The sequence below is a fragment of the Brevundimonas sp. UBA5713 genome, from assembly GCF_002419815.1.
Taxonomy (GTDB): domain Bacteria; phylum Pseudomonadota; class Alphaproteobacteria; order Caulobacterales; family Caulobacteraceae; genus Brevundimonas.
The window spans coordinates 1-57,671 of sequence record NZ_DIGV01000028.1 but is presented as its reverse complement, the minus strand read 5'-3'; the positions used below and the strand labels follow the sequence as shown (position 1 = coordinate 57,671).

The 57,671-nt window shown below is 63.0% G+C and carries 35 protein-coding genes and 1 other annotated feature (1 of these 36 running past the window's edge); of the genes, 15 read left to right on the top strand and 20 right to left on the bottom strand.

What is annotated here, in order from left to right; genetic code table 11:
* Nucleotides 1-1,016: the 5' portion of a dipeptidase gene (locus B3B04_RS07370; protein ID WP_292041505.1), read on the bottom strand. 247 nt of this gene lie to the left of the window's left edge; the window shows 1,016 of its 1,263 coding nt (coding positions 1-1,016); its start codon is at nucleotides 1,014-1,016; its stop codon lies off the left edge, out of view.
* A 157-nt stretch (nucleotides 1,017-1,173) separates the two neighbouring features.
* Here B3B04_RS07370 and hemF point away from each other — a divergent pair, with 157 nt between their 5' ends.
* Nucleotides 1,174-2,052, top strand: a complete 879-nt coding sequence (gene hemF, locus B3B04_RS07365; protein WP_292041504.1) for an oxygen-dependent coproporphyrinogen oxidase — start codon at nucleotides 1,174-1,176, stop codon at nucleotides 2,050-2,052.
* 56 nt (nucleotides 2,053-2,108) lie between these two features.
* On the opposite strand, the gene B3B04_RS07360 is transcribed toward hemF, so the two are convergent.
* Together B3B04_RS07360 and rlmJ are read right to left on the bottom strand one after the other, a co-directional pair.
* Entirely contained in the window at nucleotides 2,109-2,840 is a 732-nt protein-coding gene (locus tag B3B04_RS07360; protein WP_292041501.1) for a type 1 glutamine amidotransferase, read from the bottom strand.
* Between the two features lie 111 nt (nucleotides 2,841-2,951).
* Nucleotides 2,952-3,773: a 23S rRNA (adenine(2030)-N(6))-methyltransferase RlmJ gene (rlmJ, locus tag B3B04_RS07355; RefSeq protein WP_292041498.1), complete on the bottom strand. Its 822-nt coding sequence runs from the start codon at nucleotides 3,771-3,773 to the stop codon at nucleotides 2,952-2,954.
* Between the two features lie 48 nt (nucleotides 3,774-3,821).
* Here rlmJ and B3B04_RS07350 point away from each other — a divergent pair, with 48 nt between their 5' ends.
* A complete protein-coding gene (locus tag B3B04_RS07350; protein ID WP_292041495.1) occupies nucleotides 3,822-4,169 on the top strand; it encodes a hypothetical protein in 348 nt (115 codons plus the stop codon).
* Between the two features lie 85 nt (nucleotides 4,170-4,254).
* Nucleotides 4,255-4,665 (top strand): hypothetical protein, encoded by a 411-nt coding sequence (locus B3B04_RS07345; protein ID WP_292041493.1) that lies wholly within the window; start codon nucleotides 4,255-4,257, stop codon nucleotides 4,663-4,665.
* 46 nt (nucleotides 4,666-4,711) lie between these two features.
* Here B3B04_RS07345 and tdh read toward each other — a convergent pair whose 3' ends face one another.
* From tdh to B3B04_RS07330, 3 genes are read right to left on the bottom strand one after another with little or no spacing between them, the layout of a single operon-like run.
* Nucleotides 4,712-5,743: an L-threonine 3-dehydrogenase gene (tdh, locus tag B3B04_RS07340; protein ID WP_349679365.1), complete on the bottom strand. Its 1,032-nt coding sequence runs from the start codon at nucleotides 5,741-5,743 to the stop codon at nucleotides 4,712-4,714.
* A 20-nt stretch (nucleotides 5,744-5,763) separates the two neighbouring features.
* Nucleotides 5,764-6,969 carry a glycine C-acetyltransferase gene (locus tag B3B04_RS07335; RefSeq protein WP_292041490.1) on the bottom strand — a complete coding sequence of 402 codons (1,206 nt, stop codon included), beginning with the start codon at nucleotides 6,967-6,969 and terminating at the stop codon, nucleotides 5,764-5,766.
* A gap of 54 nt (nucleotides 6,970-7,023) precedes the next feature.
* Complete coding sequence (locus B3B04_RS07330; RefSeq protein ID WP_292041487.1) at nucleotides 7,024-7,845, bottom strand: DUF4232 domain-containing protein; 822 nt, start codon at nucleotides 7,843-7,845, stop codon at nucleotides 7,024-7,026.
* A gap of 172 nt (nucleotides 7,846-8,017) precedes the next feature.
* Here B3B04_RS07330 and B3B04_RS07325 point away from each other — a divergent pair, with 172 nt between their 5' ends.
* Nucleotides 8,018-10,117 carry a TonB-dependent receptor domain-containing protein gene (locus B3B04_RS07325; RefSeq protein ID WP_292041485.1) on the top strand — a complete coding sequence of 700 codons (2,100 nt, stop codon included), beginning with the start codon at nucleotides 8,018-8,020 and terminating at the stop codon, nucleotides 10,115-10,117.
* A 221-nt stretch (nucleotides 10,118-10,338) separates the two neighbouring features.
* Nucleotides 10,339-13,050: a TonB-dependent receptor gene (locus B3B04_RS07320; RefSeq protein WP_292041484.1), complete on the top strand. Its 2,712-nt coding sequence runs from the start codon at nucleotides 10,339-10,341 to the stop codon at nucleotides 13,048-13,050.
* Between the two features lie 55 nt (nucleotides 13,051-13,105).
* Here the strand turns inward: B3B04_RS07320 and mce are convergent, their stop codons facing one another.
* The 5 genes from mce to B3B04_RS07295 are packed head-to-tail and all read right to left on the bottom strand — an operon-like array spanning nucleotide 13,106 to nucleotide 20,586.
* Entirely contained in the window at nucleotides 13,106-13,528 is a 423-nt protein-coding gene (gene mce, locus B3B04_RS07315; protein ID WP_292041482.1) for a methylmalonyl-CoA epimerase, read from the bottom strand.
* Nucleotides 13,528-15,681: a methylmalonyl-CoA mutase gene (gene scpA / locus B3B04_RS07310; protein WP_292041480.1), complete on the bottom strand. Its 2,154-nt coding sequence runs from the start codon at nucleotides 15,679-15,681 to the stop codon at nucleotides 13,528-13,530. Before scpA ends, mce begins: the two co-directional genes overlap by 1 nt.
* Nucleotides 15,678-17,057 (bottom strand): methylmalonyl-CoA mutase family protein, encoded by a 1,380-nt coding sequence (locus tag B3B04_RS07305; RefSeq protein WP_292041477.1) that lies wholly within the window; start codon nucleotides 17,055-17,057, stop codon nucleotides 15,678-15,680. The genes scpA and B3B04_RS07305 overlap by 4 nt, the downstream gene beginning before the upstream one ends.
* A gap of 5 nt (nucleotides 17,058-17,062) precedes the next feature.
* Nucleotides 17,063-19,039, bottom strand: coding sequence for an acetyl-CoA carboxylase biotin carboxylase subunit (locus B3B04_RS07300; protein WP_292041475.1), 1,977 nt, complete (start codon nucleotides 19,037-19,039; stop codon nucleotides 17,063-17,065).
* Nucleotides 19,040-19,050: 11 nt separating this feature from the next.
* Nucleotides 19,051-20,586, bottom strand: coding sequence for an acyl-CoA carboxylase subunit beta (locus B3B04_RS07295; RefSeq protein ID WP_292041474.1), 1,536 nt, complete (start codon nucleotides 20,584-20,586; stop codon nucleotides 19,051-19,053).
* Nucleotides 20,587-20,720: 134 nt separating this feature from the next.
* On the opposite strand from B3B04_RS07295, the gene B3B04_RS07290 reads away from it, so the two are divergent.
* Both B3B04_RS07290 and B3B04_RS07285 read left to right on the top strand, forming a co-directional pair.
* The gene (locus tag B3B04_RS07290) at nucleotides 20,721-22,124 is read left to right on the top strand and encodes a helix-turn-helix domain-containing protein (protein ID WP_292041471.1); all 1,404 of its coding nucleotides are present in this window, start codon (nucleotides 20,721-20,723) and stop codon (nucleotides 22,122-22,124) included.
* A gap of 183 nt (nucleotides 22,125-22,307) precedes the next feature.
* Nucleotides 22,308-24,521, top strand: coding sequence for a TonB-dependent receptor (locus B3B04_RS07285; RefSeq protein ID WP_292041469.1), 2,214 nt, complete (start codon nucleotides 22,308-22,310; stop codon nucleotides 24,519-24,521).
* 41 nt (nucleotides 24,522-24,562) lie between these two features.
* Here B3B04_RS07285 and B3B04_RS07280 read toward each other — a convergent pair whose 3' ends face one another.
* Entirely contained in the window at nucleotides 24,563-25,072 is a 510-nt protein-coding gene (locus tag B3B04_RS07280; protein ID WP_292041467.1) for a hypothetical protein, read from the bottom strand.
* Nucleotides 25,073-25,218: 146 nt separating this feature from the next.
* Between B3B04_RS07280 and B3B04_RS07275 the strand changes: the two genes are divergently transcribed.
* From B3B04_RS07275 to B3B04_RS07260, 4 genes are read left to right on the top strand one after another with little or no spacing between them, the layout of a single operon-like run.
* Nucleotides 25,219-27,729: an ABC transporter substrate-binding protein gene (locus B3B04_RS07275; protein ID WP_292041465.1), complete on the top strand. Its 2,511-nt coding sequence runs from the start codon at nucleotides 25,219-25,221 to the stop codon at nucleotides 27,727-27,729.
* Entirely contained in the window at nucleotides 27,726-28,571 is an 846-nt protein-coding gene (locus B3B04_RS07270) for an ABC transporter permease (RefSeq protein WP_292041463.1), read from the top strand. The genes B3B04_RS07275 and B3B04_RS07270 overlap by 4 nt, the downstream gene beginning before the upstream one ends.
* Nucleotides 28,572-28,574: 3 nt before the next feature.
* Nucleotides 28,575-30,170, top strand: coding sequence for a dipeptide ABC transporter ATP-binding protein (locus B3B04_RS07265; protein WP_292041462.1), 1,596 nt, complete (start codon nucleotides 28,575-28,577; stop codon nucleotides 30,168-30,170).
* Nucleotides 30,167-31,285 carry a P1 family peptidase gene (locus B3B04_RS07260; RefSeq protein WP_292041460.1) on the top strand — a complete coding sequence of 373 codons (1,119 nt, stop codon included), beginning with the start codon at nucleotides 30,167-30,169 and terminating at the stop codon, nucleotides 31,283-31,285. Before B3B04_RS07265 ends, B3B04_RS07260 begins: the two co-directional genes overlap by 4 nt.
* A 61-nt stretch (nucleotides 31,286-31,346) precedes the next feature.
* On the opposite strand, the gene B3B04_RS07255 is transcribed toward B3B04_RS07260, so the two are convergent.
* Genes B3B04_RS07255 through B3B04_RS07245 form a run of 3 tightly spaced genes read right to left on the bottom strand, consistent with a single transcriptional unit; the run spans nucleotide 31,347 to nucleotide 35,980 of the window.
* Complete coding sequence (locus B3B04_RS07255; protein ID WP_292041458.1) at nucleotides 31,347-33,200, bottom strand: acetyl/propionyl/methylcrotonyl-CoA carboxylase subunit alpha; 1,854 nt, start codon at nucleotides 33,198-33,200, stop codon at nucleotides 31,347-31,349.
* Nucleotides 33,201-33,204: 4 nt separating this feature from the next.
* On the bottom strand, nucleotides 33,205-34,782 hold the full coding sequence (locus B3B04_RS07250; protein ID WP_292041571.1) for a carboxyl transferase domain-containing protein: 1,578 nt from the start codon (nucleotides 34,780-34,782) through the stop codon (nucleotides 33,205-33,207).
* A gap of 34 nt (nucleotides 34,783-34,816) precedes the next feature.
* Nucleotides 34,817-35,980: an isovaleryl-CoA dehydrogenase gene (locus tag B3B04_RS07245; RefSeq protein ID WP_292041457.1), complete on the bottom strand. Its 1,164-nt coding sequence runs from the start codon at nucleotides 35,978-35,980 to the stop codon at nucleotides 34,817-34,819.
* Between the two features lie 110 nt (nucleotides 35,981-36,090).
* On the opposite strand from B3B04_RS07245, the gene B3B04_RS07240 reads away from it, so the two are divergent.
* Nucleotides 36,091-36,966, top strand: coding sequence for a LysR family transcriptional regulator (locus tag B3B04_RS07240; protein ID WP_292041455.1), 876 nt, complete (start codon nucleotides 36,091-36,093; stop codon nucleotides 36,964-36,966).
* Between the two features lie 83 nt (nucleotides 36,967-37,049).
* Here B3B04_RS07240 and B3B04_RS07235 read toward each other — a convergent pair whose 3' ends face one another.
* Nucleotides 37,050-44,420 carry an autotransporter outer membrane beta-barrel domain-containing protein gene (locus B3B04_RS07235; protein WP_292041453.1) on the bottom strand — a complete coding sequence of 2,457 codons (7,371 nt, stop codon included), beginning with the start codon at nucleotides 44,418-44,420 and terminating at the stop codon, nucleotides 37,050-37,052.
* Nucleotides 44,421-44,649: 229 nt separating this feature from the next.
* Nucleotides 44,650-45,699, bottom strand: a complete 1,050-nt coding sequence (locus tag B3B04_RS07230; protein WP_292041451.1) for a helix-turn-helix domain-containing protein — start codon at nucleotides 45,697-45,699, stop codon at nucleotides 44,650-44,652.
* Between the two features lie 391 nt (nucleotides 45,700-46,090).
* On the opposite strand from B3B04_RS07230, the gene B3B04_RS07225 reads away from it, so the two are divergent.
* Together B3B04_RS07225 and B3B04_RS07220 are read left to right on the top strand one after the other, a co-directional pair.
* Entirely contained in the window at nucleotides 46,091-48,745 is a 2,655-nt protein-coding gene (locus B3B04_RS07225) for a TonB-dependent receptor (protein ID WP_292041450.1), read from the top strand.
* Between the two features lie 33 nt (nucleotides 48,746-48,778).
* On the top strand, nucleotides 48,779-51,370 hold the full coding sequence (locus tag B3B04_RS07220) for a M14 family zinc carboxypeptidase (RefSeq protein WP_292041448.1): 2,592 nt from the start codon (nucleotides 48,779-48,781) through the stop codon (nucleotides 51,368-51,370).
* Nucleotides 51,371-51,373: 3 nt separating this feature from the next.
* Here the strand turns inward: B3B04_RS07220 and B3B04_RS07215 are convergent, their stop codons facing one another.
* The 3 genes from B3B04_RS07215 to B3B04_RS07205 form a co-directional block, all read right to left on the bottom strand.
* Nucleotides 51,374-52,810: a UdgX family uracil-DNA binding protein gene (locus B3B04_RS07215; RefSeq protein ID WP_292041446.1), complete on the bottom strand. Its 1,437-nt coding sequence runs from the start codon at nucleotides 52,808-52,810 to the stop codon at nucleotides 51,374-51,376.
* Complete coding sequence (locus tag B3B04_RS07210) at nucleotides 52,810-54,051, bottom strand: putative DNA modification/repair radical SAM protein (RefSeq protein ID WP_292041443.1); 1,242 nt, start codon at nucleotides 54,049-54,051, stop codon at nucleotides 52,810-52,812. Before B3B04_RS07210 ends, B3B04_RS07215 begins: the two co-directional genes overlap by 1 nt.
* Before the next feature lie 202 nt (nucleotides 54,052-54,253).
* A complete protein-coding gene (locus tag B3B04_RS07205; RefSeq protein ID WP_292041440.1) occupies nucleotides 54,254-55,501 on the bottom strand; it encodes a lysozyme inhibitor LprI family protein in 1,248 nt (415 codons plus the stop codon).
* Nucleotides 55,502-55,657: 156 nt separating this feature from the next.
* Nucleotides 55,658-55,712, top strand: a sequence feature (sul1 is cis-regulatory element that is thought to sense ions involved in sulfur or methionine metabolism; They are found in Alphaproteobacteria).
* A 41-nt stretch (nucleotides 55,713-55,753) separates the two neighbouring features.
* Here B3B04_RS07205 and B3B04_RS07200 point away from each other — a divergent pair.
* Nucleotides 55,754-57,211, top strand: coding sequence for a SulP family inorganic anion transporter (locus B3B04_RS07200; RefSeq protein WP_292041439.1), 1,458 nt, complete (start codon nucleotides 55,754-55,756; stop codon nucleotides 57,209-57,211).
* Nucleotides 57,212-57,671: the final 460 nt, after the last annotated feature.

The following is a 57,671-nucleotide window of genomic DNA, read 5'->3' as shown; positions in this document are numbered from 1 at the left end:
TCGCGGACGTACTGGATGTGGGCAACCACATCGTCCAGCGTGGCGCGCGGCACCGGATTGGCGGCCACCCACTCGGCCAGCTCGCGGCGGACACGTTCCGGATCGCCGGGATGCAGGCTGTTCAGACGCGCTTGCTGGGCGACGCGGTTCGCGCCCCACTCACGGACCTGCTCATTGATAAAGCCCGGCACGAAGGTGACCATGACGATACCGCCATTGGACGCCATCAGACCCAGTACATCGTCGGGGACATTGCGCGGGTGGCCCGTGACGCCCAGCGCCGAGGAGTGCGAGAAGATGACCGGCGCTTCGGACACGCGAATGGCGTCCTTCATCGTTTCGGCCGAGACGTGGCTCAGGTCCACCATCATGCCGATGCGGTTCATTTCCTTGACGACTTCCTCGCCAAAGGCGTTCAGGCCGCCCCACTTTGGCGCATCCGTGCCTGCATCGGCCCAATTGGTCGACTTGGAGTGGGTCAGTGTCATGTACAGCGCGCCCGCGCGGCGGAACTCGCGCAGCAGGCCAAGGCTGTCGTCGATGGAATAGCCACCTTCCATACCGATCAGGCTGGCGATCTTGCCCTGACGGTGAATGCGCACGATGTCATCGGCCGTGGTGGCCATTTCGAACACGTCGGGGTGGGCCCCGATGATGCGCTTGACGGTGTCGATCTGCTCGAAGGTCGCCTTGGCGGCTTCCAGCTGGCTCATATTAGCCGAGACATAGACCGACCAGAACTGACCGCCCACGCCGCCTTCGCGCAGACGCGGGATGTCGGTGTGCAGACGGGTGCTCATCGACAGGTCGGTGGTCAGGTCCACGCCATGCACGTCATTGCCATAGCCCTGACGGATGGCCCACGGCAGGTCGTTGTGGCCGTCGATCAGCGGCGTGCGACGCAGGATCTGGCGCACGCGCGCATCCACGGCCGCATCGCTGGTCTGCGCCAAAACCGGCGTCGCCGCCGTCAGGGCCGTCACCGCCGCAGCGGCCATCATCAATTTGCGGATCATCGCATCCCCCGGTTCAAAAACTACGGGTCTCACGCTGGCATATGTGAGGCGGTTAGGAAACGGGTCTGATCCAGATCAAGGGCAAAACCTTTGCCATGCGGCATCACCACTGCATCCTCGGACTGTTCACCGAGCCTGCATCGTGGTTGAAGCCCCTATGACCGAAATATCTCCCGAACTGATGATCGAGCGGCGCCAACGCGCCCGCGTCTGGTTTGAGACCCTGCGCGATCAGATCCATGCCGGTTTCGAGGCGTTGGAAGACGCTGCCTCGCCGGAGTTGTATCAAGGCGAAGCGGGTCGCTTCGTTCGCACGCCGTGGGACCGCCCTGCCGGCGGCGGTGGCGTCATGGGCATGATGTCGGGCCGTCTGTTCGAAAAGGTTGGCGTGCACTGCTCGACCGTGTTCGGCGAGTTTCCGGCTGACTATGCCAAGAATGTTCCGGGCGCTGCGGAAGACCCTCGCTTCTTCGCCACCGGCATCAGCCTGATCTGCCATCCGGTGAACCCGAATGTTCCGGCGGTGCATATGAACACCCGCTTCATCGCCACGACCGAAAGCTGGTTCGGCGGCGGCGGCGACCTGACGCCAGTGCTGAACGCTGACCGTCGTGACGACCATCCCGACACGATCGCCTTCCACGCGGCCATGAAGGACGCCTGTGACCGCCACGATCCGGAGTACTATCCGAAGTACAAGGCATGGTGCGACGAGTACTTCTTCCTGCCCCACCGCAACGAGCCGCGCGGTACGGGCGGCATCTTCTATGACCACCACAACACCGGCGATTTCGAGAAGGACTTCGCCTTCACCCAGGACGTCGGCAAGAACTTCCTGAAGGTCTACTCCGACATCGTCGCAGGCCGCATGAACGAACCGTGGACCGAAGAACAGCGTGAAGAGCAGCTGATCCGCCGTGGCCGCTATGTGGAGTTCAACCTGCTGTATGACCGCGGCACCATGTTCGGCCTGAAGACCGGCGGCAATACGGAGTCGATCCTGTCGTCCATGCCACCCGTGGTGAAGTGGCCTTAAGGCTAGGACACTGAGAACAAAGGCCCGCTGCATCCCCTGCAGCGGGCCTTTTTCATTCAGATGCCCGAACCGTCCAGTTCAGTCGGCGGCGGGGTCAGCAGCAGGAAGGCTCTGATCCAGGCTGTCAGCACGGCGCGGTCATTGGGCCGCTTCAGGCTCTCGACCGCCTCGTCCACCAAGGCATCCGGAATAATGCTGCCCCGACGCAGTTCCGTCAGGGCGGCGGCATAGGCGGGCTGAAACTCGGGGTGGCACTGGAAGCTAATGGCATTGTCGCCATAGGCCAGGCCCGCATAGGGCGTGAAATCACACCGTGCGATGACGCGCGCCTCGGGCGGCGGTGCCACCACCTGATCCTGATGTGAGACGGCGATGGATAGCCGGTCCTTGCGGGGATGCATCCACGGCTCGGTGCTGGTCACATCATAGGTGTGCAGCCCGACGCCCCAGCCCTTATCGACCTTCTCGACGCGCCCGCCAAAAGCATGGGCCATGATCTGGTGACCGAAACAGATGCCCAGCAGGCGGGTGCGGTCCTGCGCCTGTCGTAGCCACTGGGTCAGGGCCGGAATCCACGGACGGTCTTCGTAGACGCCCGCCGCCGATCCGGTGACGATACAGCCCGTATAGACCGACGGATCATCCGGCAGGTGTCCGCTCTGGACATCAAACCGCTCCGTCGGCGTATCTTCGCCCAGCAGGGCGCGGAAACGTGCCGGATAGTCGTCGAACTTGTCCCTCAAAGCCTCCGGCGGGTGGCCGGTTTCGAGGATGGCGATACGCGTCATAACCCGTTGATCCAAAGGTCACTTGTCCCCTTCACAGTGGCAAGCACACGTCGCGGGCGCAATGGGGCGAACCCTTAGCTTTCGTATCGCATAGCCCAGAAAGTCTAAACCTTAGCTGGCGCGCCAGATCTCGGCGCGGGCCTTGTCCTCGCCCAAGGTTTCCGCCACCCATCCGCAGATTTCCGCCGCAGCCGCATCCGTGCCGGACGGCGCATTGACCACCGTCATGGTGCAGCCGTTCATCTTCATCGGATTGTTGAGCGGACGCAGGCGCGCCTCGGCCACCAGCACGCGCGGGGCCTTGGCCTGCTCCAGACGGCGGATAAAGCCGTCGAAGGTTTCCATGTCTTTCAGCGGCGTCCAGATGGCGACAACGGCCTTGGGGTCACGTTTAACGATGGTGGCGGCGGTCTCTGCCGAGCGGATATAGTCATCCCCCCGCTCGAACGGCGGGTCGATCAATACTAATGGAGCTTGCAGCTTGGTCGCGGCCAGACGGGTCAGGTCATAGCCATCGCCTTCAAAGCCATTGGCGCGCGGATAGTCTTTCAGCGCCTCGTCCAGCAGGGCCTTGACCGGAGGATTCAACTCGAACCCGCGATAGTGGCTGCCGTCTTTCAGCGCCCGCGCGATCAGCAGCGGCGAGCCGGGATAGAAGCGCACCTCGCCCTTGGGATTAAACGCCGCCACCTCTTTGGCCAGCGCCTCGATCAGGGGCGGTCGGTTGTCGGCGGTCATAAGGCGGGCCACCCCAGCCTCCGCTTCTTTTGATCGAACCGCATCGCCGCTCAGATCGTATAGGCCTGCACCCGCATGGGTATCCAATACGGTCACAGGCCCGCGCGACTGCCGCTCCTGCAACAGCCACAGAACAAGGGCGTGTTTGACAAGGTCGGCGAAATTTCCGGCGTGGAAGCTGTGACGATAGTTCATGATGCCGCTCGTCTCCCGACGCGGGGCCAAGGTCAAGGAAAACCGTCGATGTGGCTCGACCACCCCTGCATATCGGACGAAGAACGCACCCCGCCCGATGCCGTGATCGAGGCCGCCAACTATGGCATCGACCTGCGCCGCGAACACAAACGCGGCGGCACCGAAGTGGGCCTCGAGCGCGCCCGCCGCCTGTCTGCGGGCGAGCGGGTCAGCGATAAGGACATCAAGACCATGTACGCCTGGTTCGCGCGCCACGCCGTCGACAAGAATGGCCAGTTCTGGGGCCACCCGACCAAGCCCTCGGCAGGCTATATCGCATGGCACCTGTGGGGCGGGGATGCGGCTCAGGCATGGATTGAACCGTTAAGAGAGCGGTTGAGAGGCGTCGGCATCTAGGCCCTGCCTGACAACCTTAATTTGAAAGAACAGTATTATTCAATTAGTGAATGTACCCTTAAGCTTAGCCATAAGGAAGGCTCCCATGCCTCATTCACTGTCGAACATGTTCTTGCGTCTCGCCGTTGTCGCAGCCCTGATCGGCATGATCTGGGGCAATGTGATGGGCGCGACCCATAACTACACCACCTCCACCGCCCATGCGCATTTGAACATGCTGGGTTGGGTGTCGATGGCGCTCTACGGCCTTTACTACCGCGTGCTGCCTCACGCCGCCGTGGGCCGCCTGCCGCAACTGCATCTATGGGTCAGCGCGCTCAGCCTGTTCATCATGGTGCCGTGTCTGACCATTGTGCGGCTGGCCTATCAACCCGCCCTGCCCTTCGCCGAGCCACTACTGGCGCTGTCGGGCATTACCATGCTGGTGAGCATGCTGGTGTTCGTGGTGGTAGTGTTCAAATCCACGGCAGGCACCAGCCATCCCGCCACGACATAAGGCTCCTACAAAAAACCCCGCCGTTTCCGGCGGGGTTCTTTAGCTCTTAGTCCCAGTTGAGGATGACCTTGCCGGACTGGCCGGACTTCATCGCCTCGAAGCCTTCGCGGTACTGGCTATAGTGCAGCTGGTGGGTGATCAGAGGTTGCAGGTCCAAACCGGCTTTCAGCAGGCCCAGCATCTTGCGCCATGTGGTGAACATCTCGCGGCCATAGACGCCCTTGATGTTGATGGCCTTGAGGATGATCTGGCCCCAGTCGGTCTCGGTCGGCTTGGACGGAATACCCAGCAGAGCCAGACCGCCACCCATGATCAGGGTGTCCACGCATTGCTTGAAAGCAATCGGCGAGCCGGACATTTCCAGCGCCACGTCGAAACCGACCTTCAGGCCCAGTTCCTTCATGACGTCGTGCAGGTCTTCCTTGGTGGTGTTCACGGTGCGAACGCCCGGCACAACTTTTTGCGCCAGTTCCAGACGGAAGTCGTTGATGTCGGTCAGCACCACAGTGCGCGCGCCGGCGTGACGGGCCACAGCGGCGGCCATGACGCCAATCGGGCCTGCGCCCGTCACCAGCACGTCCTCACCCAGCAGGTCGAACTGCTGTGCGGTGTGAACAGCATTACCGAACGGGTCGAGAATGGCACCGATCTCATACGGTACATCATCCGGCAGCTCGATCACGTTGAAGGCCGGAGCCACAACGTATTCGGCGAAACAGCCCTGACGGTTCACGCCAATGCCGCGCGTGTGCGGATCGAGGTGGAAGTGACCGGCGCGGGCGGCCTCGGAGTTCAGGTCGATGACGTGACCCTCGGCCGAGACGCGTTGGCCGATCTTGAGCGGACGATCGACTTCCGAGCCGATGGCAACGATGTCGCCGGCGAACTCGTGGCCGGTGATCATCGGCACCGGCACGTTCTTTTGCGACCACTCGTCCCAGTTCCAGATATGGATGTCGGTGCCGCAGACGGCGGTGCGACGCACTTTGATCAGAACGTCTTCCGGACCCATTTCAGGGATCGGAGCCGTAATCTGTTCCAGACCTTCGGCCGGTTGCGTCTTGGCAAGGGCCTGCATGTCACCAGTGGGGTAGCTGGTCATTTGATTACTCCAAGTTCCTTACCCGCTTGGGTGAAGGCTTCGACCGCGCGGTCGATTTGTTCGAAAGTATGGGCCGCAGACATCTGGGTGCGGATACGGGCCGCGCCGCGTGGCACCACAGGGAAGCTGAAGCCGATCACATAGACGCCCAGTTCCAGCAGGCGCGCCGCCATGTCCTGCGCCAGCTTGGCATCGCCCAGCATGACCGGAATGATCGGGTGCTCGCCCGGCAGCAGGTCAAAACCGGCTTCGGCCATCTTCGAGCGGAAGCGCTGGGCATTGGCGAACAACTGGTCACGCAGCTTGTCGCCCTCTTCGCCCGCCGCGATACGGATGGCTTCCAGCGATGAACCACAGACCGCAGGGGCCAGAGCGTTCGAGAACAGATAAGGACGCGCGCGCTGCTTCAGCAGGGCCACGACATTAGCGCTGGCGCAGATAAAGCCGCCCATCGCCCCGCCCAGCGCCTTGCCAAAGGTGCCGGTGACGAAATCGACCTTCACGCCATTATGCGCGAACGAGCCACGGCCCTTCGGACCCAGGAAGCCCGTGGCGTGGCAGTCATCGACCATGATGAGCGCGCCATACTGGTCGGCCAGCTTGCGGATCTCATCCAGCTTGCCGATGTAGCCGTCCATCGAGAAGGCACCGTCGGTGGCGATGATGATGTCGCGCGCACCGTCTGCACGGGCCTGTTTCAGCTGGGCCTCAAGGTCGGCCATGTCAGAGTTGGCGAAGCGGTAACGCTTGGCCTTGCACAGGCGCACGCCGTCGATGATCGAGGCATGGTTCAGGCTGTCCGAGACAATCGCATCCTCGGCCCCGAACAGCGGCTCGAAGATGCCGCCGTTGGCATCGAAGGCGGCGGCGAACAGGATGGTGTCCTCAAAGCCGAGATAGTCGGCAATGGCGCGTTCCAGTTCTTTGTGGATTTCCAGCGTGCCGCAGATGAAGCGGACCGAGGCCGTGCCGGCGCCCCACTTTTCCTGCGCCTTGATACCGGCCTGCGTGACGCGCTCGTCACCGGCAAGGCCCAGATAGTTGTTGGCGCAGAAGTTCAGCACATCGCGGCCATTGACCGAGATTACCGGCCCCTGACGCGAGGCAATCACGCGCTCGGGCTTGGTCAGGCCCTGAGCATCGATATCAGCCAGCTCGGCCGACACGCGTTCATAGAATGCAGGATTCGCAGATTGGGTCATGTTTGCTCGCTACGCTGAATTTCGAGAGTATTAAACCCCAGTCGCGTGCGACGCCTAGTCGATTTTTTGCGGCTCCAACGTGGAAGGTCGATAGGGCGACAACTCTACCCCGCGCCCGCAGGCCTCAAAGTTCTGGGCCACAGGCGTCAGGGCACCGCCTCCCGGCGCGGTCACAACCATACCCGTCACAGCGGGGCAATCCGTCTGGCCCTTGCTCTCGTCCGGAATGACGCTCCAGCCGATATGGAACATAACGGGGCGTTCTGCCGTCAGGGTTACGCGATCAGACATATCCTGCGGGCCGAAATAGCTGTCCGTCGTGTGGTGCACCTCTGGCGGGGCCTGCGTCCCGAACCCTTCCAACCGTACAGCAGGCCATGCGGGCAGCAGGCAGGATTGACGCCCCTTCAACACAACCTCGAATGTCTGCTGGCGATGGCCCATGCCTGCGTCGGTTTCTCCCGGACGAAGATCCAGTTGCTCGGCACGGCACGGGGCCAGCCCCGGCATAGGCGCCGCCGAAGCCTGCTGACGCGAACAGATCTCGATGACTTGACCGGCTTGATACAGACGCGCCGTCTCGGTGCCGTCGGCCTCCGCCACCACCCAGCGATACTGGCCATTCTTATAGGCCGCGCCCGTGGGCACAGCCTCGGGCTGCAAGGTCAGGTCCTGATTGTCATATTTAACATGCGCCGCCCGTCCCGCATCAACGGTCACGTCGACAGCCTTACCGCTCTCACACTGAAACGATGCAGTCGACACCTCCGGCGCGGCAGGGGCCCGCAGAGGGCTGTCCGCGGGGGCCGCAGCCTGTTCCTGACACGCCGCCAACAGCGGCAAAACCCATAGAACCGAAGCTTTCGACTTGACCATTCCTGCCTTCCCGCAGCCGCGCCTGTGCGGCCTTGTGTCCCTCACAACGCCCCGCCTCGCCGGTTCGCTCCAAATATTACAAGAATGATACTTGCGATGTGATATACTATAACATATCACTCGATGGCGCTCTTCGAGGGGGGCGAGATTGTCATTCCGTGGGATATGTATCGTGACGACCAAGCGACTTCTTCTTTCAGCGACTGTGCTTTCCGTCATGAGCGTGTGCGGCACCGCACAGGCCAAGGATCAGACACGCGGCCAAGATCCGCACGACCATGTGACCGAGGTCGAGGAAGTGGTTGTTCGTGCCCTGCCTCTGGGCCGCAGCGGTGATGATGTCGGCTCCCACGTCGCCCTGCTGAGCGGTGATGATCTGGTCCACCGTCGCACGTCCACACTCGGCGACACCCTGTCCAGCCTGCCGGGCGTCAACTCCGACGCTTTCGGCGGCGGGGCCAGCCGTCCGGTCGTGCGCGGCCAGACCAGCCCGCGCGTCAAGGTCCTGAGCGAGGGCGCTGCCCTGATCGACGCCTCGGAAGTGTCTCCCGACCACGCTGTGTCCGGCGAGCCACTGCTGCTGGACGGCATTGAAATCCTACGCGGTCCGGCGGCCCTGCTCTACGGTGGTGGTGCCATCGGCGGCGCGGTCAACCTGCTGGACAAGAAGATCCCGACCCGCATCCCTCAAAACGGTGGTGAAGGCGTGATCGAATACCGCCACGGCACCGTCGACAATGAAGACGCCGGTGTCGTCGGCGTGACGGTCGGCGCGGGCCAGTTCGCCCTGCGCCTTGAAGCCGTGGGCCGTCGCAGCGACGACTATCGCATTCCGGACTCTGACGAGAAGCGTCTGGATGGCAGCTATAATAACACCTTCACCGGCACCATCGGGGCCTCGTGGATCGGCGACAAGGGCTATCTGGGCGCGGCCTATACCGAACAGTCCAGCACCTATGGTCTGGCCGGACACAGCCACGAGTTCGCCTCCTGCCACCCGCATGGCACCCACTTGCACTGCGGCGGACATGACGATCATGGCCACGGCGGCCACGATCACGGCGACGATGACCACGGCGATGATCACGATCACGATCATGACCATAATCACGACCACGCCGCGCCCGAGGTTCGCCTGAAGAGCAAACGCGTCGACGTTCGCGGCGAGATCAACAATCCGTTCAGCGGCGTCGAGCGCATCCGCCTGCGCGCGGGCCACACCGATTACCGCCATTCCGAACTGGAAGAAGGCGAGACTCTGACCACCTTCACCAACAAGGGCTATGACGGTCGTCTGGAAGTCCAGCACACCGAGTGGAACGGCCTGCGCGGCGTTATCGGTGCGCAACTGAGCCACAGTGACTTTGCCGCCGTGGGTCTGGAGTCCTACCTGCGCCCGACCGAGACCGACGCCTTGGGCATCTTCCTGATGGAAGAATACGAAATCGGCCAGTGGCACCTTGAAGGGGCGATCCGCAAGGACTGGCAGGAAACCGCTCTGGACGGTCAAAAGGCCATCGAGCATGACCCGTTGTCGCTGTCGGCCTCGGCCGTGTGGCATTTCACGCCGGGCTATTCGGCGGCCTTGTCGGTGGCCCGCTCGCAGCGCGCCCCCTCGGCACAGGAACTGTTCGCCAAGGGCGTTCACCTGGCGACCAATACCTATGAGATCGGCACGGCTGATCTGGACCTCGAAACGGCCCACTCGGTCGAGCTGACCCTGCGCAAGCTGGAAGGCAATCTGACCGGTTCGGTCAGCGCCTATCACTACGATTATTCGGACTACATCTTCGCCAATACACTGGATCGCCACGAGGATTTCCGCCTGATCCGCTATGAACAGGCCGATGCCCGCTTCACCGGCATCGAGGCCGAACTGACCCAGAAGCTGAACCCGTGGCTGAGCGCGACGGTCTTCGGCGACTATGTCCGCGCCGAGCTGAAGGGTGGCGACAAGCTGCCGCGTATTCCGGGCGGTCGTCTGGGCGCGCGCCTGTCGGCCTTCCAGGGCCCGTGGTCGGGTGATGTTGAGTACACCCGCGTGTTCAAACAGGATCGTATCGCCGACTATGAAACCGAGACGCCGGGCTATGATCTGGTCAATGCAACCTTGGCCTATGACTTCGACGTTTCGGACACCATCGGCGCTCAGGTCTTCCTGCGCGGCGCGAACCTGCTGGACGAAAAGGCCTGGAGCCACGCCTCCTTCCTCGGCGAGCGCGTGCCCCTGCGCGGTCGCAGTCTGACAGCGGGCGTTCGCGTGCGTTTCTAAAATAACACTAGGTTGAAAATCTTGAGGGGCGGGATCGACGGATTCCGCCCCTCAATGCGTTTCAGACCATGACGCGCCCGCGAGATCGGTTAACCGCGTGAATATGCCGCTACGCCGACTAACCGGTTCAGGCGACGTTCACAGGCTTGGTCTACGGTCAGGGCCAAACACATTTCTTCTCCGGTCACATTACGGTCCGGCGCACAACACGGGATCCCCCAATGTCGCCTGTTACGCTTTTGCTTGCTCTGGCTTCCGTCTCCTCCCCCATGGCGGACGCCTCCATCCAACAGCAACAACCCGAGCCCGCGCACGCCCCCGTGCAGGAATCCTCTCAGCAGACGGACGAGGAAACCTATGACCTCGGCACGCTGTCGGCGGTTACCACGTCCCGCCGTGGCGCGGCACTGGGTGGCTATGAGCCCGAAGCGGTTCTGGATGCCGAACAGCTGAAAGCCTATGGCGCGGGCACCATCGAAGAACTGATGACCCTGCTGGAGCCGCTGACCCGCTCCTCGCGCGGCGGCTCGCCTGTCTTCCTCGTGAACGGTCGCCGCATCTCGGGCTTCCAGGAAATCCGTGGCATCCCGCCCGAAGCCATCGAACGCACCGAAATCCTGCCCGAAGAGACCGCCCTGTCCTACGGCTATACTGCCGACCAGCGCGTGGTGAATTTCGTGCTGAAGCAGGACTTCCGCTCGGTCGCCTTCCAGGGCCAGATCAAGCGCCCCGAACAAGGGGGCCGGACCCAGTCAGAGCTGGAAACCAATATCGTCCGCATCGGTGGCACACAGCGCTGGACGCTGGACATCGAATATGAAGCCGATAGCCCCCTGTACGAGACCGAGCGCAGCATTGTGCGCGAAGCGGGGGCAAATCCGTTCGACCTGCGTGGCAATGTCACCGGCCTGAACGGTGGCGAGATTGATCCGGGCCTGTCGGCCCTGCTGGGTCAACCGGCCACCCAGGCGGCCCTGAACGGCAGCGGGGCGTCGCTGGCCGACTTCGGTCTGGGTGCCCGTACCGATAACCTGACCGCCTATCAGACCATGAACCCGCGCCGTCGCAACTATGAGGTCAGCGGCTCCTATAAGCGCGATCTGGAAAGCGGCATCGGCCTGACCGTCAGCGGCAGCGTGGAACAGACCAACCGCCTGTCCTATCTGGGCCTGCCCGGCGTGACGCTGAATCTGCCGTCCAGCAGCGCCTTCTCGCCGTTCGCCAACGAGGTTCTGGTCAACCGCTTCATCGACGCGCCGAATGCCCTGTCGCGCGACAGCGACACCCTGTCGGCCAACATCAACGCCTTGGCCGACGGCTATCTGGGCGAATGGCGATGGACCGTCAGCGGGGCCGTGCGCCGCACCGAGACCGAGACTATCACCGGTCGCGGTCTGGACACCACCGGCCTGCAAAGCGCCGTCACCGCAGGCACCGTCAATCCGTTCGGCGATTTGGGCGTACTGCCGCGCATCGCCAATGACGAAGCCAAGTCGATCAACACCTCGGCCAATGTCGAGGGCGTGATCAACGGCACCCTGTGGCAGGCCCCTGCCGGTGCTCTGATCTCGACCTTCAAGGCCGGTTTCGACACCCAGAAGCAGGAAGCCGAAAACCTGCGCGGCGGCGTGTTCACCGACCGCAGCCTGTCGCGTGACCGTTTCAGCGCGTCGGGCAATTTCAACATGCCGCTGTTCAGCCGCGACATGGAAGGCATCGGCAAGCTGGGCGAACTGTCGGCCAACCTGAACCTGCAGTTGGAAGATCTGTCGGATTTCGGTGCGCTCAACAAATGGACCGTCGGCCTCAACTACTCGCCCATCGATCCGCTGACCTTTACGGCCTCGTATGCCGGGGAAGAAAACGCGCCGTCCATGGCCCAGTTGAACGACCCGACCCTGACTACGCCCAACGTGCCGGTCTATGACTTCGTCACGGGTCAAAGCGTCATTATCAACCGGATTGAAGGCGGCAACGCCGGCCTGTCCGCCGAGGACAAGTCCGTCCTGCGTCTGGGCGTGAACTGGAAGCCGCTGCAAGACAAAGACCTGCGCTTTACCGCCAACTATACGCGCACCAAGACGGACGGCGTGATCGCCTCCTTCCCGACCATTACGCCGGACCTCGAAGCGGCTCTGCCTGAACGATTCCAGCGCGATGCGGCGGGTAATCTGCTGTCGATCGACGCGCGCCCGCTGAACTTCGACAACAGCCTGCGCGAGGAAATCCGCTGGGGTCTGAACTTCTCCACCCCGTTCGGCAAGCCTGATCAAGCGGCCATGGCGCGTGCGCGTGGCGAAGGCTTGCAAGGCGGACCGGGGGCCGGTGGTCGCGCAGGCGGTCCTCCGCCTTCGGGTGGTGGAGCTCGCATGGGCCCGCCTTCGGGCGGTGGAAGTCCGCGCATGGGCGGTGGCGGTGGCCGCGGTGGACGCGGTGGCCAGATGATGCCGGGCCAAGGCCGCTTTAACGTCAGCCTGTACCACACCTATCGTATGACCGATGAGCTGACGATCCGCTCGGGTCTGCCGACCATCGACCTGCTGGACGGTGGCGCAACGGGTTCGCGCGGCGGGCAATCGCGTAACGAGCTTCAACTGCAGGCCGGTGTGTTCAAGAGCGGCATGGGCGGCTTCCTGAACGCCAACTGGTCCGAAGGTACCCGCGTGGCCGGTGGCAACTCTGGCGACCTGAACTTCTCCGATCTGGCGACGGTGAACCTGAACCTGTTCGCGGACCTTGGCCAACGCACCAAGCTGGTCGAGCGCTTCCCGTGGCTGACCGGTGCCCGCGTGTCGGTGGGTATCGAAAACATCTTCGACGAGCGCCAGAAGGTCACGGACGCACAGGGCAATACCCCCCTGTCCTATCAGCCGGACTACATCGACCCGATGGGCCGCACTTTCCGGATCAACTTCCGCAAGATCATCTTCTAAAAGAAAAGGCCCGCTCAACAGAGCGGGCCTTTTTTATACCGGAACCCCTAATCGCTTAGTGGTCGCCTTTAGGCGTTTCCATCAGCTCGATCAGAACGCCGCCCATCTCCTTCGGATGAAGGAAGACGACAGGCGTGCCGTGGGCACCGATGCGCGGCTCGCCGGTGCCGAGGATGGTCACACCCTTGGCGCGCATCTCGGCCACGGCAGCGTGGATGTCCTCGACCTCGAAGCAGACATGGTGCTGGCCGCCCTTGGGGTTCTTGGCGAGGAAGCCGACAATCGGGCTGTTCTCGTCGAACGGCTCGATCAGTTCGATCTGGGCGGTCGGGGTATCGACGAAGCAGACCTTCACGCCTTGGGCCGGAAGATCGAACGGCTCGCCGATCTTGGTCGCGCCCAGAATGTCGCGATACAGCTTGATCGACTCTGCGATCGACGGCGTGGCAACGCCAACGTGGTTCAGATTACCGATCATCACTTCTTGTCCGCTTTCGGTTGGGCATAGCCCAGACGCTCGTTCAGCTTTTCAATCAGGTCAGCCGCCGTGTCGGCAATCACCGAACCGGGCGGATAGACGGCGGCTGCGCCCATATCGAGCAGCGGCTGCACGTCCGACGGCGGGATCACGCCGCCAACAACGATCATGATGTCCTCACGGCCCAGCTTGGCCAGTTCGGCCTTCAGTTCCGGCACCAGCGTCAGGTGGCCTGCTGCCAACGACGAAGCGCCAACCGCATGGACGTTCTTTTCAACGGCATCCTTGGCCGCCTCGGCAGGCGTCTGGAACAGAGCGCCAGCGGTCACGTCAAAGCCGATGTCGCCATAGCCGGTCGCCACAACCTTCTGGCCACGGTCGTGACCGTCCTGGCCGAGTTTGGCGATCAGGATGCGTGGCGGACCACCGTCGTTCTCGACGAAGGCGGCGACCATTTCCTTGGCGCGGGCGACCTTCGGGTCGTTACCGGCTTCCTTGGCATAGACGCCCGAGACGGTTTTGACCTCGGCGACGTGGCGACCGAAGGCGGCCTCCAGCGCGTCCGAGATTTCACCCACGGTAGCCTTGGCGCGGGCCGCACGCACCGACAGTTCCATCAGGTTCGCATTGCCGCGAGCACCGTTGGTCAGTTCGGTCAGAGCCGCCTGAACAGCAGCCTCGTCACGCTCCGCCTTCAGGCGTTGCAGCTTCTCGATCTGGCGGGCGCGCACCTCGGCGTTGTCGACCTTCAGCATCGGAATGTCGTCAACAACAGGGTTCAGATACTTGTTCACACCGACCAGCGTCTGCTGGCCCGTGTCGATACGGGCCTGGGTGCGGGCGGCGGATTCTTCGATACGCAGCTTCGGAATACCGGCTTCGATGGCCTTGGCCATGCCGCCGTATTCCTCGACCTCGGCCATCAGGGCGCGGGCCTTGGTGGCGATCTCATGGGTCAGGCGCTCGACATAGTGCGAGCCACCCCACGGGTCGATCACGCGCGTCAGGCCGGTTTCCGCCTGTGCCAGAATCTGGGTGTTGCGGGCGATACGCGCCGAGAAGTCGGTCGGCAGGGCCAGCGCCTCGTCCAGCGCATTGGTGTGCAGCGACTGGGTCTGACCACCGGCGGCGGCCATGCACTCGATCATGGTGCGCGGGACGTTGTTGAACACGTCCTGTGCGGCCAGCGACCAGCCCGAGGTCTGGCAGTGGGTGCGAAGGCTGAGCGACTTCGGATTCTTGCCGCCTTCCTTGGCCACAGCCTCGGCCCAGAGCAGACGACCGGCACGCATTTTCGCTACTTCCATGAAGTAGTTCATGCCGATGGCCCAGAAGAAGCTGAGGCGCGGCGCGAAGGTATCCACCTCCATACCCGCAGCCTTACCGGCCCGCAGATATTCGATACCGTCCGACAGCGTATAGGCCAGCTCGATATCGGCCGAGGCACCCGCTTCCTGCATGTGGTAGCCGGAGATCGAGATCGAGTTGAACTTCGGCGTTTCCTTCGAGGTCCACTCGAAGATGTCCGAAATGATCCGCATCGAGGGCGACGGCGGATAGATGTAGGTGTTGCGGACCATGAACTCTTTCAGAATGTCGTTCTGAATGGTTCCGGTCAGTTTGGCATGCTCGACGCCCTGCTCTTCACCCGCCACCACATAGAGGGCGAGGATCGGCAGAACCGCGCCATTCATGGTCATCGACACCGACATCTTGTCGAGCGGAATACCGTCGAACAGGGTGCGCATGTCGAGGATGCTGTCGATGGCCACGCCGGCCATGCCGACGTCACCCTTCACGCGCGGGTGGTCGCTGTCATAGCCACGGTGGGTGGCAAGGTCGAAGGCGACCGACAGACCCTTTTGGCCCGCCGCGAGGTTACGACGATAGAAGGCGTTGGACTCTTCGGCGGTCGAGAAACCCGCATACTGGCGGATGGTCCACGGCGCACCGGCATACATGGTCGGATACGGACCGCGCACGAACGGCGCAAAGCCCGGCAGACCCTCGAGGAAGTCGAGGCCCTCAATGGCCGAAGCGTCATAGGCCGTCTGGACCGTCACACCTTCCGGCGTGGTCCAAGCCTCGCGGGCGGGGCCTTGGCCCGTTTCGCCCAGCTCAAGCTTCAGTTTGGAGAAATCAGGAAAGCTCATTGGCCAGCCTCCTCGAACGCGGCGGCAATACGGACGGGAGCCAGCGGCTCGAACGCGCCATAGGTCTTCACCTCGTCGTCGGCCTGACTGACGATCACGCCTCGTACATCCGGGTCGACGTATTTGGTGACACCGACGATCTGCGCTGCGCCGTTCTGGTAGGCCTTCTCGGCAAACTCGCGGGCGCGGGCGATGCGCTGTTGCACCAGACCGCCCTCGAGGAAGGCCACGATGCCGCCCTCGGCCTCATAGGCCTGAAACTCGGTCCATGCGGCCTCGGCCAGCTCACGAGTACGGGCATCCAGATACCAAGAGCCAGACGCCGGATCATCGACACGGCCCAGATTGCTCTCTTCCATCAGGATCAGCTGAGTGTTGCGGGCCTGACGGCGCGCGAAATCATCGGGCAGACCTGCGGCACGGGTAAAGCCGTCCAGCACAACGATGTCTGCACCACCGACGCTGCCTGCGAAACCGGCGGCGGTCAGGCGCAGCATGTTCGGCCACGGATCGCGCGAGGCCAGCATACGGCGCGACGAACGGGCCTCGATCTGGACCTGAACCTCATGGCCAAAAGCCTTGGACACGTTCGACCACAAGATACGCAGGGCGCGGATCTTGGACAGGCTGTCGAAATACTGCTGGTCCACCGCGACGCCCAGCGTCACCGAGGCCAGCGCCTTCTCGACCGACACGCCCGCCGTCACCAGCGTTTTGACGTACAGAACAGCCGACGACAGGGCGAAGGCCAGTTCCTGACCGATTGAAGCACCTGCCTCATGGGCGACTTGGCCCGAAGCAAGGAACAGACGCGCCTCCGGATAGGTGTTCGACCAACCCGCGGCCTTTTGTGCGGCTTCGCTGACGATCTTTGCGAAATCTTCCGGCGCACCGCCGGAGCGGGCATAGGCCGAGATCGGGTCGAGGTGGAACGACAGCTTGGCGCGCGGCGAAGCCTTGGCCACGGCGTCCAGCGCCTCGCCCGCCTTCACACCGTCAAAACCGGCTTCAAGAGCGACCGGAGCCAGCTCCAGCGCCACGCCTTCCAGCGCGGTCGCCAGTGATGCGGCATCCTTGACCACCGGACCGGACAACAGGACCGAAGCGGCCCCGTTCTCCAGATCGGTCAGCACCGCCTTGTTCATGGCGGCGGCATCCCCGCCCTCGTTGATGGTGCGCAGGTCCCAGCTACGGCCTTCGCTGTCGCTCGGACGCGGTGCAAACACCGCGCCCTGCGCATTGGCCGTGCCATAGAGGGGACGGGTCGCCAGCTGGTCCGCATCCAGATGGACGAGGCTTTCCAGCGGGCGGTCCTTCAGCGCCTTGATGGCGGCGTCGCGCCACTCCAGTGGCGAGGGAACGGGGAATTGGCTCATGGGTCTTACTCGAACTCCACCAGAACGTCGTCGGCGGCGACCGGATCACCGGCCTTGGCCTTCACGGACTTCACCTTGCCGTCACGCTCGGCCTTGAGGATGTTCTGCATCTTCATGGCTTCGATGATGGCGACGGTTTCGCCCGTCTTCACTTCCTGACCTTCGACGACGGGGATGTCGACAACAAGACCCGGCATCGGCGACAGCGTCAGCTTGGAGGTGTCGGCGGCCTTCTTCTCCGGCAGCAGGGCGTAAAGGGCTGCGATTTCCGGACGCACGATACGCACACGGGCCTTTGCGGCACGCGAGCGGATATCGAAGCCGTCGGCGGCGCGCTTTACTTCCAGCGTAAAGGCCTCGTCGTCCAGCACAGCGCGGAACAGCGACAGGCCAGGACGCCAGTCGATCTCGGACACCGTGACCTCTTCATCATTGATGATGACGGTCAGGTCTTCGGCCTCGTCGTAACCGACTTCGACCTCATAGGCGTCCTTGCCAACCAGCACGGTCCATTCCGAACGCTCGGACGGGTCACCGTCCTGCTCGGCAATGACTTCGTTCATGGCGACAGCCGAAGCGATCATCTGCTTCACCTGAAGGGCGGTCGGCTCTACGCCGTTAAAGCCTTCGGGGAACTCGTCCTTGATGTAGTTGGTGGTCAGCTTGCCCGACTGGAAGCGTTCCTGATCCATCACGGCGGCGAGGAAGGGCACGTTGTGGCCGAGGCCCGCAAGGTGGGTGTCTTCCAGAGCGCGCGCCATGCCCTTGATGGCGGCATCGCGGGTTTCGCCCCATGCGCACAGCTTGGCGATCATCGGGTCGTAGAACATGCTGATCTCGTCGCCCTCGCGGACGCCGCTATCGTTACGCACGACGTAACCGTCCTGCTCGCCCTCTTCCGGCTGCTCGTAACGCACCAGACGACCGATGGACGGCAGGAAGCCGCGGTACGGGTCTTCGGCATAGATACGGGACTCAATAGCCCAGCCGTTGATCTTCAGCTCTTCCTGCTTGAGGTTCAGATGCTCGCCCCATGCCGAGCGGATCATCTGTTCCACCAGATCGACGCCGGTGATCAGTTCGGTCACCGGATGCTCGACCTGAAGACGGGTGTTCATCTCAAGGAAGTAGAACGACTTGTCCTGACCGGCCACGAACTCGACGGTGCCCGCCGAGTCATAGTTCACGGCCTTGGCCAGAGCGACGGCCTGCGCGCCCATGGCCTGACGAGTGGCTTCGTCCAGCAGCGGCGACGGGGCCTCTTCGATAACCTTCTGGTTACGACGCTGGATCGAGCACTCGCGCTCGAACAGGTGGATGACGTTGCCGTGCTTGTCGCCCAGCACCTGAATCTCGATGTGGCGCGGATCGACGATGAATTTCTCGAGGAAGACGCGGTCGTCACCAAAGGCGTTCAGCGCCTCGGCCTTAACGGCAGCAAAGCCCTCGGCCATGTCCTCGTCCGAGTGGGCGACGCGGATACCCTTGCCGCCACCGCCAGCCGAGGCCTTGATCATGACCGGATAGCCGATCTCGCGGGCGATCTTCACGGCCTCTTCGGTCGTTTCGATCAGGCCCATGTGACCCGGAACAGTCGAGACACCGGCTTCTGCCGCGAACTTCTTGGAGGTGATCTTGTCGCCCATGGCGTCGATCGCCTCGGGGTTCGGACCGATGAAGGCGATGCCCTCAGCCTGAAGGCGACGCGCAAAGCTGGCGTTTTCCGACAGGAAGCCAAAGCCCGGATGCACAGCCTGTGCGCCCGTCTGCTTCACGGCATCCACGATCTTGTCCTGGATCAGATAGGACTGGTTGGCAGGCGACGGACCGATGTGAACGGTTTCATCCGCCATCTCGACCGCCAGCGAACCGGCATCGGCGTCGGAATAAACCACCACCGTCTTGATGCCCATCTTGCGGCAGGTCTTGATGATGCGAACAGCAATCTCGCCGCGGTTGGCGATCAGAATTTTATCAAACATGTTTCTGGGCCTTACAGCGGGATGTTGTCGTGCTTCTTCCAGGGGTTTTCCTGGACCTTGTTCTTAAGCGTGCCGAGGGCCTTGATCAGGCGACGACGGGTGCCGTGCGGCATGATGACGTCGTCGATATAGCCGAGGCCTGCTGCCACGAACGGATTGGCGAAGCGTTCTTTATATTCGGCTTCACGCGCGGCCAGAGCTTCGGGGTCGCCCGCTTCCTTGCGGAAGATGATTTCCACGGCACCCTTGGCACCCATGACGGCGATTTCAGCGGTCGGCCATGCATAGTTGACGTCGCCGCGCAGGTGCTTGGACGACATAACGTCATAGGCACCGCCGTAAGCCTTGCGGGTGATGACGGTCAGCTTGGGCACGGTGGCTTCGGCATAGGCGAACAGCAGCTTGGCGCCGTGTTTGATCAGTGCGCCATATTCCTGCTTGGTGCCCGGCATGAAGCCCGGAACGTCCACGAAGGTGACCAGCGGGATGTTGAAGGCGTCGCAGAAACGCACGAAGCGCGAGGCCTTGCGGCTGGAATCGATATCCAGAACGCCCGCCAGCGTCTGAGGCTGGTTGCCGACGATGCCGACAGTCTGGCCATCCAGACGGCCAAAGCCGCAGATGATGTTCTTGGCGAAGTCGGCACCGATCTCGAAGAAGTCCGCCTCATCGACGACCTTCAGGATCAGTTCCTTCATGTCATAGGGCTGGTTCGGATTGGCCGGAACGAGGGTGTCCAGCGAGGATTCCTCGCGGTCGGCCTCGTCATAGGTTCCGCGCACCGGCGGCTTTTCGCGGTTCGACAGCGGCAGGAAGCCGATCAGGCGGCGAACCTCGGCCAGAGCCTCAAGGTCGTTTTCAAACGCGCCATCGGCAACGCCCGACTTGCCTGCGTGAACACGTGCACCGCCGAGGTCTTCGTGGCTGACGACTTCGTTGGTCACGGTCTTAACAACGTCCGGACCCGTCACATACATATAGGACGTGTCCTTCACCATGAAGATGAAGTCGGTGATGGCCGGCGAATAAACGTCGCCACCGGCGCACGGGCCCATGATGACCGAAATCTGCGGGATAACGCCCGAAGCCAGAGTGTTCTGCAGGAAGATGTCGGCGTAACCGGCCAGCGATTCAACGCCTTCCTGAATACGCGCACCGCCTGCATCGAACAAGCCGATGATCGGCGCACCAGCCGTCAGTGCCATCTTCTGCAGCTTGACGATCTTGGCCGCATGCGCGCCCGACAGCGAACCGCCAAAGACGGTGAAGTCCTTGGAGAACACAAAGACCAGACGGCCATTGATGGTGCCGCGACCGGTGACGACGCCGTCTCCCGGAATGCGCTGCTTGTCCATGCCGAAGTCGTGGCTGCGGTGTTCCACGAACATATCGGTTTCTTCGAAGCTGCCTTCGTCGAGCAGCACATCAATGCGCTCGCGTGCGGTCAGCTTGCCCTTGGCGTGTTGGGACGCGATGCGGGCCTCGCCCCCGCCCAGACGGGCAGCAGCGCGACGACGCTCGAGTTCCTCAAGGATGGCCTGGGTCATGGATGGACGACTCCCTCACGAAATGTTTCAGGAAAGAACCGTGATCCTTGCAAAAAGGCAATCGCAACTTTGCAAATCGTGCGGAAGTGTGGAAGCTTGCCAAGGGTTTTGGGGACTTTTGCAAAGTTGCAAAAATGGCGGAAAAGCTCTTTCTAGGCACAAAAGTCCGTAAGCTGAGAGAAGCTCGGGGCTGGACTTTGGATCAGTGCGCGGCCCGTTTGGCCCTGTCTCCATCGTATTTATCGCAGATCGAGACCAACCAGCGCCCCGCGACAGCGCGCGTGTTGATCTCGCTCACGCGCGCGTTCGACGTGGACGCCAGCCTGTTCGATCTGGAAGGCGATGCTAGACTAATTGCTGATCTGCGCGAGGCGGTCACGGACCTGGCGGGCGCAGGCGATGTGCCATCCGCCGCAGAGTTGAAACAGGTGGCGACCAATGCCCCGCGACTGGCGCATCAGTTCCTGACCCTGCATCAGAACTATCGCCGGTTGGACGACCGCCTCAAGACGCTGAACGAAACCTTGGGCCGTGACGAGCGGCAGGTGTCGGCCCCTGCCCTGCCCTATGAGGCGGTGCGCGACTTCTTCCACTATCGAGACAACTATATCGACGCGCTGGATCTGGCCGCAGAGACCCTTGCCGCCCGCCTCAGCCTTGGCGAGTACAGCCACCCCGAGCGCACGCTGGAACAGGCGTTGGGTGATCTGTGCGGGGTGCGGGTGGCCTATGGAGAGGGAGCTATGCGCCGTTATGATCCGGCCGCGCGCATCCTCTATATCCAGTCGTCCCTGCCTGTCACCACGCGCTGTTTCCAGATGGCGCATCAACTGGCGCTGCTGGCCTTTGCCGACATCATCGAAGACGAGCTGGCCCGCGCCAATTTCGAGCTGAAGGCCGCCACAGACGTGTGCCGTGTGGGGCTGGCCAACTATGCGGCGGGGGCCATTCTTATGCCCTATCGCCGCTTCCTCGATGCCGCGCGCGACCTGCGCCACGACATCGACCGCATGCGCCAGCGGTTCCACACCAGTTTCGAGCAAGTGTGCCAGCGCTTGTCGACCCTGCAACGCCCCGGCTGGCGCGGCGTGCCCTTCTATTTCGCGCGCGTGGACATGGCGGGAAACATCACCAAACGCCACAGCGCCACCCGTTTCCAATTCGCCCGCTTCGGCGGAGCCTGCCCGCTTTGGAATGTGCACGAGGCCTTTAGCTCGCCCGACCGGATTCTGGTGAACCTGTCGGAAATGCCGGATGGCGCCCGCTATATCTGTATTGCTAAGAGCGTGTCCAAGCCGGGCGGGTCGTATCTGGAGCCTGATCGCCGCTATGCGCTGGGTCTGGGGTGCGAGATCGAGCATGCCGACCAACTGGTGTACACGGCGGGTCTGGATCTGAACGGACCGCCGATCCGCATGGGCGTCTCGTGTCGCATTTGCGAGCGGCTCGACTGTCAGCAGCGGGCCTTCCCGCCCATTGACCGCGACCTGCGGGTTCCCGTCCATGAGCGCGGCGTCATTCCCTACACTCTGGAGTAGGCAACCAGAACCGGCTTGACGGGAGCAGATTTTGCACTGCAATGTGCAGTTGTGCATTGCGATAGAGCGCGCGTAGGCGCGGGCGATCCGAATACGCGGGACGCCATCCGAGCGGGAAAATGAAACTGCATTTTCCCTGACATTGCTGCCCCTTTCCAATCCACTGCTCCGGTTCCAAAACCCATGTCCAAGGCCCTATTGGTGTCGACCGCCAGTCTCGCCTGCCTGCTGATGGCCAGCACCGCCCACGCCGTCGAGGCGGCGGATGAACAGCCGGTCGCGCGCGTCGGCGATATCGTCGTCACCGCCCAGCGTCGCGAACAGGCCAGTCAGGACGTGGGCGTCTCGCTCAGCATTATCGGCGGCGAGAGCCTCGAGGAACGCGCCATATCGGTCGTGAACGACCTGGAGAACGCTGTCCCGAACATGGAGGTCGACAGCCAGTTCGGCAGCGGCCAGCCCCAGTTCCGCATCCGTGGCATTGGCGCGCGCGAATATTCGTCCAACAATGCCTCCACCGTCGGCGTCTATGTCGACGAGGTCGCCCACCCCTATACGGTCACAACCCAAGGCGCGCTGTTCGACATCGCCCGCATGGAGGTACTGCGCGGTCCGCAAGGCACGCTTTATGGTCGAAACACCACTGGCGGGGCCGTCAACATCATCACCAACGCCCCGACCAACTATCTGACGGGCGGCTTCAATGCCGAATACGGCAGCTATGACCGCTACAAGGTCGAGGGCTACGTCTCCGGTCCGATCACCGATGCGCTCTCAGGCCGCCTTGCCGCCACCACCGAACAGGGCGGCGCGTGGCAATACCACCGCGACACAGGCGAAGCCTTGGGCGACGCCGACAAGACCGCCATCCGTGGCCGCCTGACGTGGGATGCCGGCGACAAAACCACCGTCGATCTGTCCGCCACATGGCAACAGGACCAGTCTGACGGCCTCGGTTTCCGCCTGCTGGGTCCATACCGCGTGGCGGATGGCTCGCTCACCTATCCGGCGGACACGGCATGGCGCATCACCGGCTGGCAGATTGCGCCCGACATGGCCGCTGTGGCGGGCCTTGGGCTGAGTGCCAAGCCCCAGCGCGACAACGAAGGGTTTGACCTGTCCCTGCGCATCAAGTCCGACCTCGGCTTTGCCGACCTGACCTCGATCAGCGCCTGGCAGACGTTCGAGCGCAACGAATATAACGACTGGGACAGCACGCGTTTCGCCGAAAGCGACACCTTCTTCTACAACGAGATAGAAGTCCTCTCGCAGGAGGTGCGCCTTGCCTCCAACAGTGACGGTCCGGTGCAATGGATGGTCGGTGCCCACTATGCCAACGAGACCAATGACGGCGGCTTCTACACCCGCTTCCGTGGCGTCAGTGGCCTGATCAACACCGCCTATGAGCAGGAGGTCGAGGCCTTTGGCATCTTCACCCATAACAGCTGGCAGGTGACCGACCGTCTGAACCTGATTGCCGGCCTGCGCTGGGAAACCGAAGAGCGCACCTTGCTGAGCGCCGGAACCGTGACGGCACCCGCCATCCCGCCCTCCCCGACGCTCTATAGAACCGACATGTCGGAGGTTTCGGGTCGTCTTGGTCTGGAATACGATCTGACCGAGAGCGCCATGCTGTACGCCAGCCTCTCGCGCGGCGTGAAGTCGGGCGGGTTCACCACCTATAACGCCACCTCGGCCACGCCGTTTAAACCCGAGACCGTCATTGCCTATGAGGCGGGCATCAAGTCGGACCTGTTCGACAACCGCCTGCGCCTGAACGGTGCAGTCTTCTATTACGACTATCAGGACCAGCAGGTTCAGGGTCTGGAATACGACCGTGAGCGCGGTCGCCTCGGCAAGATCACCAATGTGCCGGAATCCAGCATCTATGGTGGCGAGATCGAGCTCACGTGGGTGCCGCTGGACGGCCTGACCATCAGCCAGAACCTCGGCTACAAGTCGGGTAAGTACGACGAATATTTCGCCATCGACGGCGCGGCGACCGATGCCGCCAACCCTGTAGACGGCCCATGGGACATCATCATCACCAATGACCGCTCCGGCGAGCGCCTCGGCTTCCCCAAGCTGAACTATGGCGGTCAGATTGCCTATGACTGGATGTTCAAGGGCTGGGACCTGCGCGCCGAGACAAACTACAACTACCGTGACGAGCTTTACTCCGTCACCGCATCCTCGATCATCGACGACTACTGGCTCGCCAATGCCAGCCTGACCGCTGGCCCATCAGATGCCAACTGGCGCGTGTCGCTGTGGTCGCGCAACCTGTTCGACACCTATTACGAAGAGACCCGCAACGGCTTCAACTCCTCCTCACGCCCCACCACTAGCCCCCGTCAGGGCCGCACCGTGGGCGTGAGATTGAGCATGGACTTCTAATCCGTGACGAAAAGGGCGGCTATTAGCCGCCCTTTTCTTTATCAGGCACCAGTGCAGCCGACGCGCGACATCTCATAGGTGTGGGCGACCAGTTGATCGTCAAGGGCACGAACCACCGTATTGGTCCATCTAAGAACAGAGCCGTCTATCTTCCATTGGTTCACTTCTGGATAGCTGGGACGGGCATACTCGATGCTGAGACCATCAGCCTCGATCGTTCCCTTCCCGCTTGCAGCAAAATCGCCTCCAAAACTGTCAGCGTAATAGCTGATCAGAACGCCGGGTACGTCGGCGGTTTCGGCTACAATGATGTGCGCAGAATATCGGTCATTGGCGTTGGTCTTTAAATGGGATTCAAGCTCGAACAGCCTGTGAGTGCCCGACAAGATAGGGCTGACCTTCAGCTTGGCGGTGACCTCCAAGCCGGTCACATCCCCTGTGCCTGCCCAGCATCCGTCGAAGTGTTCTAAAGAGACATGGCCAGCCGTTGGTCCCGTCGGAGCGGGCATCGACATCAGGATACTGCCAAGGGCAATCGCGGCCAGAGACATGTGCCTCTCCTTGTCTTTGAACCAAGTGACTATGGCGCAAGGCTACGTCTGCCTCTAGGTTGCAGCCGCCCCACATTTACGGGGGTAAGCGCATACTCCGGTCGGTCTGTTTGGCATTTTTAGCGGCAAAATCTGGCGTGTTGCGCGTGGCCAAGGCGTTGTCGGCGGCACTGGTACTGCTGGCCGCACCTGGCGCCGCAGCTGATAGCCCGCAAAGCCGTATTGTCATCGGCGTGCCGCTGGAGCCGCCGCATCTGGACCCGACTACGGGCGCAGCGGCAGCCGTGGACGAAATCACCTATGCCAACATCTTCGAGGGTCTGACGCGACTGACGCCCAATGGCACGGTCGCGCCGCAACTGGCCGAGAGCTGGAGCGCGTCGCCGGACGGCCTGTCGTGGACCTTTCACCTCAAGCGGGGCGTGACCTTCAGCGACGGCGCGGCCTTCGACGCCGAGACGGTCCGATTTTCCCTCATACGTATCGTGGCAGAGGGCTCGACCAACGCTCAAAAGGCCCTGTTCGCGCCTATACGAGCGGTGGGTGTAGTGGACGCCCACACCGTCGCCATCCGCCTGTCGCGGCCCGTCGCCAACCTGCCCTATCTGCTGGCATGGGGCGATGCGGCCATGGTGTCGCCTGACAGTGTCGGTACCAATGCCACAGCGCCTGTCGGCACCGGTCCCTATCGCCTGAACCGCTGGCAACGCGGGGGCGAACTGGAACTGGTCCGCCGCGAGGATTACTGGGGCCGTGCGCCGCAAACAGACCGCGTGGTGTTCCGCTTTATCAGCGACCCTGCCGCTGCCTTTGCCGCTGTGCGGGCGGGCGATGTGGATGCATTCCCCAACTATCCGGCCCCTGAAACGGTGGGCGAGCTGCGCCGCAATCCGGCCCTACGCGTGACCGAGGGCCTGTCCGAGGGCAAGGTCATCATGGCGATGAACAATGCCCGCGCGCCGTTCAACGACATCCGCGTGCGCCGCGCCCTGTCATACGCCATCGACCGCAAGGCCATTATCGACGGGGCCATGTTCGGCTTCGGCCAGCCCATCGGCAGCCATTATTCGCGTCAGGCCTCGGGCTATGTCGATTTGACGGATCGTTATCCACATGATGTGGAAAAGGCCCGCCAACTGCTGGCCGAGGCCGGCTATCCCAACGGGCTGGACCTCACCCTTCGCATCCCGCCGCGACCCTATGCCACGCGCAGCAGCGAGGTGCTGGTCAGCCAGTTGGCCGAGGCCGGTGTGCGCGTGAAAATCGAGACACTGGAATGGGCGCAGTGGCTGGATCAGGTGTTCGGTCGCAAGCAGTTCGACCTGACCATCGTCGAGCACGTCGAGCCGATAGACTATGACATTTACGGCCGCAAGGACTACTATTTCGGCTATGACAGTGCGGCGTTCGATGCCCTGCTGGCACAGGTGAATACCGCACCGGACGAGGCCACACGACTGAGTCTTTTAGGCGATCTGCAACGACTGATCGCCGAGGATGCGGTCAATGTTTTCCTGTTCCAGTCATCGCGCATCGGCGTGTCGCGCAATGGTGTCGAGGGTCTGTGGATAAACTCGCCTATTGCCGCCAATGACATGACAGGTGTCCACATGGAGGGCGCGGGAGCAGCGGCTTCGACGCGCACGGCCTCCTCACTGTCGTGGGCATGGATCATCGCAGTCGGCCTGACCGCCGCCCTCGCCTTCAGCGTCTGGAAGCTCGGGGCAGCATGGACCGCCAAGCATTTGCTCGGCCACGGCCTGACCTTGTTGGCCGCATCGGTGGTGATCTTTGGCCTGTTGCAGGTCCTGCCGGGTGATCCCGCCGCCTATATGATGGGCCTGAACGCCAGCCCTGAGGCCATCGCCACCTTGCGCGAGCAGATGGGTCTGAACGGCGGATTGGTCGAGCGGTATCTGGCTTGGACGGGTGGCCTGCTGCGCGGTGATTTCGGCACCAGCTATACCTATCAAACCCCGGTCACCGCCCTGATCGGGGAGAGGTTGGCCGTGTCCCTACCGCTGGCCCTGTCAGCCTTGACTCTGTCTGTCATTATAGCCCTGCCGATCGGTTTGCTGGCGGCCCGCCATCACGGCAAGGCGGCAGATGGCGGGCTGATCGCCCTGATGCAGGCGGGCATTGCCATTCCGAACTTCTGGCTGGGCCTTCTGCTGATCCTGCTGTTTTCCGTCACGCTCGGATGGTTTCCGGCAGGCGGCTACAGCGGCTGGACTTCTCTTGTTTTGCCCGCCATCGCCCTTGCCGCGCCTCAAGCGGCCATTCTCGCCCGCGTGCTGAGAACTTCCCTCCTCGACACCTTGAACGAGGACTATGTCCGCACCGCCCGCGCCAAGGGTCTGTCGCGAAACGCGGCGCTGATCCGCCATGCCCTGCCCAATGCGTGGATTCCGGTGCTGACGGTTCTGGGCCTGCAAGCGCCCTTCCTGCTGGCGGGTGGCGTGGTGATCGAGAACGTCTTTTCCCTGCCCGGCCTTGGCCGTCTGGCCTTCCAGGCCGTCAGCCAGCGTGACCTTATCGTGGTGCAAGGTGTGATCATGGTGCTGGTCGCCGTGGTGGTCGTGGTCAGCCTGTTGGTGGATATCGCCTATGCCATGGCAGACCCGCGACAACGCGACAACGACAGGAGCGGCCGATGATTTTCGCAGGCCTCGACCGCCTCCGCCCCATCCGTCCGCTGTCACTAAAGATCGGGGTGGCGCTCGCCGTCGCCGTAGTCGCGGCTACCCTGCTGGCTCTGGTGTGGACACCGCATGACCCGCTGGCACAGGACACCGCCAGTCGCCTTATGGGGCCATCGGCAGGCCACCCTTTCGGCACCGATGCACTGGGACGCGACGTGCTTTCGCTGGTCATGGCCGGAGCCGCCAACAGCTTGGGCGTCGCGGGCGCAGGCGTGATGATCGGCCTATTGTTCGGCGTACCGCTCGGCCTATGGGCCGCCTCACGCAAGGGTTTTGCCGATGATGTCATCATGCGTGGCGGCGACCTCGTTTTCGCCTTCCCGTCGCTGCTGACCGCCGTCATGCTGGCCGCCGCGACAGGGCCGAGCGCGCTGAACGCCGCTATCGCCTTGGGCGTGTTCAACATCCCCGTCTTCCTGCGCGTAGTGCGCGGTGCCGGACGCGGCCTGTGGCAGCGCGACTATGTCACCGCCGCACGCGCCTCCGGTCGCTCCAACCTGTCCATATCGATCCAGCACATCCTGCCGCACGTGCTGGGCCTGCTCAGCGTTCAGGCCGCCGTGCAGTTCGCCGTCGGCGTGGCGGCAGAAGCGGGCCTGTCCTACCTTGGCCTTGGTGCCCAGCCGCCCGCGCCCAGCTGGGGCCGGATGCTGGCCGAAAGCCAGACCCTGATCGGCACCGCGCCATGGCTGGCCATCTTCCCCGGCCTTGCCATCTTCGTGACCGTGCTGGCGCTCAGCCTGCTGGGCGATGGATTGCGCGACCGGCTCGACCCGCGCCTGCGACGGGAGGTCTAAGCCATGAGCCTTCTGGATATTCGCAACCTGTCGCTGACGCTGGATGACCGCCCGTTGCTATTGGGCATTAACCTGTCCGTTGCCGTAGGCGAGATCGTAGCTCTTGTCGGTGAAAGCGGCTCCGGCAAGTCACTGACGGCGCTTTCCGTTCTGGGCCTCGCACCGGATCATGCGCAGATCAGCGGTGATATCCTGTTGGACGGTCAATCGCTGACAGCACTTGATGATCGTGCACTTCAGAACATTCGTGGTCGCGACATCGGCATGGTGTTCCAGGAACCGCTGACGGCACTGAACCCCGTCATGACTATCGGCGATCAGGTGGCCGAGGTGGTGCGCATCCACACCCGATGTTCCAGAGCCGAGGGCCGCGCTGCGGCCCGCAAGGCGCTTAATGATGCGGGCCTTGCCGCCCCGCGCTTTACGCTCGATCTCTATCCGCACCAGCTGTCAGGCGGCCAGCGCCAGCGCGTGGCCATCGCCATGGCGACAGCCATGAAACCGCGCCTACTGATCGCGGACGAAGCCACCAGCGCGCTTGATCCCGTCAATCAGGCCAAGGTGCTGGACCTGCTATGTCAGCGCGCCAGAACCGACAACTCCGGCCTGCTTCTGATCGTCCATGATCTGGCCGTGGCGCGTGAACGGGCCGACCGCGTGGTGGTGATCCGCAACGGCCAAATCGTCGAGAACGCGCCCGCCTCGGTTCTGGGCCGTGGTCAACTGACAAGCGAATACGGTCAGGCGCTCTTGCGCGACGCCACGCACAGCCCGCCTCCGCGTATCCTGCCAGCGCCGGAAGCCCCTGTGGTGGCGCAAGGCTTGGACGTGGTCCGCACCTATGCCGGCTCACGCAAACTGTTCGGCAAGGGGCCGGAAATCCGCGCAGTCGATGGCGTCAGCCTGTCGATCCAGCGCGGTGAGAGCGTCGGCCTGATCGGCGAAAGCGGCTGTGGCAAGTCCACCCTTCTGCGGGCCTTGGCGGGGCTGGAGCCTGTTCAGGGCGGGCGCGTCCTGATCAATGGCCTCGACTGGACCGATAAATGCCGTCAGCGCGAGATGCGCCAACGCATCCAGCCCGTATTCCAGGATCCGGGGGCCAGCCTCGATCCGCGCTGGAGCGTTTACCGTTCGCTGTGCGAACCGCTCCATCTGCTCGACAGCCCGCCTCAAGACCCCCAGCGTCTGGCGACCGAAACGCTGAAACAGGTCGGTCTGGATGCCAGCTTCCTCAATCGCCTGCCGCACCAGATGTCGGGCGGACAGCGCCAGCGCGTGGCCCTCGCCCGCGCCCTGATGACCAAGCCGGACCTAATCGTTCTGGACGAAGCGGTCTCGGCGCTGGATGTTTCGGTCAAGGCGCGCATTCTTGATCTCTTGTCGATGCTGACACGGGATCACAACATAGCTTTGCTATTTGTCAGCCATGATCTGGAAGTGGTGCGCCGCCTGACCGACCGTGTGCTGGTGATGGAAGCGGGCCGTATCGTCGAGCAAGGGCCAACCGAAACAGTCCTTGCCCGACCGAGCCATCCCGCCACACAAAGACTTGTCGCCGCCACGCCGCAACTGATCCCGATTACGGAGCCTGCACTATGAACCGTCGCACTGTTCTCAGCGGAGCCATGCTGGGTGCCGCCGCAGCCGCTTCAGGAACTGCCGCCGCCAAGGAGAGCCGCGTGACCAAACCCAAGGGAAAAACCGGCCCGCGCAACCTGATCACCGATGTGGCGGGTATCAAGATCGGTCAGGCCCATGATGCCGATGCGCGTACAGGCGTGACGGTTATTCTCGCCGAGACGCCTGCCGTCGCGGCTGTAGATGTGCGCGGCGGTGGCCCCGCTGGTCGCGAGACCGATGTGCTGAAGGCTGAAAATCTGGTGCAGGAGGTAGACGCCATCGTTCTGTCGGGTGGGTCTGTCTATGGCCTTGCCGCCGCAGACGGTATCGCCGCATGGATGGGCATGCGCGGACGGGGCTATGGCATGGGCGGCGGTGCTGGCGTTCCACCCTCGCCCATTGTGCCTAGCGCCTGCATCTACGATCTGGCTAACGGCGGCAACAAACAGTGGGGCATGGACACGCCCTATCGCCGTCTGGCGGTCGAAGCCCTGGAAGGCGCGGGCGAGACCTTCGCCCTTGGTACCCAAGGCGCAGGCTATGGCGCACAGGCCGGTGGTCTCAAAGGCGGCATAGGCTCGGCTTCCGCCGTCACCCATGATGGGTGGACGGTCGGAGCCATCGCCGCGGTCAACAGCGTCGGCTCGGCCATCGCCCCTGACAGCCGCCAGTTCTGGGCCGCGCCCTATGAGATCGAGACAGAGTTCGGCGGCCTCGGCAGCGACGAACTTTCGGCAGCCCACGAGGAATGGGGCAGCGCAAAATTCAATCCGCGACCGCGCGAAAACACCACCATCGCCGTGGTCGCCACCGATGTGGCCCTGACGCGCGTCGAGTGCCAGCGTCTCGCCATCATGGCGCAGGACGGCCTGTCACGTGCCATCCGTCCGGCCCACGCCCCGTTCGACGGTGATACGGTGTTTGTCCTGTCCACCGGCAAGATCAAGATCGACGATCCGGCCCTACGCAATATCGCCGTCAGCCGCCTCGGCAATGTCGCCGCCGACACCCTCGCCCGCGCTATCGCGCGCGGTGTATTCGAGGCGACATCCTATGACGGCTCCGCCACCGGCACCTGGAAATCTCTGAGCTGAGGCCACCCAAAAGGGCCTGCGGCGAGGCAGGCCCTTGGGCAGTTTTGGGACTAAAAACTCGTTATTCGGTGTCGATCTTGACCAGCAGGGCTTCAACCTGAACCTGATCGCCGGCGGCGCAGTTCACCTGTTCGACCACGCCGTCGAAGGGGGCGGTCAGGGTGTGTTCCATCTTCATGGCCTCTAGGGTCAGCAGCTTCTGGCCCTTTGTGACAGTTTGGCCTGCGGCCACTTCCACCGCGATCACCTTACCCGGCATGGGGGCGAGGATGGAGCCGGATCCGACACCGCCATCAGCACCGCCAACGGCCCGCCACGGTTTGAGCACCAGTCGCTCGCCACCTTCGTTCAGGACGATCTGGCGCTTGGAAGCGCCTTCGACGCCCTCACCTGGCTCAACGGTGAAATCACGACCAAACTGGTCGGCCAGTCGCATCTGGCGTTTGGCGCCAGCATTCAGACGAAGCCCGCCCGACGAAGCCCAGACGCCCGGCCCGCCACCGATCAGCACGGCTGCCGCCAGTTGCAGGCCTTCCACGGAGGGTTCAGGCCGCGCCGTGAGTTCTTCCAGCTTGCGACCGATCAGACCGGTATCGACCGTGCCCGACGCGAACTGTTCATCGCCCAGCACGCGATAGAGGAAGCCCGCATTGGTGATCAGCGGGCCGCACTCGCCCTCGTCCAGCGCATAACGCAGATCGGCAATCGCCTCCTCGCGCGTATCGGCATGGACGATCAACTTGGCGATCATCGGGTCATAGTGGGGGCTGATTTCCGCGCCCTCTTCCACGCCGGTATCGACGCGCACCAGATGGTCCGGATAGTCGAACACATCCAGCTTGCCGATGGATGGCAGGAAGCCCTTGGTCGGGTCCTCGGCATAGAGGCGGACCTCCATGGCCCAGCCATTGATCGACAGCTCGTCCTGACGTTTCGGCAGCGGCTCGCCCGAAGCGACACGCAGCTGCCATTCCACCAGATCAACGCCCGTAATCTCTTCGGTGACAGGGTGTTCAACCTGAAGGCGGGTGTTCATCTCCATGAACCAGATGCGGTCGGCGCGCAGGCCTTCCGAGCCATCGGCGATGAACTCGATCGTGCCCGCGCCGCGATAATCCACGGCCTTGGCGGCGCGGACCGCGGCGGCGCACAGCTCGGCTCGCGTAGCCTCGTCCATGCCGGGGGCCGGAGCCTCCTCGACCACCTTCTGGTGGCGACGTTGCAGCGAGCAATCACGCTCGAACAGGTGGACGACATTGCCGTGGCTGTCACCGAACACCTGCACCTCGATGTGGCGCGGTGACAGGATGTATTTCTCGATCAGCACATGGTCGTTGCCGAACGAAGCCGCCGCCTCGCGCTGGCACGAGGCAAGGGCGTCGAGGAAGTCGTCGGCCTGTTCGACCAGACGCATCCCCTTGCCGCCACCACCGGCCACGGCCTTGATCAGGACCGGATAGCCGATCTTGTCGGCCTCGGCCTTGAGGTGCTGCGGGTCTTGGTTGTCGCCCATATAGCCGGGCGTGACCGGAACACCGGCCTCGTCCATCAGCTTCTTGGCGGCATCCTTCAGGCCCATGGCCGTGATGGATTTGGGCAGTGGACCGACCCAGATCAGGCCCGCATCCATGACCTTTTGCGCGAACTCGGCATTCTCGGACAGGAAGCCATAGCCGGGGTGTATGGCCTCGGCCCCCGTCTGCTTAGCGGCGGCGATGATCTTGTCACCGACCAGATAGGATTCGCGCGTCGGAGCCGCACCGATATGCACAGCCTCGTCGGCCATGCGGACGTGCAGCGCATCCGCATCGGCATCCGAATAAACGGCGACGGTACGGATACCCATGCGGCGGGCGGTCTTGATGACACGGCAGGCGATTTCGCCACGGTTGGCGATCAGAACAGATTTCATCATCGCATTACATCCTGAACACGCCAAAGGACGGACGGTCGGCAATCGGAGCCTGAAGCGCGGCCTCCAGCGCCAGACCCAGCACATCGCGGGTCTGCACAGGGTCGATCACCCCGTCGTCCCACAGGCGGGCGGTGGCGTAATAGGGGTTGCCCTCGTCCTCGTATTTCTGGCGCACCGGAGCCTTGAAGGCTTCGGCCTCTTCCGGCGTCCACTTGGCCGCGTCGCGGTGTACGGTGGCCAGCACGCTGGCGGCCTGTTCACCACCCATGACGCTGATGCGGCTGTTGGGCCATGTGAACAGGAAGCGCGGGCTGTAGGCGCGGCCGCACATGCCATAGTTGCCAGCGCCGAAGCTACCGCCGATGAGGACAGTGATCTTGGGCACATTGGCAGTGGCGACCGCCGTCACCAACTTGGCACCATGCTTGGCGATGCCTTCGGACTCGTACTTACCGCCGACCATGAAGCCGGAGATGTTCTGAAGGAACAGCAGAGGGATTTTGCGCTGGCAGGCCAGTTCAATGAAGTGCGCGCCCTTTTGCGCGCTCTCGCTGAACAGCACGCCATTGTTGGCCAGAATGGCCACCGGCATGCCGTGGATGTGGGCAAAGCCGCACACCAGAGTGGTGCCGTAAAGCGCCTTGAACTCGTGGAACTCCGAACCATCGACCAGACGGGCGATCACCTCGTGCACATCATACGGAGCGCGAACGTCTTCCGGCACAATGGCGTAAAGGTCTTCGGCAGCGAACTTCGGCTCGACCGGCTCGCGCAGGTTCACATTGGCGAACACCGGCGGCGGCAGGGTGGCGACGATGTCGCGCACGATGGTCAGGGCGTGTTCGTCATTATCGGCCACGTGGTCGACCACGCCCGACTTGCGGCCATGGACCTCGGCCCCGCCAAGGTCCTCGGCGCTGATGACCTCGCCCGTTGCAGCCTGAACCAGAGGCGGACCAGCAAGGAAGATGGTGCCCTTGCCGCGCACGATGACCGTCTCGTCCGACATGGCCGGAACATAGGCACCGCCTGCCGTACAGCTACCCATCACACAGGCAATCTGGGCGATGCCCTTGGCCGACATCTGGGCCTGATTAAAGAAGATGCGGCCAAAATGATCGCGGTCAGGGAATACCTCGGCCTGATTGGGCAGGTTGGCCCCGCCGCTATCGACCAGATAGACGCACGGCAGATGGTTCTCGAGCGCGATCTCTTGTGCCCGCAGGTGCTTCTTCACCGTCATCGGGAAGTAGGTGCCGCCCTTCACGGTGGCATCATTGCACACGATCATGACCTGACGGCCCGACACACGGCCAATGCCGCAGATCATGCCCGCGCCCGGTACCTCGTCGTTATAGAGGCCGTTGGCGACCAGTTGGCCGATCTCGAGGAAGGACGAGCCGGGGTCCAGCAGGCGCTCGACCCGTTCGCGCGGCAGCAGCTTTTCGCGGGCGATATGGCGCTCGCGGGACTTTTCGTCACCGCCCAGCGCCGCCTTGGCGACCTTTGCGCGAAGCTCTTCGGCAAGCTGGCGGTTGAACGCCGCCCGCGCCTTGGCCTCGGCACTATCGACATTGACCATGGAGGTCAGAACAGGAGCCGTCATAGACCTATCCTCAGCGTGCGCCGATCAGCTCGCGGCCGATCAGCATGCGACGGATTTCATTCGTGCCCGCGCCGATATCCATCAGCTTGGCATCGCGCAGATAACGCTCGACCGGCCAGTCCTTGGTGTAACCGGCACCGCCCAGAGCCTGAACGGCTTCAGCCGCCGTACGGAAAGCATTCTCCGAGGCCAGAAGCACACACCCTGCGGCGTCGTAACGGGTGGTCTGGCCCGCATCGCAGGCACGCGCCACGGCATAGGAATAGGCACGGGCCGATTGCAGGGCGACATACATGTCCGCCACCTTGGCCTGCATCAGCTGGAAGGTGCCCAGCGCCTTGCCGAACTGCTGACGCTCGCGAACATACGGGATCACGGTATCCAAGCAGGCCTGCATAATGCCCAGCTGGATGCCCGACAGCACCACGCGCTCATAATCCAGACCCGACATCAGAACACCGACGCCGCCATTCAGCGGGCCCATGATGTTCTCTTCCGGCACGAAGCAATCCTCGAACACCAGCTCGGCGGTCGGAGAGCCGCGCATACCCATCTTGTCGATCTTCTGGCCGATGGAGAAACCGGCGAAGTCCTTCTCGATGATGAAGGCGGTGATGCCCTTGCTGCCCGCCTCCATATCGGTCTTGGCGTAGACCACCAGAGTGTCGGCATAGGCCGAGTTGGTGATCCAGAATTTGGTGCCGTTCAGACGGTAGCCGCCGTCCACCTTATCGGCGCGCAGCTTCATGCTGACGACGTCCGAGCCGGCGTTCACTTCCGACATGGCCAGCGAGCCGACATGCTCGCCCGACACCAGCTTGGGCAGGTATTTGTCTTTCTGCTCTTGGGTGCCCCAACGGCGGATCTGGTTCACACACAGGTTGGAGTGAGCGCCGTAAGACAGGCCCACAGAGGCCGAGGCGCGAGACACTTCTTCAACCGCGATGACGTGGTCCAGATAGCCAAGGCCCAGACCGCCCCACTCTTCTTCAACGGTGATGCCGTGCAGGCCCAGTTCGCCCATGGCGGGCCACAGCTCGCGCGGGAACCAGTCCTCGGCGTCGCATTTGGCGGCCAGCGGCGCGATCTGCTCGTCGGCAAAGCGGGCCGCGCTCTCGCGGATCATGTTGGCAGATTCAGTCAGGCCGAAATCAAAATCGGGGGTCGCGCGCATGGGACTTTTCCTTTGTTCTCTTTGGAACGTTTCCTCGTTGATCAGACCCTAATGCGCCGCGACGCTTTGGATAAATGGAAAGTTCGTGAAGTTTCAGATAGGTTTTTTCTATGTTAAAACGCTCTCACGTTCGCCAATTCCTCGCTGTCGTTGATGCAGGCAGCTTTACGCAAGCTGCGGCACGGGTGCGGATTACCCAGCCCACCCTGTCTGTCGGCATTGCCGAAATGGAAAAGCTGATGGGGGCCAAGCTCTTCATCCGGGACAGAAAGCACGTACGAATGACCGAGGCGGGCGCGAAATTTCTGCCTATCGCCAGACAGTTGGAACAGGGCTTCCGCGCCGCAGAAAGCCTGACGCTGGAAGACGACAAGCGCTGGCCACAGGTGCGGCTGGGCCTGTTGCGCTCCTTGTCGGGGGCGATGTCGCAGGCGGCGGTCAGCACCCTGTCAGAGCTTTATGATCTGGAGATCGTGGAAGGCAGCGCCCACGACCTTCGCACGGCGCTGGCGTCGGGGCGGCTGGATGCGGCGCTGACCCTGCTGCGTCCCGAAGACATGGCCGACGGTGCCGTGGCGCTGCTGAGCGAGCCCTATGTGATGATGGTGCCGCCGGGCCATGCCTTGGCCGGACAGACTGTACCGCCCGCGGCTCTGGCTGCCGAGGTCATGATCGCGCGCCGATCCTGCGAAAGGCTGCAAGACACCAGCCGCTTCTTCACCAAAAACGGCGTGCGCCCCCGCTTTGCTCTGCGTAGTGACAATGACGATCTGTGCCTGCGCATGGTGGCCGCAGGATTGGGCATCACCACCGCGCCCCTGTCGCTGAAAATCGATACGCTCCGGACGGTCGATATCGAAGGTTACGATTTCACCCGAACCTTGGGGCTGTGCTGGTCCGAAGACTGGAAAATGTCCTCTGCAGCCGCCCCCGCGCGAACCCGAATGGCCGAGGTTCTAAAAGATCCGATTGGTACCTTCATTTAGGCACGTTTGAAGCGTCCCGCCTCCGAACGACGCTGAAGAAAAGGGCGAGGATCCGGTGATCCTCGCCCTTTATCCTCGCCCGCTTAGAAGCTCCAGCGGACGCTGACAGATGCGGTGTGGACATCGGCCTTGTCGCCCAGCTGGCCGTCATAGCCGGCCTGGAAGGTGACGCCGCTGTCGGTGCGGATCTTGGCTTCGAAGCCCAGCTTCCATGCCGCACGATCCAGCGGGGTGGTGATGTCTGCCGCATCCGATGCGGTGGAGGCCCCCATCAGGCGGATCGGAAGGCTGATGCCATCCTCCGAGCGATGGACACGGCCCGCCGTCAGCGACAGCGCCGCATTCACACCCTGTGCCGGATCAAAGGTCCAACCCGTGGTGACCTTCGGCTCAATGGCCCCGATATACTGGGTGTCACCCTCGACGCGTGCGCCAAGGCCATCCCAGCCACGTTCGGCATAGTCACCGTTGATCAGGGCAGTCCCCATCACGCCCACAGCCGGACGCAGGAAGAACTCACCCGCGCGTACGGTGTGGCCCAGTTCGGCACCCAGCTGCAGATAGCCGTTCTGGCCCTTGGAGTGGCCGACCATGGTGTCGAACACATAGCCATAGCGCTGGCTTTCCAGCCATTGCCAGCCACCGGTGGCGGTCAGGCGCAGATCAGTGCCTTTGGCCCCCTGACGGATCAGGCCCGCACCCACGTCAAAGCCGTCGCCCTGGGTATTCATGCGCACCGTCTGCTGACGTTGCAGACTGTTATAGCCCGCTGCCAGAGACAGGGCCCAGTCGGCATTCAGACGCTGCTCCATGCCCACGCGGGCATTGAAGATGCGGCTGGTTGCGCCCCAGTATTCGCCGGTCTCTTCCTGATCGAAGGCGGTGGTCGAACCCACGCCCCAGACACAGCGGTCCAGCGCCGTCTCGCGGCCCAGACCACAGCCAAACATACGATCCGCGAACTGGGTCGCGCCGTAGTACTGGGTCTGCATCGCAGCGACGTGGCCTTCAGGGTTCAGGTCGGTGAAGATGGCCTGATATAGGTCTTCCTGACCGGCCACCATATTGCCCAGCGCCGCCATCAGGCGACCAAGGCCAGCGGCACCGCCCGTTTGCAGGGCCGAGTCCATATGACCGCCAAGACGCTCTTCGTTCGGACGCAGGAAGGTCTGACCGAAGTCGCTCTCCACCAGCAGGTGTACGCCCGCATCGTCGCCCTTGAGCGAGAAGTTGAGCGCCATGGTGCCGTCGATCTGCACATCGCCGACCGAGCCGGTACCTTCGGTCGCGAACAGGGTCACGGCCTCGGCATCTTCCAGCCACATCAGATTGATGGCGATTTGGCCGTCCACATGGGCATCGCCCGTCAGGTTGACGCGGTCGGAGGCATAATCGCCGAACGCCACATCAAACACCGACTTGCCGCTGGCCGTCTGGACGAAATTGCCATCCAGTTCCACGGTCGTGATGGCCCGCGCGCCGTAATAGACGTTGTCTTGCTTGGCAGCCAGATCATCCCAGTTGCCGAAGGTTTCGCCTGCGGCCAGATCGATCGGCCAGCCTGCGGCATCCAGACCCATGCGGAAGACGCCTTCATTGGTGAAGGTAGCCTCCGCGCCCTCGATGACCATAGCCGTCGGCACAAACGACCGGGCCGACAGTGTCGGCTCGCCCTCACGCAACCTGATCGTGTCAAAGGCCATGAAGCTGGCCCCTGCGCGGTTGATGAAGCGGTTGTCGCCCGCGCCCAGGTCAAGATTACCGAACACCTGACCGTTGTTGATGACACGATCATTGCCCGTGCCGCCTTGAATGGCCCAGCCCGACACCGACGACAGCATGACATCGCTGGTGATGCGGTTGTTCTGGCCACCGGCCAGACGCACGGCAGCCCCCTCACCGTCACCACCGCGCACTGCACCGTGCAGGTCCAGCGAGATGTTGCCCGCGCCATCGCCACCTTCGCTCTGCGCGAAGACAGCGACCGAGTTGTTGGCCAACGCATAGATGCCTTGGGCGAACGACAGGCTGACGTTGCCACCCGAGCCCTGACCACCGGCCGAGCCCGCGAACTGGCCATCCACCCAGCCGCCACCGCCGCCCAGCGATTGGGCGATAACGCCAAAGGCATTGGCACCGCGCGCCACGATCAGCTGGTCTTGCGTCAGGGTGATATCGCCACCGTTGCCGGTGTTGGTCGAGGACAGGGTCACCGGACCGTTGATATTACCGAACACGGCACCACCGCCGCCACCGATGGACTGCAGCACCAGACCATGGGCACCGGTGCCTTCGGTCAGGATCATGCCATGATGGTTCAGGCTGACGTTACCCGCATCGCCGTTGACGTTACCCGAACCGCCCAGCACGACCGGTGCATCCGCCGCTCCGGCCACGCGGATCTCCCCGCCGCCGGCACCGATGGATTGCAGCACCAGACCGCTGGCGTACGCGCCGAAGGTCTGGACGCCACCGGCATAGTCGCCGCTGACATTGCGGGCGTCCGCGCCGGTACCGCCCTGGGCACCCAGACGCAGGTCAACGCCGTCGTTGTCTCCGTCCAGATTGGCCACGACAGAGCCGCCGCCGCCGCCGATGGATTGCAGCACACTGGCGGTCGAATAATCACCGCCCGTCAGCACGGCACCGGTCTGGTCGCGTTCAACCGCACCGCCGGTTTCGTCCGTGGTGTCTACGGCCCCCAAGGTGACCGCACCGCGAGCGATTGCCGCCGCATCCAGAGCCACCATATTGATAACGCCGCGGCCGCCGCCGCCGCCGATGGCTTGTGCCAGAATGCCGGTGGCCATGTTGCCAGCCGCTACCATGGCACCATCATGCTGGCTGTCGATATCAGCTGCAGCGTTTTGGGCACCGTTGATACCGCCCAGCATGACGTTGAAGCCGGTGGCCTGTGCGTCGGCCATATGGCTGAACTCGGCCAGTTCGACATTCAGGTTCAGCGTACCGCCGCCCCCGCCAATCGCCTGCGCAAAGTCCGCGACCGTGCGGTCACCGCCTGCATTGATGGTGCCGGTGGTGTTCACCGTGACCTTGCCTGCGTTCATCGAGGTGGAGCCTTCGGCACCCAGACGCGCGACGATGGCGGGCTCGGCAGGCACCTTGATGCCGACGATGTCGACATAGGGCATGCCCGGCAGGCCGATCAGACCATAGATATCCAGCGCCAGCGTACCGCCGCCACCGTTGATGCTCTCGGCCTTGATGGCCACCGAGCCGTCGCCGGTGACAGTGATATCGCCCGAGTGGTTGACCACCACCTCGCCGCCGATGCCGCCATTGCCACCACCGACATTGCCCAGCGCGAAGCTGAGCGCATTCGACGCAAGGGCGCTGAGCGGATCGGTGCCTGCGGACAGGCCGACATTGGCGTTACCGCCACCGCCGCCAATCGACTGGGCCACAATGCCGTGGGCATTGGCACCCGTCGTCAGGATCGAACCGGAGTTGTCGACGGTTACGCGGTTGCCATTGCCACCGTCACCGCCAAAGCCGCCAAGGCTGACGACAGGAGCCGTCGGTGACGGATTGATCAGCAGATTGCCGACAATAGACAGACCGCCGTTACCGCCGCCGCCGCCAATCGACTGGGCCAGAATACCGTGGGCGTTATCGCCGCTGGTGTAGACCAGACCGGCATTCTCGACATCGACCGTGCCGGCCAGGTTGCCCGCGCCACCCGTACCACCAATGGCCAGACCACCGATCACGCTGTCAGCCGAGCTGAGACCCGCCTGAACGTTGAGGACGGTCGAGCCGTTGCCGCCGCCACCGCCGATCGACTGGGCCATGATGCCATGACTGCCCAGACCTTCGGTGATGATGGTGCCGCTGTGCTCTTCGTCATCCACGGCCAGATTGCTGACCACGACAGCGCCGCCCAGACCACCCGTGCCGCCCGAACCGCCGATGGTGGTCACCAGACGGTTGCTGCGCGAACCCACGGCACCATCCAGAGTGAGCGACAGAACCGTGCCGGCGTCACCGCCGCCACCGCCGATGCTGGTAGCAGCAATGCCCGCGGCATTATCGCCGAGCGTGTAGATCAGTCCGGTATTGGCGACGTCGACCAGATTGCCGTTGCCGCCGGTACCGCCTGCGCCGCCGATCATCAGTTCGACCGAGTTGTTATCGCCGGGGCCCTGAACGCGCATCGCGTACACAGCACCGCCGATACCGCCGCCACCGCCGATCGACTGGGCGCGAATGCCGTTGGCATTCAGACCGTCGGTGATGATCTTGCCGGAGTTGGCAATGTCGATTTGACCGGCATCGGCACCCGTTCCGCCCGAGCCCCCGACAGCGAAGACCGCCGTGTTCTGGGTCGTGCCCTTGGACGCTGCGATCTGGAAGCCAATGACGCGGGTGGAGCCACCCATACCGCCGCCGCCGCCAATCGACTGGGCCAGAATACCGTCAGAGCCTTCGCCGCTGGTCCGGATCAGACCCAAATTGTCGATATCGATATTGCCCGCGATGGCACCGAGGCCGCCCGTGCCGCCAATCGCCATATTGGCACTGCCGGTCGCCATGAACTGGGTCGCGCTGGCTCCGCCGCCGACACCGCCACCGCCGCCAATCGACTGGGCGAAGATACCGCGCGCGTCGTCGCCGGAGGTGTAGAGCTCACCAGCGAAGCGGACGCTGACATCGTCGGATTCTGCGCCCTGACCGCCTTCCAGACCGATGGAGATCGAGCCGCCCATGGACTCGTCCTCGGGGGTCTTGAAGCTGCCGCTGACGGCAATAGCGCCGGACGTGCCGCCGCCGCCGCCAATCGATTGGGCCAGAATACCGTCGGACAGTTCGCCCTGGGTGACAATGCGGCCATCGACATCGACGTCGACCGTGCTGCCTTCCCCGCCGGTGCCGCCTTCGCGACCAAGAGCCACGGTCAGACCGGCCTTGGCCAGAATGCCGAGACCGAAGTCCGTGCCGGCATTACCGCCGCCGCCGCCAATGGACTGGGCAACGATACCGCGCGCCAATTCGCCGTGGGTAAAGATGTCGCCGCGGTGATGGACATTCACCGACTCTGCACGACCGGCAGCACCCGTCGCACCGCCCACCGTCAGGGTCATGGCCGCGCGGGCGTCCTTGAAGACACCCAGTGCCAGATTGAAGGTGCCGCTGCCGCCGCCGCCGCCAATCGACTGGGCCACCAGGCCGTCGGCCAGATTGCCTTGGGTGACGATGGTGCCGTCGTGGCGCACGTCGACCTTGTCGGCCGAACCTGCGCCTGCCCCCGAGCCGCCGATGTTCATCAGCATGCCCACTTCGGAGCCACCTTGTCCCGAGCCGGTCGGCTTGAGACCCAGCACCAGATTATAGCCGGCATTGCCGCCGCCACCGCCGATGGACTGGGCCACCAGACCCGATGTGCCATCACCGTGGGTATAGATCAGGCCGCCCGTGGCCGTGCCGTCAACTTCATAGCCTCGCGCGACCGTGACCGTGCCTGCATCGCCGCCGCTGCCGCCCGAACCGCCGATACCCAGAGCAATGGGCGAGCCTGTGCGTGACACCGCACCGGTGACATTGATGCCACCCGTACCGCCGCCGCCGCCGATGGATTGTGCGACAAGGCCGACGCTGCCGTCTTTCTTGGTCAGGATATCGCCGGCCAGATCCGTCGTGACGGCCCCGCCGTGGCTACCTGCGCCGCCACGACCGCCAACCGAAACCAGACCGCCCGAGGCACCGGCGTTGCCGCCGCCGCCGCCAATCGACTGGACTACCGCGCCGAACGATCCAAGCCCGTCGGTCGTAATGCTGGAGCCTGCGCCCATGGTGAAGTCGACCGTACTACCGGCCCCGCCTTCACTGCCCTTGGAGCCCAGCGCTACCAGACCACCGGCCGCGCCACCGTTACCGCCCGAGCCACCGATGGACTGGACCACCACACCATAAGAGCCTGCGCCCAAGGTGGTGACATTGCCATTCAGGGTCAGATCGACCGTCCCGCCGTTGCCGCCGATGCCGCCGTCACCACCGAAGGCGACAATGCCGCCCGCTCCGCCGCCGTCACCGCCCTGACCGCCGATGCTTTGCACCACCACGCCGTGCGAGCTGAGACCTTCGGTGCGGATGGTGTTGTTCACCGTAGCGACGATATTGCCGCCATTGCCGCCCCAGCCGCCGTTGGTGGCATAGCCGAACAGGCCATAGGAACTGCCGCCCTTGCCCGCGCCACCGCCCAGAGACTGGATCAGCACGCCGTGGGATTCATTGCCGATGGTGCGGATTTCGACGTCGACGGTGGCGTCCACATTGCCGCCGTTCGCGGCGATACCGCCCGAGCCCGTGCCGCCGGTGGAGACAAAATTGCTGCCGCCTTCACCTCCGACACCTGCCGCGGACTGAATGACGACGCCGTGCGACGCGGTCCCGTTGGTCGTGACCACACCCGAGCCACTGATGGTCGTTTCTACATGGCCACCGCTGCCGCCCGCGCCACCCTTTTTGCCGCCGCCGACCACGCTGAGGTAGGCATCACCGCCGTCGCCACCGTTACCGCCAATGCTGGCAACGTGAACCGCGGGCGAGCGGTTGGCGACAACATCAATGTCTGTATTGATCGAGAAGTCCTGATCAATGGCCGGACCATTCTGTCCGGCCTTACCCGAGGCAGCAGGCACGAACAGCACGGCGTTATTGCCGTTCTTGCCACTGTTGCCCTTGCGGATGACTTGGATCTGGTTGGCGCTGGACGTGGTCGGGTTTTGATACTCGACTTGAGTGCCGCCGCCGCTGGCGGCCGTCAGGCTGACGTTACGCTCTACGGTTGGCACGCCCATATCGACGGTACCGGTCGAGGCATGGGTAATCAGCTCGCTGGTGACGGCATCATAGAACAGGCCGTCCGCGCCTTGAACGATCGAAGTGGTGAAGGCCCCCGAAGCCGTCTGATAGCCGACCACCGTCGCCGTCTGCCACTGATCGCCGACATAGTCATAAGCCAACTGCGATCCGATCGCCGGAATGGCCAGGAAGCTGTAGTTCATGCCGTCCTGATCGACGGCGACATAACCCTCGGCCTCGACAACCTCCCAGGTCAGGGTCTTGCCCGGATAGAAGGGGTGGGTGAAGGTCTCGCCCACGGTCGGGGCAGCCGCTGCCGGCAGAGCAAAGGCCACACCGCCCAGCAGGGCCGCAAACGCCTTCATCAGCGTCTGCCATGAACGGGCCGAGCGCGGCTTGCCCGCCGTCTCGACCGGCTCGGGCGCGTCCATCAACTGGATCAGGCGTGCCAGACTGTCACGCAGACGCTCGGCGGCCTTGGTGCGCGCGTCGGCCAGCTGTTCGATCACGCGCGCGGCTTCGTCGCGCACTAGATGGCGCTGTTCCGCCGCCGCCGCCCGAACATCCAGCTCGCCGACCACACGGTCGATGATGCCAGCGATGCGGTTCATTTCGCGCGCAGTGATCTTCATGGCTTTACGCCCCCCAAATGTTTTGGCGCGCCGATCCCCACCCAGGGTCAAAAGCACGCACAGCAAAGCCACCCGCAAAGGCGGCCACAGTTCTCTAAGCTTGGCTGCTAGGAGTCCCCCCTCGCCCGGTCAATCAACCTGAGGGGGAGATTTCATATTAATTTTGAAGACTTTACGCTGCGTCTCAGCGACTTTACCGACTGTCTCAAAGCCGTAAAAATGTGCCCCGCTAACGCATGGCGGCCAACCAGCGGCTCCAGTCACTCTCGGACCCGAGCCCGTTCATGCGCCGCGTCCGTCCCCGCACATAGTGACGGAAATCACGCGGCGACATGTCGAACAGTTCCTTGAAGGCGGTGCTGAATGCAGACGGATTATTGAAGCCCCAACTGGCCGCAATGTCGGCAATGGAGCGATGCATATGGGCCGGATTGACCAGATCATCACGGCAGCGATGCAGGCGGCGCAGGCGCACGTAGTGCACAAAGCCCCCGCGAGGCTCCATCATACGATAGACGGTGGCACGCGATATTCCGAACGCCAGTGCCGTCTGTTCGACTGTCAGGTGAAGGTCCGTCAGATTGTCTTCGATATAGCGACGAACCGGCAGCCAGGCCGCCGCCCGTACCGAATCTGCGTGCTCGGGCGAAATGGTACCGTTCAGCGCCGCCGCCGCCAGCGACAAGGTCGCACCCTGAACAGCATAGGCCTGCGCCTCGTTCATGTGTGGCGCGGCCTGATAAAGCGCCATCAGGTGACTGCGGAACAGGGCGGTGAGCGGATCGGTTGCCATCAGCCTTTGCCCGCCATGAGCATCGGCATCTATGAGCAACGGCTCCAGCACACGGCGCGGCATCACCAGATCGACCGATTTATAAGCGGTGGACTCGGTTTCGATGGGCTGGCTCATGTCGACCATCAGCATGTCGCCATTGGCCAGCACCTGCTCCGAACGGCGTGAACGCGCGATCCGGCTGCCGTCCACATAAAACTGCATCAGGAAGTAATCGAGGCTGTCGGCGGCTATCAGTCCCGCGTTGCGCTCTGTCTTCTGGGCGCAGCTGGTCACGCTGCCAAACATCAGATCGCCGGCGTGATAGGCGTCGACCTTGGCAAAGAAGGTGGCGTCCGTGATCGACGAGATTTCCCAGACCGAAGCCGCCGTCTCGCGCCACACGCCTATCCGGGCCTTTTCGGGCAAAAGGGTGGTGTCCAGAACAGATCGCGCGATTGGCGCATGTCCGTCCACACCGTCCCTGTCACGTACTGCAACTGCCAAACGATCACCACTGGGCGCACCGTGGCAAGACTGCGACGACGACACCTTTAAAAACGCAGGAAAACTCAGAAATGACGCACCGGAACATCTCGGGCGTCACAACCGTCGAGCTTTGCCGTAGCGGTGCAAATATTACTCAAACATTAAAATGGCAGCGCGACAGGCAGAACCTCTCAAAGTCCCTTATTTCGGCCCATGCGGTTAAAAACCATTGATAGAAGCGCATCACGACAATCTATCCATGAGTGCTTATTGACCTTCATAGTGCCATTAGAAGGCAGCGCTTCCCTAGAAGAAAATCTCTCTATCGATTTAGAAAAACTGCGCTTAAATACCTGTGCTGTGTATGCCTTAAACGCGCCTCTTTCCTTCTTATTGCGGTGCATCAAAAATGACGCGTGCGACCAGCGCAGCCTTGGCCGTCCTTCTCGTGGCCAGCACGCCCGGCATGACCTTTGCGGCCTCTGACATCCTGACCCTGCCGACGACCGAAGAGGCTGATCAACAGCAGACCACGTCGGTGGCCGATGTGGTGGTGACCGGTTCCAATATCCGCAGTGCCAACACCGAGGGCTTCAACCCCGTTCAGGTCATCGGACGTGAGGAAATCCAGTCGTCGGGCAAGTCCACCACGTCCGACCTGCTGCGCTCCATCTCGGCCAACACCGGCAATGGCTCGAACGAGACCCAGAACAGCGGCTGGTCGTCCGGCGCGGCGGGCATCGGCCTGCGCGGCCTGTCGCAGAAGAATACTCTGGTGCTGCTGAACGGGCGCCGCGTGGCCAACTATGGTTTCCCGGGCGGCGGCTTGTCGGACACTTTCGTCAATCTGAACGCCCTGCCCATGGTGGCTGTCCAGCGCCTTGAAGTGCTGAAAGACGGTGCCTCAGCGGTCTATGGTTCTGACGCAGTCGCAGGCGTGACCAACATCATCACCCGCCAGAATTTCGAAGGTCTTGAGTTCGGGGCCAGCTATGGTGTCGCCGATCAGGGAGGTCTTGAAACCGGCACCGCCAAACTGGTGGGCGGCTATGGCAATCTGGAGGACGACGGCTTCAATGTCCTCGTCTCGCTGGAAGCCTACACCCGCCAGCGTCTGGATCAGGACGAGCGCGATCTGACCAAGTCGGGCATCTATACCGACCTGCCCAATGGCCGCTGGAACGGCTGGTCCGCCAAGGGCGCGCGTTTCCTCGTCAATGGCCGATCGGTGCCGTTCCTGAACGCCGACGGTCAGTGCCCCGAGGGCATGGTGCTGACGTCCAGCACCCCGATTGACGGCCTGCAAGGCAACACCTGCGCCATCAATCTGGCCGAACACACCACCCTGATCCCGTCGACGGACCGCTATCAGGCCTATGTGCACGGCACGGTGCGTCTGACGCCGAATATCGAAGCCTTTGGCGAGGTGCTGTATTCCTATGTGGAAGGCGCGTCCCTGTTTGGCTCCAGCCCCTTCTTCACGCTGGAAAGCGGCCGCTTTGCGCTGAATGCCGAAACCGGTCTGGCCGAGCCGGTCTCCAACCTGTTGCCCGCCGATAATCCGTACAATCCGTACGGCGTCGCCACGCCCATCGAATACACCTTCTTCGATCTGGGCCGCACGCTGAAAACCAATGAATCGCGCAGCTATCGCGCCTTGGTCGGCGTGCGGGGCAGCCATGACCGCTTGGACTGGGAAGTGGCCGCCTTTGCCTCTGGCAGCCGCGAGCGTGAGACGGTGTCGGGCGGTTTTGCCAATCGTTGGACGCTGGCCGACGCGCTGAATGACGGTTCTCTGAAGCTGCACAATCCATCCAGCACATCGCAGGCGGTTCTGGACGGTATTCGCCTGTCCACTGTGCGTCCGGCAGAGTCCGAACTGTACGGCGTGGACTTCAAGATCACCGGCGAGCTGTTCACCCTGCCCGCCGGTCCGGTCGGATATGCCGCCGGTGTCGAGTACCGCAACGAGAGCCTCGTCTCGCGTAATCCGTGGCAGATCGATGCGGGCCTGCAGATCCGTCCGGCCATTGCTGCCGTGGATGGCGAGCGCGACGTCTATGCCGCCTATGCCGAGTTCAACATTCCGGTCACCAGCACGCTGGACATCCAGATCGCCGGTCGCGCCGACGAATACAGCGATTTCGGCTCGGCCTTCTCGCCCAAGGCGGGCTTTCGCTGGAAGCCGTTCGACAAGCTGGCCTTCCGCGCCTCGGCCTCTCAGGGTTTCCGTGCGCCGTCGCTGTCGGAGAACTCGGCCTCGACCATGATCTCCTACGGCACCGTGGTTGACCCGTACGACCCCGACCTGCCCAACAGCCGCCAGAGCCCGACCTTCTTCACCGTCGGCAACACCAATCTGGAGCCAGAAGAGACCAAGTCGCTGAACCTTGGCGTGGTCTTTACCCCCACCCGCAACACGGCCCTCAGCTTCGACTGGTATAATATCAAGCTGGATAACCTGGTCGGCACCAACAACATCGCCTCGGTCGTCGAGGCCAATGATCCGGCCGACGTGGTGCGTGACAGCCGTGGCAAGCTACAGGCCGCATATAACCGCTATCAGAACCTGACCTCGCTGGAGACGTCGGGTATCGACATCGACTTCAACCACCGCTGGGATGCCGGTGATGCGGGCCTGATCGTGCTCAGCAGCGCCTATACCCATGTGCTGAAGTATGAGCGGCCCAATACGGTCGGCGGTCGCATCTTTGACTATGCGGGCACCAACCGCGGGGCCACCCTGCCCGCGCACAAGGCCACCACCCGCGTGGCGTGGTCGCGCAACGCCTTCGACGCCAATCTGACCTGGTATTACACCAGTGGCTACGATCAGGAGCCTGTCGTCGGCGGTCAGGAACGCGTCGATTCCTACAACCAGTTCGACGCCTATCTGGGCTGGGCCGCGACCGAAAAGGTCCGCGTCTACGCCAAGATCGAAAATCTGCTGGACGAAGAGCCCCCGCATGATGCCTCATTCCCCGGTGTGAGGGCACCCTACGACTTTGGCCAGTACGACCTGCGCGGACGCTATTTCCGCGTCGGCTTTGACGTGGCCTTCTGATCCAAGATCTGCATCGAGAAACGAGACATAAGCGTGAAAAACGCCACCAGAATCGCAAAACGCGCCGCAGCCGCCGTGCTGTTCGGGGCCGCCCTCGTGGCGGCTCCGGCACCGGTGCTGGCCCAGTCGCTGGACTATTATTTCCCGCAGGCCAGCGCCTCCGACTTTGATCCCGCCATCCCGACGCCCGAGGCCTTTCTCGGCTATCCGGTCGGCACCCACTTCACCCGCCACGACCAGATCGTCGCCTATCTGCGCGAGCTGGCCCGTCTGTCGGATCGGGTGACCATCGAAGACATTGGCCGCAGCTATGAGAACCGCCCGCTGACCTCGGTGGTCATCACTTCGGCAGCCAACCAGTCGCGCATCGATGACATCCAGCGCGCCCATGCCACTGTGGCCGATCCGAACGACGGCCCGATCAACCCCGACCAGCCGGTCGTCGTCGGCCTGTTCTACAGCGTGCACGGCAATGAAACCTCCAGCGGCGAAGCGGCCCTGCTGACGGCCTATTATCTGGCGGCCAGCCGCTCCGCCGAGGTGGCTGACTGGCTGGACAAGGCCGTGATCGTGATCGATCCGGCACAAAACCCCGACGGTCGCGACCGCGCCGCCAACTGGCACAATGCGTGGAAGAGCAATCCGCCCGCCTCCGATCCGGTGGACAAGGAACACGTCGAGGCTTGGCCCGCTGGCCGCACCAACCACTATTTCACCGATTTGAACCGCGACTGGCTGGCCGTGACCCAGCGCGAAACCCGCGCCAAGCTGGAAATCTTCCACCGTTGGAAACCGAACTTCCAGATCGACTTCCACGAAATGGGGGCTGGCAGCACCTATTATTTCGAGCCGTCGCCCAGCAGCATGGAAAGCCCCCTGCTGCCCCGCGCCGCCTATGAGTGGAACGTGACGCTGGCCAAATACCACGCGCAGGCGCTGGATGGGCTCGGTTCGCTCTATTACACGCGTGAAGTCTTCGACAATTTCTCGCCGGTCTATGGCTCGACCTATCCGGATTTCCACGGCGGGATCGGCGTGACGGTCGAACAGGCCTCTTCGCGCGGTCTGGTTCAGGACACGGCCAACGGCCCGCTCACCTTCCCCTTCACCGTGCGCAATCAGGCCAATGTGGGTCTGGCGACCATTCGCGGGGCCGTGGCGGAACGCGCGGGGTTGCTTCAATTCCAGCGCGACTTCTTCCGCTCAGCCATCGAGCAAGGCCGTCGCCATACGTCACAAGCTTTCGTATTTGGTGATGCCGCCAATCCGGGTCTGACCCGCCAGACGCTGGACCTGCTGCTGGCGCACCGCATTCAGGTCTATCCGCTGAACGAACGCATCACGCAGGATGGCCGCACCTATGAGCCGGGCACGGCCTATGTGGTGCCCTCGGCCCAGCCGCAGTTCCGCCTGATCCACTCCATCTTTGACAAGACCCCGCCGACCAATGGCCGCGTCTATGGCAGCACCTCCTATTCGGTAGCGCTGGCCTATAACCTCGGCTCGACGGGTCTGCGTCGCGTGCCCGCCTATGGCAGCGCCGTCACAGCCGTGCCTGCCGCCCAAGGCGGTGTCAGCGGTCCGGAGCAGGCCTATGCTTATGCGGTGGATTGGCGCGATCTGAACGCGCCGCAGGTGCTGTCGGCTCTGCTGCAACAAGGCATCCGCGTCCGCATCGCGTTCGAACCGTTCACCAGCCGCACCGAGGGTGGCCAGACGGCCTTCCAACGTGGCTCGCTGGTGGTGACAGCAGGTAGCCAGTCGCTGGACGCCGCCGCCCTGCGCGCTGCCGTCGACAAGGCTGCGCGCGAGGCAGGCGTGGTTGCCCACGCCCTCAGCACCGGCCAAAGCCTGTCGGGCGTTGATCTGGGCAGCGACAATGTGCGCGTGGTGCGCGCCCCGCGCATCGCCCTGATCGCGGGTGAAGGCGTCAATGCGACCGAGATCGGCTCGACCTGGTTCGCCCTAAGCGAGCGACTGAAATATCCGGCCACCCGCCTTGATCCGGCGCAGCTGGGTCGCGTGTCGCTGGACAACTATGACAGCATCGTCCTGTCGGGTGGCCGCTATGAAGGCCTTGGCCAACCGGCCATCGATGCGCTGAAAGCATGGGTACGCCGTGGCGGCTCTCTGGTGGTGTTTGGCACCGCCGCGCGCTGGGCACAGGCCAATGGTCTGGCCCCCCAGGCCGAGCGCGAAGAGGGTGAGCGCAATGCGCCCGCACGCCGTGACTATGCCGACCGCCAGTCGGTTCAGGGCGAACAGCGCACGTCGGGCAATGCCCTGTCTGCCGATGCCGACATCAGCCATCCGCTGGCGTTCGGTCTGACGCGCCGCGACCTGTTCGTGAACAAGGAAACCGACGTCACCCTGTCGCCGGTCGCCGATCCGTTCGCCAATGTCATCCATATCGACACGGACCCGCAGGTGAACGGCTATCTGCCTGAAACCCTGCGTCAGTCGGCGGCGGGCAGTGTCTGGGCGCAGGTCAATCCGGTCGGCGCGGGCAATGTGGTGCTGTTTGCCGATGATCCGGCCCACCGCAAATACTGGCTGGGCACCGAGCGCCTGCTGATCAACAGCCTGTTCTTCGGCAACCACCTCTCGGGCGGTGGCCGTCGCTAAATCCTAGACTGCGTTGAGATAGTCCGCTGCCAAGCCAAGGTCGTCCTCGAACGCCAGCTTGGCACGGGTTCTCTCAGCGGGGTCAGGATGCCGCAAAATATAGGCCGGATGATAGGTGACCAACACCGGACCATCCGGCCTGTGCATGATGCGCCCGCGCAGGTCACCCACGCTGACCGTATGGCCGAACAGGCCGCGCGCGGCGCTGCTGCCCATGGCAACGCTCAGCTCCGGCTTCACCAGTTCGCGCTCGCGGTTCAGCCACCAGCGGCAGTGGTCGATTTCGGCGGCAGAGGGCGTTTTGTGAAGGCGCTGGCGACCTCTGACCGTATGTTTGAAATGTTTGACCGCATTGGTCAGATAGATGTCGTCGCGGTTCAGCCCCGCCTCGACCAAGGCGTGGTTCAGCACCTCGCCTGCCGGACCGATAAAGGGCTGGCCGCTCAAGTCCTCATTATCGCCGGGCTGTTCACCGACAATCATCAGACGCGACTGTTTGGGGCCCACGCCGCACACGGCCTGCGTCGCATCGCGCCACAGCGGACAGCGCCGACAGCCCGCCAGCGCCGCGTTCAACTGATCCAGATCTTCGGGCACCATCTCATTGGTGACGGTGCGGTCGACCATAGGCGCGCGGACCTGATCGAACCGGCGGTTTGGCTCGGGCGCACGGGCAGTGACCATCTGTTCGGTGCGGCCTGTTGCCCCCGCGATCATCTCCGAGATCAGCTCTGCCTCAGGCAGGTTCTTCCAATAGGATTTAGGCATTTCGGCCTGCATGGCCTTGGTGCGCAGGCGCGACGGATTGAAGGTCGAGGCGTAATAGGTCTTCCAGAAGTCCTCGACCTCGTCCTCCTGTGGCGCGTCCTCCTTGCGGGCAGGCGGGCCATAGGTCAGCGCCTTTAAATCCCAATGCGCCGTGCCGTCGGGGGTCAGGATCGACCAGCGCATATTTGTGTAGCGGCGCTGGAAGAACGGCGCGGTCTTTTCCAGCACGCGGTGCGCCGGTTCGAACCACGCGATCCACCGCTGATGGTCGTCCTCGCCCTGCTGACGAAAGCGGACAAAGGCCTTCATCTTGTGCGAGGCGCGGCTGACATTCTTGGCCATTTCGACCGCACGGGCCACATCGCGGTCGGACGTGACCTTGATCAGGTTCGGCTCGTCCTGAAGCCGCCAAAGAATGCGGTACAGCAGGTCAAACCGGTCGGCATCGCGGTGCAGGATCACCTCCTGCGCCAGATCGACAAAGGCCTTGGACACTTTAAATGCCTGCGGACGGTGCACGACGGACGCGGCCTCCTCGCCGAACAGGCCGTCCTGCCCCTGTCCCACCACAAAGCGCACGCGGGCAGGCTCTATGCCTTCCAGCCGCAACGACCGCGCCGCCTCGCGCCAGCCGTCAAAATCCGTCTCGCTATCCAGATGCACCGTCCGCATCAGAACAGGCTCAGCTGCTCGGGCTGTTTTTCAGGGGCCAGACGCGCGCGCAGGTCGATGGCGTCGGTCAAGCCACCCGGTGTCCAATCCAGCGCCGTGATCCAGGGCCGTACCTTGTCGATAGAGCGGGTCAGGCGCGCCACATCTTCAAGACGCAGCGTGCGATATCGACGCACCGACACGATCCTGTTCACCGCCTTTACGCCCAGCCCCGGCACGCGCAGCAGGTCCTCGCGGTCGGCAGTGTTCACATTCACCGGAAACACGTCACGCTTTTTCAGCGCCCACGCCAGCTTGGGATCAATCGCCAGATCCAGCATGCCGTCATCGGCCCCGATGGCGATTTCCGGCGCGGTAAAGCCATAGAAACGCATCAACCAGTCGGCCTGATAAAGACGGTGTTCGCGCATCAAGGGCGGGCGCGACACCGGCAGGATGGCCGAGCTGTCCGGTATCGGGCTGAAGGCCGAATAATAGACGCGGCGAAGGCCATAGCCGCCATATAGAGACGACGAACGGTCGAGGATTTCCGTATCCGGCGCCCCGTCGGCACCCACGATCAACTGGGTTGACTGGCCCCCCGGCGCAAAGGCTGGCGGCTTGATGCGGTCGCGTTTTTGCGGCTTGGCCTCTTCCAGTTTCAGCCGCACCTGCCCCATGGCCTTTCGGATGACGCCCGCATCCTTTTCCGGTGCCAAACGGCCCAAGGCCTCATCGCGCGGCAGTTCGATATTGGCCGACAGACGGTCGGCATAGAGGCCCGCCAGCTCGATCAGCTTCGGATCGGCCTCGGGGATCAGCTTCAGGTGGATATAGCCGCGAAAGTCGTGCTCTTCGCGCAGCTTGCGCGCCACTTCAACCAACTGCTCCATCGTATAGTCGGAACTGCGGATAATGCCCGACGACAGGAACAGGCCTTCGATATAGTTACGCTTATAGAAGGCCAGCGTCAGATCGACGACCTCATCGACCGTAAAGCGCGCCCGCTCGACGTTGGAGCTGGAGCGATTGATGCAATAGGCACAGTCGAAGATGCAGAAATTGGTCAGCAAAATCTTCAGGAGGCTGACGCAGCGGCCATCGGGCGTATAGGCGTGACAAATGCCCATGCCCTCGGTCGATCCCACGCCGGAACCGCTGCGGGAATCCCGCTTCTTGGCTCCCGAAGAGGCACAGGATGCATCGTATTTCGCGGCATCCGCGAGGATCGAGAGTTTACGCCTTAGATCGATACGCGCCATTTGTTCATGTTATGTTCTTAAGGATTCAGAGTCCAGATCGCACAACCGACGCGGGCACAAAAAAGGGGCCCGAAGGCCCCTTTGCGCATCCGACTTTGGTCCGAGCCTCGCAGAGAACGAGGCCCACACGCCATGGCCATCAGCATCAGTTGGAGGGTCACACCTCTGATACGCTGGCCACGGCGTTTGGATCGCGTTCGGCTTAGAAAGCCTCCAGCTCGCGCAGGCGACGCTCATAGGCGATCAGCATCAGCTTGCTATCCGTCAGCCGGTTGCGTTCACGCAGGAACTCGGCCTGCTCGGCCCGCACGGCGGCACGGTCGGGCCGGTTCGCTAGTGCGCGGGTAAAGGCATCCGACACACGGGCATCCATCCGCCTCAGCGCGCGGTCGTCACAAATCATGCGTTCAGACGCCGTACGAGCCTGTCGGCAGTCAAAGCCCGGACCGTCAGGCCGTGTCAGCATTGTGAAGACGGGCGGCGTATAGCCCCGAACGCCAAGGAACCACTGGAGCGACTCTCCAAAGCTGTTGAAGGGTACCGCCTTGTCGTCATGACAGACCTCTGTCGAACGGTCGCGGCACGGTACGGGCGGGTCCCAGTCCTTATCCTTGGCCCCTGCCAGAATATCCGGCCATGCCGCGTCTAACTGTCCAACACGCGCGGCAGTGGCCGCATAGGCCGCGCAGAAACCATTGCCATATTCACGACAGCCGTCACGTGCACCGGCCAGGTCGTCTTGAAACACCGAGCGATAACGCGGCTGATCGGACACGTCTTTCAACTGCCCCTGCTCGATCGCATAGATGGCCGGCGGGGCAGCGCTACCTGCATAGGGTGCGAATGCATAGAGGAAGCTTTCATCGGCGAGGACAAACTCCTTCTTGCCGTCGCCGTCCACATCGGTGGGCAGGCTCAGGTGATCACCGTCCCATCGGCCGAGGTCCACTTTGCGCCACCCAGACGGGGTATGCTCGACCAGAGTGCCCACCGTGCAGCAGTGCGCGCCATAGCTGAAGGAAGACAGGATGACCTGACGTGCATCGCTGTCCGCATCCATCTGCACCACGGCAAACTGGGCAACAGCGGCACCCGTCTTGCTTTCTCCATCGACCGAAATTGACGTGCCATCCGCCGCCGTGACCGTCATGACCGCGCTCGAAAGGTCGCCGTCCTTTTTGGAACCCATGCGGATGTCCATACCGGCGATGTAGAAGCGGTCGGCACCCTCACCCTCGCTCCATTCGATCCACTGTGCCTGAGGCGCGGTGTCAGGACGGACAGTGTCGTCAGTCTTGGCTTCGGTAATTTCGACCGGTACCGGTGCACGCGACGACTTGCCGATCTGGGAATAGGCCAACCAGCCTCCGCCGCCCAAAACCAGAATGGCCAAACCACCAATCAGAAGACCTTTGGCAAAATCGGGCCGCGATGATTTGGGATCTGACATAGGAGGGGCCTGGGATGAAAGAAGCGACCACATATCGCAGCCATCCAATGCTCCAATCAGACCATCGTTCCTCGTCGGCGATGTCAGCCAACGTAAAGGCCCAACTCTCTGCCGCGCTTGCGAACTGGCGCTATAGCGCGCATGAAAGACGCGAACCTTGGACCTGCATCCTCGCAGGTGGCTATGCTGGCCGCCTATCCGCCGGCAAACCGATGAGGGACGCGCTGAGCGCCCTCCCCGCAACGATTCATCATGTCTGTATTTGCTACGGCTCGCCAACAATGGCTAGCTCAACCCGGTCGGGATATCCTGGCGGGCACGGTCGTCGGTCTGGCTCTGATCCCCGAGGCCATCGCCTTTTCCATCATCGCCGGTGTCGATCCGGCGGTTGGCCTATACGCCAGTTTCATCATCGCCGTGACCATCGCCTTCATGGGCGGACGTCCCGCCATGATCTCGGCGGCAACGGGGGCCATGGCCCTGCTAATGGGCGGTTTGGTTCGTGACCACGGTATTGAATATCTGTTCGCCGCCTCCCTGCTATGCGGGCTGATCCAGATCGTAGTCGGGCTGTTCAAACTGGGCCGCTATATCCGTTTTGTCAGCAAGAGCGTGATGAGCGGGTTTCTGAACGGTCTGGCCGTGCTGATTTTTCTTGCGCAACTCCCGCATCTGGCCGGAGCCAGTTGGCACGCCTATGCACTGGTGGCGGCGTCCTTGGCCATCATCTACGGCTTCCCGCGCCTGACCAAGGCCATCCCTTCACCGCTGATCGCCATTGTAGTACTCAGCGTGGCCTCGGCCCTAATCGGGCTGGACGTCAAGACAGTCGGCGATATGGGCAGTCTGCCCACCACCCTACCCAGCTTCCACATGCCCATGGTGCCGTTCACGCTGGAAACCCTGGCCATCATCGCGCCGGTGTCACTCACTCTGGCCTTCGTTGGCCTGATGGAGACCCTGCTGACCGCACAGGTACTGGACGACATGACCGACACCCCGTCGGACAAGGACCGCGAGACGCGCGGTCAGGGCATTGCCAACATTGCCGCATCTTTGTTTGGCGGCATGGCGGGCTGCGCCATGGTGGGTCAGTCGATCATCAATGTGACCTCAGGCGGGCGCGGACGGCTGTCCACGCTGTGGGCAGGCGTCTTCCTGATGATCCTCATCCTGGTTCTGACGCAATGGGTGGGCAAAATCCCCATGGCGGCACTGGTGGGCGTGATGTTCATGGTCTCGTTCAAGACCTTTGACTGGCCATCGGTGACGCGCCTGCGGGCTATTCCGGTTCAGTCGACGCTGGTCATGCTGACGACAGCCATCATCGTTCTTCTGACCCACGACCTGTCCAAGGGCGTGATCGCGGGTGTGCTGATGTCGGCGGTCTTCTTCATGCGCAAGGTCGGCAAGATGGTCGTCGTGAACGAAGGCGAAGACACCACGCCGGAGGTCCGCCACTATCACGTCACCGGCCAGCTGTTCTTTGCTTCGGCCGATCTGTTCGTCGCTGGCTTTGAGTTCCACGGCCAGCCGCAACGGGTCCAGATCGACCTGCATCAGGTCCACATTTGGGATCAAACGGGGGCAGCCGCCCTCGATAAGGTGATCCAGCGCTATCGCACACGCGGGGCCGAGGTCAGTGTAATGGGTCTCAACTCGCAAAGTCGCGCACTGATGACACGGCTAGGCCTGTCGCACGCCAGCTAAAACAGAAAGGGGCGGACCTTTAGGTCCCGCCCCTTTTTCATATTCAGGACTTAGGTGAAGCCTGATTGGCTGTCATAGCTTGGACACAACCTCAGCTGCCTATTAGCGGCAGATAGTTGCGGGCACACGGGACGGCGATCGCAACTCCGCTGGTCGTCAATCCAGCCTGCTATTGGACCGGTGCCGCCCAATACGGTGCACGCCATGTTTATCGTATTGAGGGCCGTGCTGATTGATCTTCGATTAGCTCTTTGGCTAAGGCTCCGCCGCGGCGAGCTACTGCGCGTAGCTTGGGTGGGAGCGAGCAAGAAACACGACGCCTCTCCAGCTCTTCCACCGCCGTCGTCACATGGCGTTCGGATGCGCTCGCTTGCCTTCGCAGACGTGGTTCCAAACAGCAAAAAGCCCCGCTGTATGGCGGGGCTTTTTGATAATCGTGGAGCCTTTGGGTGCGGGAGTA

What these genes read in the sequence shown, in the direction of transcription:
- B3B04_RS07235 (WP_292041453.1), bottom strand. Translation starts at nt 44,420, where the DNA reads ATGAAGATCACTGCGCGCGAAATGAACCGCATCGCTGGCATCATCGAC.
- hemF (WP_292041504.1), top strand. Translation starts at nt 1,174, where the DNA reads ATGACCGAAATATCTCCCGAACTGATGATCGAGCGGCGCCAACGCGCC.
- B3B04_RS07225 (WP_292041450.1), top strand. Translation starts at nt 46,091, where the DNA reads ATGACGCGTGCGACCAGCGCAGCCTTGGCCGTCCTTCTCGTGGCCAGC.
- B3B04_RS07210 (WP_292041443.1), bottom strand. Translation starts at nt 54,051, where the DNA reads ATGGCGCGTATCGATCTAAGGCGTAAACTCTCGATCCTCGCGGATGCC.
- B3B04_RS07240 (WP_292041455.1), top strand. Translation starts at nt 36,091, where the DNA reads ATGTTAAAACGCTCTCACGTTCGCCAATTCCTCGCTGTCGTTGATGCA.
- B3B04_RS07265 (WP_292041462.1), top strand. Translation starts at nt 28,575, where the DNA reads ATGAGCCTTCTGGATATTCGCAACCTGTCGCTGACGCTGGATGACCGC.
- scpA (WP_292041480.1), bottom strand. Translation starts at nt 15,681, where the DNA reads ATGAGCTTTCCTGATTTCTCCAAACTGAAGCTTGAGCTGGGCGAAACG.
- B3B04_RS07270 (WP_292041463.1), top strand. Translation starts at nt 27,726, where the DNA reads ATGATTTTCGCAGGCCTCGACCGCCTCCGCCCCATCCGTCCGCTGTCA.
- B3B04_RS07320 (WP_292041484.1), top strand. Translation starts at nt 10,339, where the DNA reads ATGTCGCCTGTTACGCTTTTGCTTGCTCTGGCTTCCGTCTCCTCCCCC.
- B3B04_RS07200 (WP_292041439.1), top strand. Translation starts at nt 55,754, where the DNA reads ATGTCTGTATTTGCTACGGCTCGCCAACAATGGCTAGCTCAACCCGGT.
- B3B04_RS07260 (WP_292041460.1), top strand. Translation starts at nt 30,167, where the DNA reads ATGAACCGTCGCACTGTTCTCAGCGGAGCCATGCTGGGTGCCGCCGCA.
- B3B04_RS07300 (WP_292041475.1), bottom strand. Translation starts at nt 19,039, where the DNA reads ATGTTTGATAAAATTCTGATCGCCAACCGCGGCGAGATTGCTGTTCGC.
- B3B04_RS07205 (WP_292041440.1), bottom strand. Translation starts at nt 55,501, where the DNA reads ATGTCAGATCCCAAATCATCGCGGCCCGATTTTGCCAAAGGTCTTCTG.
- B3B04_RS07295 (WP_292041474.1), bottom strand. Translation starts at nt 20,586, where the DNA reads ATGACCCAGGCCATCCTTGAGGAACTCGAGCGTCGTCGCGCTGCTGCC.
- rlmJ (WP_292041498.1), bottom strand. Translation starts at nt 3,773, where the DNA reads ATGAACTATCGTCACAGCTTCCACGCCGGAAATTTCGCCGACCTTGTC.
- tdh (WP_349679365.1), bottom strand. Translation starts at nt 5,743, where the DNA reads ATGCAGGCCCTTGCCAAGACGCAACCGGCCGAAGGTCTGGAACAGATT.
- B3B04_RS07335 (WP_292041490.1), bottom strand. Translation starts at nt 6,969, where the DNA reads ATGACCCAATCTGCGAATCCTGCATTCTATGAACGCGTGTCGGCCGAG.
- B3B04_RS07330 (WP_292041487.1), bottom strand. Translation starts at nt 7,845, where the DNA reads ATGGTCAAGTCGAAAGCTTCGGTTCTATGGGTTTTGCCGCTGTTGGCG.
- B3B04_RS07290 (WP_292041471.1), top strand. Translation starts at nt 20,721, where the DNA reads ATGGCGGAAAAGCTCTTTCTAGGCACAAAAGTCCGTAAGCTGAGAGAA.
- B3B04_RS07245 (WP_292041457.1), bottom strand. Translation starts at nt 35,980, where the DNA reads ATGCGCGCGACCCCCGATTTTGATTTCGGCCTGACTGAATCTGCCAAC.
- B3B04_RS07215 (WP_292041446.1), bottom strand. Translation starts at nt 52,810, where the DNA reads ATGCGGACGGTGCATCTGGATAGCGAGACGGATTTTGACGGCTGGCGC.
- B3B04_RS07280 (WP_292041467.1), bottom strand. Translation starts at nt 25,072, where the DNA reads ATGTCTCTGGCCGCGATTGCCCTTGGCAGTATCCTGATGTCGATGCCC.
- B3B04_RS07360 (WP_292041501.1), bottom strand. Translation starts at nt 2,840, where the DNA reads ATGACGCGTATCGCCATCCTCGAAACCGGCCACCCGCCGGAGGCTTTG.
- B3B04_RS07250 (WP_292041571.1), bottom strand. Translation starts at nt 34,782, where the DNA reads ATGGTCAATGTCGATAGTGCCGAGGCCAAGGCGCGGGCGGCGTTCAAC.
- B3B04_RS07285 (WP_292041469.1), top strand. Translation starts at nt 22,308, where the DNA reads ATGTCCAAGGCCCTATTGGTGTCGACCGCCAGTCTCGCCTGCCTGCTG.
- B3B04_RS07345 (WP_292041493.1), top strand. Translation starts at nt 4,255, where the DNA reads ATGCCTCATTCACTGTCGAACATGTTCTTGCGTCTCGCCGTTGTCGCA.
- B3B04_RS07350 (WP_292041495.1), top strand. Translation starts at nt 3,822, where the DNA reads ATGTGGCTCGACCACCCCTGCATATCGGACGAAGAACGCACCCCGCCC.
- B3B04_RS07305 (WP_292041477.1), bottom strand. Translation starts at nt 17,057, where the DNA reads ATGAGCCAATTCCCCGTTCCCTCGCCACTGGAGTGGCGCGACGCCGCC.
- mce (WP_292041482.1), bottom strand. Translation starts at nt 13,528, where the DNA reads ATGATCGGTAATCTGAACCACGTTGGCGTTGCCACGCCGTCGATCGCA.
- B3B04_RS07255 (WP_292041458.1), bottom strand. Translation starts at nt 33,200, where the DNA reads ATGATGAAATCTGTTCTGATCGCCAACCGTGGCGAAATCGCCTGCCGT.